Raw genomic sequence first — 54,312 nt, forward strand, 5'->3', positions numbered from 1 at the left:
GGTGACGTCGCTGAACACGAGACCGATCGCCGTCGCCGGGGCGAGCGCACCGGCCAGACCGCCGCCTTTGACGTCCGAGACGGCACGTCGGACCGTGTTGATCGCTTCGATCGGTGCACCGCTCCGAAGCAGCGAGTCGGTGAGGTCGGTGAGCGCCTCGAGTCCGATGTCGCCGCTCGGAGCGGTGAGGAGCGCGCTCCCGCCGCCGCTGACCGCGACGAGCGCGAGCGTGTCCGCGTCGCACTCGCGGGCGCGGTCGAGGAGGCGGCGCGTGCCGGTCACGTTCGACTCACTCGGGAGCGGATGGGTCCCCTCGACCATCTCGACGGGTCCCGCCGGTGCCGGGTCGTCGGTGACGACGACGCCGCCGTCGATGCGGTCGCCGAGCCGATCATAGAGCGCGGCCGCGACCCGACCGGCGGCGTTACCGCCGCCGAACACGAGCAGTTCGTCGTATCCTGAGAGGTCGACGGCCTGGTCGGCAACCTGGAGCGTCTCGTCGTCGACCGTCACGTCTGCCGCGATCACCGACCGCGGATGTGCCGCGTCGACGCCGGCTTCGAGCGCGTCGAGCGCGACTCGGCGGGACGCCCCGCGTCCTTCGGTGTCTCTGTCGCCGCCGCCGACGTCGTCGCGGTCGAACATACGAGCCCTTCCGCGGGTTTCCTCATAAACGTTGACCCTCGCACGAGTGTCGCCTTCGGTGAGTCCCCACGCTTATGTCGACCGCGTCGGAGGCGTACGCATGGACACACTCGACGACCTCGTCGTGCCCGAGGAAACCGTCCTCGAAGCCTGCGGCGACACGCCGCTGCCGGAGCTCGGACTGATAGAGCGCGTCTGGACCACCGACCCCGTCCCGAGCGACCGCGTCGAGTCGGCGGCGGCCGAGGCGGTCGACTCGCTCGATTTCGACGACGTGCCGGCGGGGGGTGAGGTCGCCGTCGGTGCCGGAAGCCGCGGGATCGCAAACCTCCCGTCTATCGTACGCGGTGTCGTTGGGGCGGTCCGCGACGCGGGATACGACCCGTTTGTGTTCCCGGCCATGGGAAGCCACGGCGGTGCGACGGGTGAGGGGCAACGCGGGATGCTCGAATCGCTCGGCGTCACGGAGGATGCGATCGGCTGTGAGATTCGGTCGAGCATGGAGGTTGTCCGCGTCGGCGAGACCGACGACCGGGGCGTTCCCGTGTACGCCGACGCGCACGCCGCCGCGGCCGACGCGATCGTGCCCGTCAATCGAGTGAAGCCGCACACCGACTACGACGGACCCGTCGAGAGCGGCCTTTCGAAGATGCTCGTGATCGGCATGGGGAAACAGCGCGGCGCGAAGACGGCACACGAGTGGGCGATAGACTGGAGCTTCCGGAACATGATCCCGGAGATCACGGAGGAACTGCTCACCGAACTACCGGTCGCGGGCGGCGTCGCCATCGTCGAGGATCAGTTCGACGACACGGCGCTGATCGAGGGCGTCCCGCCGTCCGGCTTTCTGGATCGAGAGGCGGAGCTGTTAGAACGCGCGTACGACCTCCTGCCGACCGTCCCGTTCGACGACGTGGACGTGCTCGTCCTCGACCGGCAGGGAAAAGACGTCAGCGGACAGGGTATGGACACGAACGTGATCGGTCGGCGACCGTTCGCGATCAACGAGCCCGCACCCGACCGCCCCGACATCAAACGCATCTTCGTCCGGGGACTGACAGAGACCACCCACGGGAACGCGATGGGGATGGGGTCCGCGGACTTCGTCCATCGCGACCTCGCCGCCGAACTCGACAGTTCGACCTCGCTCATCAACGCGATCACGGCGAGCACGACGCGGGGCGTCCGCCTCCCACCCGTCGTGGAGACCGATCGCGCGGGCCTCGTCGCATCGCTGTCGACGGTCGGCGTCGTCGACCCCGAGACGGTACGTGTGCTCCGAGCCACGGACACCATGCGGCTCGACCGGCTGTACGCGTCGCCCGCGCTCCTTGAGGAGGCCCGCGACCGCTCCGACCTGCGAGTCGTCGCCGAGCCGACGCCGATCGAGTTCGACGGCGGGGCGTTCGCGGCATCGACTCCCCACGAAACGGGAGACGCCGACACCTGAGTCCGGGGTGCCCTCAAGCGCTCACCGTCCTCAAAGTTGGGACACAATTATCACATTCCAATATATTATTCAAAAATTATGATTGTGCGTCCAGTCTTGTCATCGAAGATGACGGCTCGCGGAGCCGATTTGCCTGTATGGAAACGCTTTCCCGCCCAACTCCAGACAGTTGAACCGACATGGATCTAGCTATCGACGGCAACGCGGCGCTCGTCACCGCATCGTCAAGCGGACTCGGCAAGGCGTCGGCGAAGGCGCTCGCTCGCGAGGGAGCCAACGTCGTCATCAACGGTCGCGACGAGGACCGACTCGCCGAAGCGCTCGAAGAGGTCGAGGCGGTCGCATCGGGAGAAGTCGTCGCGCAGTCCGGCGATCTGACCGACCCCGACGACATCGAGACGCTCGTCGAGCGGACCGTCGACGAGTTCGGGACCATCGATCACCTCGTCACCAGTGCGGGCGGTCCGCCGTCCGGGGCGTTCCTCGACACCGACGACGACGACTGGGAGGACGCGTACGAGCTGCTGGTGATGAGCGTCGTGCGGCTCGCCCGCGAGGCCGAGCCGTACCTCAGCGAGGGCGACGGCGGAACGATCGTCACGATCACGTCGAGCAGCGTCAAGGAGGCGATCGACAGTCTCGTCCTCTCGAACTCCGTCCGCATGGGCGTCATCGGTCTCGAAAAGACGCTCTCGAAGGAGTTCGCGCCCGACGTGCGGGCGAACGCCGTGCTTCCCGGTTCACACGAAACCGCTCGTATCGAGAACCTTGTCAACGCCGCGCTCGAACGCGGCGAGTACGACTCCTACGAGGAGGGGCTCGACGAGTGGGCACAGAACCCGCTCGAACGCGTCGGCGACCCGATGGAACTCGGCAACACCGTCGCGTTCCTCTCTTCGCCGAAGTCGGGATACGTCAACGGTGCCGCCCTCCCCATCGACGGCGGGTCGACGCAGTCGAACCTCTAGCGGGCGCGACAACCCGCGTCTTCGGATGTCAGTCTGAACAGGGTTTCACGGCCGGTCGCGAACGGTCGAACACGACGCGATTGTGTATCGGCCGATCCGTCACTGCATGATATTAATGAAATTGTATGATTCCACCAACGTATCATATTTTTGAGTGTGTGTCGGTCACTCGAACGACGGGTCGCGCTTCGCTAAGAACGCCTGCATTCCCTCACGCTGATCGTGCGTGCCGAACAGTCCCGACCACGCGCGGCGCTCCACGGCGAGTCCCGTTGGGGTCGGACCGTCGTCGGCCGCGTTCAGCGCCTCTTTTGCGGCGCGCATCGCCGTCGCCGACTGCGCTGCCAGCGTCTCCGCTAACTCGTCGACCCGGTCGTCGAACGCCTCGTCGGCGACGACCTCGCCGACGAGGCCGCACTCGGCGGCCGCGTCGGCGTCGATCCGCTCGCCGAGGAAGATCAGGCGACGCGCCGTCTCGTCGCCGACGAGCGCCGGCAGCCGCTGGGTGCCGCCCCATCCCGGGATGATTCCGAGGTCAATCTCGGTCTGCCCGAAAACGGCGCTGTCGGCGGCGACCCGGAGGTCGCAGGCGAGCGCGAGTTCACAGCCGCCCCCGAGCGCGTAGCCGTCGACCGCGGCGATCACGGGCGCGGGGAACGACTCGATCGTGTCGGCGACGCGGTGTCCGAGTTCGGCGTACGCCTGCGCCTCCGGCGTCGACAGGTCGACCATGTACGAGATGTCCGCGCCCGCGATGAACGCCTCCTCGCCCGCACCGGCGAGGATCACCGCCCGAGCGTCTTCGGCCGCGGCCTCTGCGAGCCCCGCTTCGATCGCTTCGAGCGTGTCGACGGTGAGGGCGTTGAGCTGATCCGGGCGGTCGACGGTCAGCGTCGCGACGCCGTCCTCGACGGTGAGCGTGATTGTGTCCCACGTCATGCCTGCGACTCACGGCGGAGGGGGAAAACCGTTCGCCAGCCGGAACCCACTGGCCGAGCGCGGTGCGCCGGCGGTCCCGGCGTCGCGGTCACCTTCGCTCGCGTCGGCTCGCGCCTCAGAGTTCCTCGCGGCTGTCGATCTCGGTATAGATGAACCACGCTGCCGTGTACGCGCCGGTAAAGAGCAGGTAGCCGAACACGAGGCCGACGAGCTGTCGGGAGCCGAGTCCGCCCGGAAGTGTCCGCGAGAGCACCGTCAGCGCGACGGCGAACACGACGAGTGAAAACACTCCGGAGAGAGCATACACGCCGAGATCAGAGGTGAGGCGGTCGCGCACGACCCGACCAACGCAGCCGACTAATAAACAATCGTCGGTCACTCCGTCGGTCGTGCGGACACCGTCCCGCCGCTGCGCGGATTGCAACCCATATATGCCCCCGGGGACACGTAGGGGTATGAACGGAAACCGGTTCGGTCGACTCTTCCAGTTGACCACCTACGGGGAGAGCCACGGCGACGCGATGGGTGTGACGGTGTCTGGCGTTCCCGCGGGCGTCGAACTCGACGAGGAGGCCATTCAGGCGCAGCTCGACCGGCGCAAGCCGGGGCAGTCGATGATCACGACCTCGCGTGGCGAGCCCGACGAGGTGACCGTGAACTCCGGCGTGCAGGACGGCTACACGACCGGGACGCCGATCGGAATGGTGATCCAGAACAAGGACGCCCGCTCGGGGAAGTACGAACCGTACGTCACCGCGCCGCGACCCTCCCACGGCGATTACACCTATTCCGCGAAGTTCGGCACGCGCAACTGGGGTGGCGGTGGACGCTCCTCGGCGCGTGAGACCGTGAACTGGGTCGCCGCGGGCGCGGTCGCAGAGCAGGTGCTCGACGCCTCCGAGTACGACGTGGAGATCAAAGCGCACGTGAACCGGATCGGCGACGTCGAGGCCGACGCGGTGAGCTTCGATCGGATCCTCGAACGCTCGGAGGAAAACGACGTCCGGTGTGCCGACCCCGAGGCGGCCGCCGAGATGCAGGAGCTGATAGAGGAGTACCAGGAGGCGGGCGACTCCATCGGCGGCTCCATTTACTTCGAGTGTCGGGGCGTCCCCCGCGGGCTCGGCGCGCCGCGCTTCGACGGCTTCCCAAGCCGGCTCGGGCAGGCGATGTTCTCGATCCCGGCCACGACCGGCGTCGAGTTCGGGCTCGGCAAAGACGCGGTCGACGTGGCGGGAAGCGACCGCAACGAGGACTGGACGTTCGACGACGGCGAGTCGTTCGAGCACGTCGAGAGCGAGGAGGGCGATCCCGTCCCCGTCGGCAACGATCACGGCGGGCTCCAGGGCGGCATCACGACTGGCGAGCCGATCTACGGCGAGGCGACGTGGCACGCGCCGACCTCGATCCCGAAGAAGCAGCGCTCCGCCGACTGGGAGACGGGCGAGGAGAAGACGGTTCAGGTCGTCGGGCGACACGACCCCGTCCTCCCGCCGCGGGCCGTCCCCGTCGTCGAGGCGATGTTATACTGCACCGTCCTCGACTTCATGCTCCTCGCCGGCCGGATCACCCCCGACAGAGTCGACGGGAGACCGGGCGAGTACGACACCGACTACCATCCGAGCAGTCCGGACAACGCGTAGCGAGCGCAACGCACCGTCAACAGTCGCGTTCGGCGCGCGCCTCGGAGCGCCCGATAGGGCGCGACGGAGCCCGCGCGAGGGAGACCGAGGGGACCCGCCGGACCGGTCCGGCGGGTCACCGAGGCCGAGGCTGGGGAGGCGTGAGGTGCGGTTGTCGACCGCGACCGCGACGCGTCGGTTCCTGCGTCTGACCCGCCGCCCGACTCACACTCCCCCCGACAACCCGACTCACTTCTCCGGCGACCACTCGCAAGCGTTCCCGGCGGTGAGGTCGTTCTCGTCGATGTGCGCTGACAGACAGGCGTAGTTACAGAAGTACGCGGGCGAGCCGCAGTCCTCCTCGCAGTCGCGTACGCATATCGGGTCGTGCTCGAATATCCGCGACCCGCAGTAGACGCACGTCTCGTCGGCCGCGGGCGTCGACACGGTCGTGGACATAGACGACGCCACGCTCTGGGGTGACGAAAGCGTTTCGCGGCCGCACTCGTGAGGCGACCGGCCGCGGACTACTCTGGGACTCCGAACCGCCCATCACGCGGCCGACCACGGACCCTCGGGCGGGTCGGGAGTCTCCCGAACCACGTCGAGCGGCAGCCGATTGCGCGTCCGTTCGACGCCCTCGGCGACGTTCTGTCCGGCGGCGTCGAAGTGCGCCGCCGCCACGAACGGGTTGACGCTCGACGGTTCGGCGTGTGCGTACACGTCGACAGCGTCTCTCCCCGCTTGGGTGCGAAACAGAATGAGGTGGAGCTGCCGCTCGGCGAGCGGCCTCGGTCGGTACACCCACGATCCGACCTCCGGATCGCCATCGCGGGTCTTGAGTCGCGACAGGGGGTTGCGGCGAAAGCCACGGTTCCACAGCAGCGTCTCGACCTCCTCAAGCGATCCGCCGAGGGTTCCGGCGTACTCGGCCTCCGTGACGGAACGCGGGCCGGCCCGGTCGTCGAAGGCGGCACCGAGCAGCTGCGACATCCGGGCGCGAAGCGGCTCGATCCACCGGGATCGCGGGCCAGTCGCCCACCGGAACGGCGGCGCGTACTGGATCACGATCCCGACCGCCGCGCCGAGGACGGCGACCGCGCGTGTCCCGAGTCGAGTCGGTGTGTCCACCATCAGCGCCTCGCCTCGACGTCTTTGTACCACTCCGTCAGTCGGGAGAGGCGGCTGCGCCTGATGCTATCGAGGGCGTTGTCGCGTGCGTCGAGTGCGACAGCGATCTGGTCGTGAAGCGTCGTATCGCCTCGGTCGAGCGTCCCCTCGCCGACCCGCCGAGCTATTACCCGGCTGGCCTCGTAAAACCGATACACGTGGCGGATCTCGGTGGTCCTGAGCTTTCCGATCGAGCGCAGTTCGGCGTCCAACAGATCGGTCGACAGGCGTGCTCGGAGCTCATCGCGGCAGAGTGCGCCGTCGCGTACCGTGGCCGTCTCGGGCTCAACACCCTCGTCGCCAAACAGCTCCACTTCCAACTGCTCGATCGCCTCGCCCACGTGTCGAATTTCGAATATCAGCGACCGCCTGAACCGGTCGCGACGAATCCGACGCTCGTTCCAGTTCAGGAGGCCGTACGCGAGCACCCCCGCCCCGCCGCCGATGAGTGCGCTGGTCACTTCGACGCTCAGTCCGCCGGCCGTCGAACCCAGCATACGCCGGTTCGACGCGGCCAACTCGCTAAATTCTATCGGCGACGGCGGTCGCACACGGAACGGATCGAGCCGATCTCACACCACCACGACCGCGTCGACGACGAGGATTACGAATCCAACGAGGAAGGCCTCGGTCGCGGCGTCGGCGTGCCCGTGGCCGTGCGAGAGGGGGATCAGTTCTCGGAACACGACGGCGAGCATCGTGCCCGCGGCGAACCCCGAGGCGACCGAAAACAGGCCGTCGCGACCGGGACGAGAAGGAATCCGAAGGCGGACGCGATCACCTGCGGGACGATCCCGGCGAGCGCCGTGTACCAGATCACTCGGAGGTTCGACATCCCAGTCTCCGCCATCGGCACCGCGAACGCGACGTCGATAGCCAGCCCCTCGGGCCGTTGTGAAGGGTGATCGCACCGCCGACGAGCAGTCCCGCCATCACCGCGGCGAGCGTCTCCTCCTCCCTTCCCGGGGTGACCACCCGAAGACGCTGGCCGCGACCATCAGTCCGGCGCGATCCCGAGCGGGGTGTCGTACACGCCGTGAGTGACGCGGTCCCGCACGAACACGGGCAGCGCACCGAGCCCCGTCGCGACGCCCGCGATGCCGCTTCCCGAAGCCACGCCGGCGAGGTCCGTCATGCCTCCGGGTTGTGCGGCATCTGTTTAAAAATCGCTGCCACGGCTGCAGACGGTTTGCGTCACGCTCCGCCGGTTTCGCTGCCTCCGTCGCTCGTCGGTCGCGTCACGCCTCGACTATCCCGCGGAGGTCACGGCCGTACGCGGCGACGGCGACGGCGACGGTTGCGAGCGCGCCGACCGGGATCACGGTGAGCCATCCCGCCGTCGTCCCGACGCCGAACCGCAGCGCGAGGCCGGTCGACACCCACAGCGACGCGCCCGCGGCGAGCACCAGGAGTCCCCCGGTGACACGGCGGTCTTCGCGCCCGCACGCGATTCCGGAGAGCGCGCTCCCCGCGGCGAGGAGGTGAAATCCTACCGCGAGCGGCCACGCGCGGATCGACGGCGGGAGCGTCGAGAACGCCCGCGGCTGATCGAGGAAGTAGCGCCACACAGGGTAGCCGCCGACGCCGCCGAGAATGTCGGTGCCGTCTACGCCGCCGCCGACCTCGGTGACGGTGAGGAATCCCCAGAGGCTCACGACGGTGACGCCGTCTCCGGGAACCACGGCCATCGGAACCACGAGGAGGGCAACGACGAAGAGCGCATCCGCGAGCGGACCCAGCGCACACGCGAGCGGACCCAACGCACGGAAGCGAGCGGCGTCGGACTCACCGGAGTTGCCGGCGGGTGACGAACCGGAAGGCATGGTCTCGTCTCGGGCGTCTGCGGATAAGTATGGTCCGGAGTGGGAAGCGACGCGCAACGCTCTTTGTCTCCGGCGGCGGTGCGTCCGGTATGCGAGTCACCGTCGTCGGCAGCGGCTACGTCGGAACAACCCTCGCGGCCTGCCTCGCGGACGCGGGCCACGACGTGACCGCGGTCGACATCGATCCGGACGTTGTCGCGGCGCTCAACGACGGCCGCGCAGCGATCCACGAGCCGGGCCTCGACGACCTGCTCGCCGAACACGCGGGTGACCGCCTCCGGGCGACCACCGAGTACGACAGCGTCCCCGACGCCGACGTGACGTTCCTGGCGATCGGCACCCCATCGAACGCAGACGGCAGCATCGACCTTTCCGGACTCACCGCGGCCGCCGAGATGACCGGCGAGGCGATAGCCGGGGGATCGGCGGCGACTCCCACCGCCACCGCGCCGGACTGTCACCTCGTCGTCGTCAAGAGCACGGTCACGCCGCCGGGAGTGACCGAGATACGAGAGGCGCTCCGCGAGGGGGCGGGAGGCGTCTCCGACCGCGTCGAACTGGGCACGAATCCCGAGTTCCTCCGCGAGGGGTCTGCTGTCGACGATTTCCAGCACCCCGACAAGCTCGTGTTCGGGACCGACTCCGCGTGGGCTGTCGACCGACTAGACGCCCTGTACGAACCGCTCGTGGCCGCGACCGACGACGACGTGCCGATCATCCGGACGGATCCCGAGACGGCCGTGATGATCAAGTACGCCAACAACGCCTTCCTCGCCGCGAAGATATCGCTGGTGAACGACCTCGGGAACATCTGCAAGCAGTTCGGGATCGACGCCTACGAGGTGGCCGACGCGATCGGCCTCGACGACCGAATCGGGGAGCGGTTCCTGCGCTCGGGGGTCGGCTGGGGCGGGAGTTGCTTCCCCAAAGACGTCGACGCCATCCGCGCGGCGGCTCGCGAGGCGGGGTACGAGCCCGCGCTGCTCGACGCGGCCGTCACGGTGAACGACGGCCAGCCGGAGCGCATGCTCGACTTGCTCGACGGCCACGCCGACGTCACCGGCGAGCGCGTCGCGGTGCTCGGACTCGCGTTCAAACCCGGCACCGACGACGTGCGCAGCTCCCGAGCGATTCCGGTCATCGAGGGCCTCCTGTCGCTCGGCGCGACCGTCGTCGGCTACGACCCCGTCGCGACCGCTTCGAGACGGGAGCGATCGAGTACGCCGACTCGGCCGCGGCCGCGCTCGACGGGGCGGTCGCCGCGCTCGTCGTCACCGATTGGGACGAGTTCGCGGCGCTCAACGACGCGTTCGACGCGATGGCGGCCCCGGACGGCTCGGACGCACCGGTCGTGGTCGACGGTCGGCGGGTGATACAACGCCGCGAGGGGATCGCGTACGAGGGGCTAACCTGGTAGCGCGCGGCCGACGTGGTTAGTAACGCGCGGCCGCTCCGGTAGCGGGCCGCCGACGGAAATGGTCCGTCGCTTCCCTCCGATTTTATATATCACCGCTCTGTGTGGTCGGGTATGGCAGCCCTCCAATCGCTGCGGCCGGCAGTCGGTGGTATCGTTCGGAACCCGATTCTCGTGGTCGTCGCGGCGCTCTTCGCCGTCGCACAGCTTCCCAACCTCCTCGTGCCGCCGTCCATGCCGGTGCTCTCTCTCGCCGTATCGATCGGTCTGTTCGGCGTGTTCGTCCTCGGTCTCCCCTTCGCTCAGGGCGGCTTCCTCGGAATGTCCGACGAGGCGGTCACCGGTCACACCCGGCTCGGAACCTTCCTGCGCGTCGGCAAGGAACACTACGTCCCCCTGCTTCTCGGATATCTGGTCCTCCTCGCGTTGAACTTCGCGTTCGGGTTCCTCGCCTTCTTCGGTGCCATGGCCGTCGTCCTCGGCGGCGCGTACACCGCGGCCGAGAGCACCGCGGCAGGAAGCGCGATGTCGATGGGTACGGGGCCGACCGCGGGCACAGGCGGTGTCGCGGCGGGAGCGAGCGGGTTCGGTGCCGACCCCACCATTCTCGCCGCGGCCGCGATCGTCGGACTCGGACTCCTGCTCGTGTACTTCCTCGTGACGTTCTTCGTCCAGTTTTACGCGCACGCCGTCGTCCTCGACGGGACCGACCTCGTGGCCGGGTTCCGTCGCAGCGCCAGCCTCGTCCGGCACAACGTTGTCAGTGCCCTCGGGTACACGATCGTTCTCTTCGTCGGCGGAACCATCTTCGGCGGCGTCGCCGCCCTCTCGTCGTCGATCGCCGCGGTCGCGTTCGGCGGCGGAATGGCAGACGGAAACCCCGCCGCCGAGCTGCTCCCGGCGCTGTCGCCCGCCGTCGCCGCGGTCGGTCTCGTCGTGTACCTCGTCGTCGTCGGTGTCATGGGCGCGTTCTACGGGACTTACTCGGTGGCGTTCTACCGGTCGCTCTCGGGGTCGGCGTAATCCGTGGTCGGGTCGCCGAGACACGCTGGAAACGACCCGTCGCGACCCGCGTCCGCGTCGTGCGGGCGACACAGTTCTGAGTCAAACTACGCGACAGGCTCCGGCTACGCCAGCAGGCTCTCGCCGTCGAACGCGTCGTCGACGTCGACACCCATGAGATCGAGGATCGTCGGCGTCACGTCGAAGAGGTTCGCGCCATCGACGTCGAGGTCGGGATCGGTCGCGTACAGAAGCGAGTTCTCGAACTTGTGCATCCCGTTTCGCGGCCCTTCGGTGAAGACGGCCTCTTTCCCCGAGAATCCGGATTTAAGATCGAACCCGTCGGCGGGGATGACGACGAGGTCGGGCGCGATCTCGTCGTGGTCGCCGTCGAAAACGGTCTCGCCTTTCACGATCCGCTTGCAGACCTGCCGGCCGTCGGGGCCGGTGAGCGATTCGAGGTCGTCGATAAGCTCCTCGCGCGTCGCCTCGTACTCGGAGTTCGGGACCGAACCGTTCGGCTCGCGGCCCTCCAGATTGAGGTAAAACCGGCCGGGAATCAGCGAGTAGGCGCGCGCGTCGTCGCCGATGTCCGCCAGCGCGTCGTGGTCGTCGCCGTCGTAAGTGAGCCATCCCTCCTCGGCGAGGAACTGATTGCAGTTCACCTCCCATTCGAGCCGGGTGAACCCGTGGTCGGAGGCGACGAGCAGAGTGGTGTCGTCGTCGAGCGTCTCCCGGATCTCGCCGATGTACTCGTCGAGCGTCCGGTAGAACTCTACGAACTCTGCGCTGTACTCGCCGTCGGTCGCGTAGTCGCCGTAGAGGAAGTGGTTCACCCGGTCGGTGCTCATAAACACGCCGAAAAACAGGTCCCAGTCGTCCTCGGCGAGGTAGTGCGAGAAGGCCGAATAGCGGGCGTCTAGCGTCTCGTGGGCGTTCTCGATGAACGCTGATTTGTCGTCGTCGTGCCCGAGCTTGGCGTTGACGTCGATCTGGTAGTCGAGCCCGTCCAAGGTCCGCCGGACGGACTCGTCGCTCGACGCCGATTCGAGGTCGGGCGAGAGGAACCCGGACACCTGTCGCTGGATCCGCGTCGACGGCGGGAACGTGACCGGGACGTTGAGCACGGTCGCGTCGCGGCCGGCGTCGGTGACGCGGTCCCACAGTCGAGTCGCCTTCACGTGTTGGCCCATCGGCACGTACGTCTCGTAGGAGCCGACCTCGCGGTCTTGGAAGCCGTACACGCCCGTCTCGCCGGGGTTGACGCCGGTCGTGAGGCTCGGCCAGCACGCGCTCGACTCCGGCGGGACGATGCTCTCCAGTCGCCCCGCCGAGCCCGTCTCGGCGATGTCAGTCAGATTCTCGAAGACGTCGGGGTGGTCCTCGACGAGGTCGAGCGGTACGCCGTCGATCCCGAGGAAGACAACGCGCTCGTCGTCGTCACCGCGGAGCCGATCGAACAGTCCCATACAACGGGGTTCACTCCCGTCGACATATCGCTTGTGCTCTGGCGATTCACGCCGCGTCACCGTCGATCCGGCAGGAACTACCGCGGAATCGGAGCGGCGGCGACGGCGGCCGCCGCCCCGGATCCGTGGCGACACCCGCCGTCGTCGCCGTCGGGTGGCAATCGCGGCCGATTCAGAAGGCCTATTCACCTCGGCGAAGACATATCCGGCGTATGAGCGATGACTTCCCGGCGAGCGTCGACGTCGAGTACGACGACGGCGAGGGCGAAGACCCGTCCGACTACCCGTCGCTACAGCACAAAATCGAGAAGGCGGTCGAGGTCACCCGCCGCGGCCTCGAAGAGTACGACAACCCGGCGGTGATGTGGACGGGGGGAAAAGACTCCACGCTGACGCTGTACTTCATCAATCAGGTGGCCGACGAGTACGGGTACGAGAAACCGACCGCGGTCTTTATCGACCACTACCAGCACTTCGATTCGATCACCGACTTCGTCGAACACTGGGCAGACGAGTGGGACATCGAACTGGTGTACGCGCGTAACGAGGACGTCGGCGCGTACGTCGACGAACACGGGTTAGAGCCGGGCGACGACATCCCCGTCGACGCGCTCTCCGAGCACAACCAACACCACATCCGCGACATCTTAGAGTACGAGGAGGACACGTTCCCGTTCCTCTTGGACACGTACGTCGGGAACCATCTCCTGAAGACGGTCGCGCTCAACGACGCCTTAGAGGAGCACGACATCGACGGCGTCATCTCCGGCGTGCGCTGGGACGAACAGGAAGCGCGCGCCGACGAGACGTTCTTTTCGCCGCGCCACGACCCCGATCTCTTCCCGCCGCACGACCGCATCCAGCCCATCCTGCAGTTCGCCGAGGCCGACGTGTGGGAGGCGTTCTGGGGGTACGTCGTCCCCGACACCGTCGAGGCGTTCCCCGACGAGGGGTACATTCCGCAGGCCGACGACGACCTGCCCGAGGGGGTCACCCAGGCGGACATCCCCATCTCGCCGAAGTACTTCGCCGGGTTCCGCTCGCTCGGCAGCGAGGTCAGTACGGAGAAGACGACGGAGGAGCCCGCGTGGCTCCAGAACCTCGAAGACACGACCGAACGCGCCGGCCGCGCCCAGGACAAGGAGGACCTGATGGAGCGCCTGCGCGACCTCGGCTACATGTAGTCGCGGCCGGACGCACGCGCTCGCCGACGGCGTGACTCCGGGTCGGCGGCCGGTACCGATCCGGTGGCTTCACTTATCGCCCCGCCGACCGCGAGATATGAACAAACGCGGCCACGTTCTCAACGCGCTCTTGCTCGCGCTCGGGCTCGGGATCGTCATCGAACCCGGGCTCGACGCGGCCACGGCGCGAACGACGGCACAGATCACCGTCCCGATCGTCTTGGGCGCGCTGTTCCCCGACGTCGACACCGCGTTCGGTCGCCACCGGAAGACCCTCCACAGCCTGCCCGTGCTCGGGATCTTCCTCGCGTACCCGATCGTGTTCGGCAACCTCCAGTACGTCTGGATCGGCGTGTTGACACACTACGTGCTCGACGTGGTCGGAAGCCGGCGCGGCATCGCGCTGTTTCACCCGCTTTCGGACGCGGAGTACGGGCTCCCGTCGGGCGTGACGACGAGCAGCAAGTACGCGGACCTCGTCACAGTCGTCGTCACCGCAGTCGAACTCGCGATTTTCTGGGCGCTTCACACTTACGTCGTCACGCTCGATCTCGACCTGTCGGCGGCCTCCGAGGCCGCGGCCGGTCTCGGACTCTGACCGCGGGTCGCACTCCGCTCGGGTGCCGGATTTCGGGTCGCCGCTCTCTACTTCGGCCGGTAATCCGACAGTGCACCCGAGTAGACGCTCACGTCGGAGAATCGCCCCTCGTAGGCGACGTTCGTCGGGAGTGTCGGCTCGTCGCCAGATAAGAAGAGCCGATCGAGCTTCTCCCAGGTGTTCTCGTACGCGAGGTGGGCGAACTCGACCATTCCGCGGATTTGGTGGGCCGCGCCGCCGCGGTGGACGACCGTCCGTGACAGCCCGGTACGGAAGGCGTCGACGACGTCGTCGACGCCGTCGAGCGCGGCGTCGAACTCGGTCCACGCCTCGCCGACCGTGCCGCGCAGGTGGGCGTACGACGAGCCGAACCCCGGCTGGCCCGTCGCCTCCGCGATCCGTCGCGTCCGCGCGTTCTGGTGCGGGAGCAGCTTCGTGTTGTACGTCTCAATCGCGGAAAGCCTGTCCGCGTGCGCGGCGATCTCCGGGCGCGTGAGCGAGATGGTCGCGAACCCGGGGTGCGGAACGAGCACGGCCGCGTCCTGCCGATCGAACTCGGCCATCGCCGCCTCGAAGGTGATGTAATCGGGAACCGGTTCGGACAGGCCGAGCACGAGGACGTGTCGCCGGTTGCCCCAGTCGCCGGTGAACACCTCGCGGGCGGGAACGACGGTGAGATCATCGTCGGAGAACCGAGCCGCACGATCTCGGATCGTCGGTAGGCGGGTGAAGTGTGGGGCGTACACGAGCGCGTCGATCCCTCGCTCCTTCGCGAGGGCCACGACGTCGTCGTCGAGCACCTTCACATGTGCGTCGACGCGCGTTCTCGGTCTGGTCACGAGTAGGTGATGTGCGTCGCCGAGCAAAGGCGTATCGTTCGACGGTCACGCGCCGGCGGCGGAACCGCAGACGCCTCCCCCGCGGCCGGTCCGGCGAGAAGCGGGGGAAACGGTTAATCCCCCTCGGCGGCGACCACATGGACATGCCCCGCTGGACGTGCGGCATCGACGGCTGTGACGCCGCCTTCGACGACGTGGAATCGGCCATCGTCCACCAGACGAACGGCCACCAGCGCCACGAGTGTAAGGTGTGCGGAACGATCGTTCCCGACGGCTACTTCGCGATCCGACACGCGTTCGACGAGCACACCCGCGCCGAGTTCGTTCGGGCGTACGACGCGGACTCCGCCGCCGTTCGCCGCCGCGAGGAGATCAAACGCGACATCGAGCAGGAGGCGGACCTCCAGAGCGTCGTCGAGCAGTTAGACCGCTCTGAGTAACCTCCAGTCGAGCGCGGTCCTTGTCGTTTATACCGACGACCCCCGAACACCCTCTGTGGACCTGCACGTCCGGTACGAGGGCGACGACGACCCCGACAAGTGTACGGCACGGAAACTCGCGCGGTTCGACCTCGCGACGCTCCACCGGTCCGACCGCGCGACCCCGTACGGGATCGTCCTCAATCCCCACGCGGAGCGCGCTCTGTCGCCGGCCGACGCCGAGACCGCTCGCGAGAACGCGCTCGTCGCGCTCGACTGCTCGTGGGAGTCTGCGGGCGAAAAACAGTTCACGCTTCCCGGAGAGCACCGCGCGCTGCCGTACCTTGTGGCCGGCAACCCCGTGAACTTCGGACGACCGATGCGTCTCACGACCGTCGAGGCGTTCGCCGGCGCGCTCGCCATCCTCGGCGAGCCCGACCACGCCGAGCGGGTCATGGCGAAGTTCACGTGGGGCGAGACGTTCCTCGACCTCAACGAGGAGCCGCTTCGGCGCTACGCCGACTGCGAGGACTCGCGCGAGGTCGTCGCGGTCCAACAGGAGTACCTTGACCGCGAGTGACCGCTGTCCGTCGGCGGGCGTCGAAATCCCGCCTCGAATCCGCTGTCGGAGAGTATCGGGTGTGAGACAACACTTTTCGGTCGATCGACCGTATGGTCAGACGATGGTATCCGAAGGAGACACCGCACCGACGTTCACCGCGACAGTTGGCACGAGCGACCACGAACCGTTCGACCTGACCGATCAACTCGGCGACGGACCGGTCGTCTTGGCGTTCTTCCCCGGCGCGTTCACGCCGCCCTGCACGAACGAGATGATCGCGTTCCAAGAGCGGGCCGACGAGTTCGAGGCGGCCGGGGCGACGCTGTTCGGCCTCAGCGCCGACTCGCCGTTCTCGCTCGGGGCGTTCCGCGAGGAACACGGGATCGAGTTCGACCTCGTGAGCGACATGGCCGGCGACGCGACCCGCGCGTACGGCCTGGAGATGGACATCGCCGACCTCGGGCTATACGGAATCGCCAACCGTGCCGTGTTCGTCGTCGACGACGACGGCGAGGTCGTCTACAGCTGGGTCGCCGACGAGCCCACCAACGAACCGGACTACGAGGCCGTCCTCTCCGCCGCCGAGTCGGCCTGAAACCCCGCGCGACCGGCGATTTCTCTCAGTTCATTCGAGGAGTGCACCGTCCGGGGATTGAACCGGAGGAAGACGGTCCAAGCGTGCGGCCTTGCTCCGCTCGGCCGTTCTAGGCTGCGGCTTCCAGGGTTCAATTCCCCCGCTGATTCCGCGGCTCACGGATTGTTCGCCGCAGCAATGCACCGTCCGGGAATTGAACCCGGGCTATTAGCTTGGGAAGCTAATGTCCTACCACTGGACCAACGGTGCGCACTCGCCGGTACCCGACCGCGATACTTCAACGTAGCGTTTCCGGCGGCCGGTTCGACCGGCTGGCAATCACTCGTCGAGCATCAGCGGCGGGCCACGCTTGTGCGCAGTCGCGCGGTGTCGCGCGAGCAGGTCGGCGACCGTCGCCGCGTCGACCCCGTCCGTCGACGCGAGTCGCTCCGTGATCGCCTCCGGATCGAGGCCGCGGTCGACGCCGAGACGAAGCACGCGGTCGATCGTCTCGTAGGGCGCACCGAGGTCGTCTTCGTCTCGCTGTCCCGGGAGAAACCCCGCCGTCGGCGGCTTCTCGACGACGAACTGCGGCACGTCGATCTCGGCTGCGAGCGCGCGGACGTCCGTCTTGTACAGGTGGCCGAGCGGCAGAAGATCGGCCGCGCCGTCGCCGTACTTCGTGACGTAGCCGAGCAGCCGCTCGCTCCGGTTTCCCGTCCCGCAGACGAGCCGGTTCGTCGCGTTCGCGGCGAGGTACGCCATCGTCATCCGGAGCCGCGCGATCGCGTTGCCGGAGCGAACCGGGTCGTCATGGAGGCCGAACCGCTCCGGCGCGACCGCGCCGAACTGCGCGAAGAGCGGCTGGAGGTGAACCGTGTCGTGGTCGATCCCGAGCGCGTCCGCGAGGGCCTCTGCGTCCCTCGCGTGCGGTGCCCCGATCTTGTTACACGGGAGTATCAGCCCGTACACGTTCTCGGATCCGAGCGCCTCGACCGCCAGCGCCGCCGTGACGGTGGAGTCGAGCCCGCCGCTCATGGCGACGACGACGCCGTCCGCGGCCGCGTCTCCGACCGTCCGCTCGATGAACGCACAGACACGTTCTCGCTCGGTCGCGGGGTCTGCCGCGCCGAGCGTCAGGTCCGTGTCGGCAGCCGACCGTCCCGCCTGTGGCTGGGCGTCGGTCGCCTCCGACGACGTCGACACGGACGGGCCGACCGCCGACCGTCCGTCGAGCGCATCCGATTCGAACGCCGACGATCCGCGGTCACCCATCGGTGTGATCCTCCCGTGCCGGCGACGGATCACCGGTCGCGGCGCTCGCGGTCCGGTCGGCGGTCGCGAGCGAGTGACAGTGCGCGCACGGCCGACTTGCGATTCGATCGGTCATGATCGTGCCGCGCTTTTCGGCGAGCGAATAAATACTCGTGGTACGAAGTGTTTAAGGAATACATCGAATACAGTGGTGTATGTCCGATAAAACACAATAGAACGTGTGATATGAGTAGGAAAGGAGTGTTATCTGAACAGTCAGATAGTCTCTCGGTGTCGGGTGGGCTGGTAACATGCGGTTGGAGCACGCGCCGCCGACGCGCGCAGGCACACGGTCGACGACACACGTCGCGAGGTGAGGCGGAGCGCGGAACGACCCGGTCGGAGACGGCACCGAACGGTCGGCTCCGAGAGCGTCGGTCTTTTGAGCGCGCATCTCGGTCATAAAACCATGACGGAAGCGGACCGCGGGACGCGTCGCCGGCTGGGAGGGGTCGTGCTCGCGGTGTTGATCTCGCAGGTCCTCTTGTATCCGGGGGTTCCCGATCTCGTGGTCGCGCTCGGCGCGCCCGCCGGGATCGACGCCGGAATGTGGTTCCTCGTCGCGGAGTTCGGCGCGTTCGTCTCCTTCGCTGTCGTCTGGGGGGCCGCAAGCGACGCCCTCGGCCGCCGACTCCCGCTCGTTGTGGTCGGCGCGCTCGGCGGTGCGGTCTCCTACGTCGCGCTCGCGGCGCTCCCGAAATTCGGTTTCGGCTTCGACGCCGTGCTCGTCGTCCGCGTCGTCGGCGGTGCACTCACGATCGGGGCGTTCTCGCTCGCTATCACCTCGCTTATGGACCTGCGGGGTGGGAACGGTCGCAACATGGGCACCGCGGGGCTCGCGATCGGGCTCGGCGCGGCGGTCGGGTCCGTCGTCGGTGGCGCGCTCGCCGACCTGAACACGTTCTATCCGGTGTACGCCGGGGGCGCGGTGCTTACGGCCGCGGCGGCCGCCGCGGCCACCGTCGACGAGCGGACGATCGCGGGAGCCCGCCGCGGGGGAGCTGGCGACGGTGGGATTCTCGGAGCCGACGCGGACCGGGCCAGCGTCGGCTTCCGTGCCGTGCTCGACCGGACACGGTCGACGTCGGGGCTTCTGGTCCCGCTCGCGTTCGGGTTCATCGACCGCCTCACCGCCGGGTTCTTCGCGCTGGTCGGCGTGTACTACTTCCAAGACCCGACGACGTTCGGCCTCTCGGCTGCGGGCGCGGGCGCGACGCTGGCGCTGTTTTTCGTCCCGTTCGCGCTGTTGCAGGCTCCGTTCGGGTCGCTGTCGGACCGGATCGGCCGGTTTCTCCCGGTCGTCGCGGGGTCGCTCGCGTACGGCGTCGTCACGATCGGCGTCGGCGTCGCGCCGGTCTACCCGGTCGCAGCCGGCCTGATGGTGCTCGTCGGCGTCTGCGGGGCGCTCATGGCACCGGCGACGATGGCGCTCGTCACCGACCTCGTCGACCCGGAGGCGCGCGGCGCGGCGATGGGGCTTTTCAACGTGTTCGGCTCGCTTGGCTTCCTCACGGGGTTTCTCGTCGGCGGCGGCACCACGGAGCTGTTCGGATACACGCCGGCGTTTCTCGCGGTCGGCGGCCTCGAACTCGCGGTCGCGATCGCGCTGCTCCCGGCGGTGAAAGCGATCGCGCCCGGGAGGGGGATCGACGGGCTGTTCGAGACCGATCGGTCGGTCTCGGAGTGAGTGGGGCCCGGTCGCCAGACCCGTTCACCGGACCGGCCGCTCGATTCGAGCCTTTTTACCGCGCTCGTGTCATCTGTACGGACGACAGATGGACCTCCTGATCGTCGGAGCGGGCGAGATCGGCCGCTGGATCGCCGACACGGTCGGGTCCGACGAGTCGCCGCTCGACGCGACGATCTCCTTCGCGGACCGCGATCCCGACGTTGCCGCCGACGCGGCCGAGAGTCGCGACGCCGACGTAGTCCCAGCCGGCGGCGACACGACACACGACGCGGTGTGTCTCGCGGTGCCGATGTCGGCGGTTCCCGCCGCGGTCGAGGGGTACGCGCCCCGCGCGGAGCGGGCGATGGTGGACGTGTCTGGTGAGATGACGGAGGCAGTCACGGCGATGCGCGAGCACGCGCCGGCGCTCGAACGCGCGAGCTACCACCCGCTCTTCGCCCCGCCGCGCGTTCCCGGTAACGTCGCCGCGGTGACGGACGCGACCGGACCCGTCGTCGAGGGGATCACCGCGGCGATCGAGGCGGGCGGCAACGAGGTGTTCGAGACGACGCCCGCGGAACACGACGAGGCGATGGAGACGGTGCAGGCCGGCGCGCACGCGGCCGTGCTGGCGTGGCGGCTCGCGGGCGACGACGTGCGCGAGGAGTTTCACACGCCCGTCTCGGCCGCGCTCGACGAGGTCGCGGCCACGGTGACCGAGGGATCTCCCGAGGTGTACGCCGAGATCCAGCGCGCGTTCGACGGGGCAGAGGAGGTCGCGGCGGTGGCCCGAGAGATCGCCGACGCGGACGACGAGGCGTTTGCGTCGCTATACGAAGCGGCTCGCGGCGACCGCGAGGAGCGGGAGCGACACGAGTGACGGGAGATGCGAGGCGGACCCGAGACGGAGACGACACACCATGATAGACCGAGAGGCAGTCCGGGACAACGCGAACTACCTGCGGAACGTGAGACCGATCGACCCCGACGAGATCGCGGAGTACGTGGAGGGGACGCCGCATCCAGCGGTCGTCCGCGAGACGCTCCGCGAGGAGGCGTTCGACCTTCGGCTTCGGGAACGGGACGACGGCACCTTCGAGCCCGTCGAAACGGGACCGATCCCGGATCCGAGCTGGTCGCCGGCGGCGCTTCCGGACGCATACTCGTTCGCGCTCGAAGACCTCCTCGTCGGCGAGTTCGGTGCGAACTGGCACCGCGGAGAGTCCGGCGATCGCCTTCGCGAGGCCGTCCGGCGACTGAAGACGGACTACCTCTACGAGAACGACGTGGCCTACGACCGCGTCGCCGCGCTCGGCTACGCCACGTATCACCTGCCCGCGTACTACGCGACCGTGGGATACGTGCTCGACGACCTCGCGGAGAACGGACTTTTGGACCGGACGCTCCGAGTCCTCGACGTGGGCGCGGGCGTCGGCGGTCCGGCGCTCGGAATTCACGACTACCTGCTGGACGACGCCGTCGTCGACTACCACGCGGTGGAGCCGAGCGCGGCCGCCGACGTGCTGGACCACATGCTCGACAAGACGGGGCGCAACTTCCGGTCGACGATCCACCGGACGACCGCTGAGGAGTTCCTGGGGACAGAAGGCAAGGCAGCGGGGACCGGCGACGCGGACGGGGCGGTCGACGGCGAAGCCGCCGCCGACGCCGGCGAGTTCGACCTGATCGTGTTCGGCAACGTCCTCTCGGAGTTGGACGACCCGGTCGCGGTCGTCGAGGCCGCGCTCGACCGGCTCGCGGCCGACGGGAGCGTCGTCGCGTTCGCGCCCGCCGACCGCAACACGGCGATGGGGCTCCGGGAGGTGGAGCGCGCCGTCGCGACGCCCGAGACGGGGGTGTCCGTGTACGCGCCGACGCTCCGCCTGTGGCCGGATTCGGTCCCCGCCGACGGCGGATGGTCGTTCGACGTCGCGCCCGACCTCGACGTGCCGCCGTTCCAGCGCCGGCTCGACGAGGCGGCCTCGCGCGAGGCTGGAGACGAACCGGGCGAGTTCGTCAACACCGACGTGCAGTTCGCGTACGCGATCCTCAGGCCCGACGGGAGACGGCGGGTGGACGTGCGCGCGAGCGCAGAGCGGTGCGCGCCCATGGCCGACTCCGAGTCGCACGTCACGGACCGCGTGAACCTGCTCGCGGTGAAGCTCAGTCACGACCTCAGCGGCGGCGACAACGCGTTATACCTCGTCGGCGACGGCTCACAGACGGTCGACCACTACCTCGTCTGCACCCGCGAGACGACGCTGAACCGCGACCTCCGCGAGGCCGACTACGGGGCGGTCGTCTTCGTCGAGAACGGGCTCGTCCTCTGGAACGACGACGAGGAGGCGTACAACGTGGTCGTCGACGACGAGACGGTCGTCGACCTCGTCGCGCCCTGAGAGTTGACTCCGCGGCCGGTGCGATGAACCCCCGCGGCCGGTTACAGCCCGCCCCGCGTCGCCGAGCCGGCACGCCCGACTTCATCCCGGACGACGAAGTAGAGTATCCAGACGATCAGGCCGCCGAAGAACGCGCCGACCGCCCACGCGATCGCGTGGCCGCTGTCGCGGCGCTTCGCGTCCCGATAGATGAGCGCCGAGACGACCACCGCCACGAGGGCGAAAAACACGGGGACGACGAGCAGAACGAACAGTTCCGGACCGACGGGAACGCCTTGGAGGGGAACCGACATGACGCGATCAGCTACCGCGACGAGGGTGAAAAACGTTCTTCCGTGAGCGGTCGACGACACGAGACGCCCGGCGAAAACCCGGTGCGCCAGCGAGGCATCCGGCTCGCTGCCGTCACTCCGCGCTATAACTCCGCGTCGTCACTCCGCGCCGACCGGCTCGATCAGTTTCGGCGCGTCGACCGCGGGCGAGTTCACCCGCGTCGACACCGGATGCGCGGTCATGTCGTCGTCAGGGTGCGGATCTAACAGGTCTGCGGCCGCGCCGGGGTCGCCGCGGAGCCACGTCGCCTCCTCGTCCGGGCTGAGGATGACGGCCATCCGATGGTGGAGGTCGGCGACGAGGTCGTTCGGCTCGGTCGTGACGATCGTGAACGTCTCGACGACGTCGCGGCCGCTCCCGTCGTCGACCGCGTCCGTCCCGTCGTCGGAGGTGTCACCGTCGCCGGCCCCTCCGTCGCTCGCGTCGCCGAAGGCGTCGAGCCCGGTCTGGGTCGTCGCCGGCTCGGGCGGCTCCCACCGCTCGTAGATCCCGGCCATCGCGAACGGCCGGTCGTCCGCGAAGGCGACGCGATACGGTCGTTTTCCGGACGAGCGTCCGGCGGTGCCGTCGGACCGCTCGACCCACTCGTAGAACCCGTCCGCGGGCACCAGACACCGCCGGCGCTCGAAGGCATCGGCGAAGCTCCGCTTCTCGCGGACGGTCTCCGCGCGAGCGTTTATCAGGTCGAACGGCTCGTCGGCCCACTGAGGGGTGAGTCCCCACTCCATCTGCGTCGCCGTCGCCGGGTCCTCGTCGGTGATCACCGGGAGCGACTGTCCGGGCGCGCAGTTGTAGCTCGGCTCGTGACCGTCGAAGTCGGCGTCGAACCGCGCTTCGAGGTCGGCGGCGGGCGTGAACAGCGTGTAGCGGCCGCACATTCTGTCGGTGATTCGTGCGGCGGGTAGTTAAATGCGAAGCGGGACAGAGCGATGCGACCGGCCGACGCGGGCCGGCACGGGCGCTCGGCCGAGCGCCGCCCTCGTCCCTCCCCAGCCTCGGCGTCCGGCGGACGCGAGGCGGTCCGCGTCCGCCGGACGCCTCCCTCGCGAGCCCCTCGCGCCCGCTCGTAAGCGGCCGCTCGGCGGCGCGCCGGTCGATGACGGCCGTGCGCTATCGCGCTTGGTATGGCCTTCGGCGCTCTCGTTTATGAACTGTCGGCGCTCTCGCTCCCGTCGGGTTTTTATCAGCGCGACGCCGCGGTCGAGTATGCGCATCGAGAACAGCTTCATCCCGGTCGAGGGCGTCGGCGAGACGACGGAGCGCCGGCTCTGGCAATCCGGGGTCACGACGTGGGAGGCGTTCGACCCCGCCGTCGACGTCGCCGGCGTCGGGGGCACGACCGCGGCGCGGATCGAGTCGTTCATCGCCGAGGCGCTGCCCCGGCTCGACGACGGCGACGCCGCCTACTTCGACCGCGCGTTCCCGAGCGGGGAGCGCTGGCGGCTGTACGAGAACTTCCGCTCTGAGACGTGTTTCTTCGACATCGAGACGACGGGACTCGACGAGCACCGCGACCGGGTCACTACGGTGAGCTTCCACCGCGACGGCGAGACGACGACCCTCGTCGCCGGCGAGGACCTCACAGCCGAGGCGATCGCCGCAGAGTTCCGCGACGCCAGCCTGGTCGCGACGTTCAACGGTGCCCGCTTCGACGTCCCCTTCTTGGAGACCTCATTCGACATCGAGGTCGACACGCCGCACCTCGATCTGATGTATCCCGCGAAGCGGATTGGGCTCTCGGGTGGACTGAAACCGATCGAAACACAGCTCGGGATCGAGCGCGACCGCCCGGACATCTCCGGGCGCGACGCGGTCCGACTGTGGCGCGAGTACGAGCGCGGCGACGAGGACGCGCTCGACACGCTCGTCTCGTACAACCGCGAGGACGCGGCGAACCTGCGCGCGCTCGCCGACGTGGTCTGTGAGTCGCTTCACGAGAGCGTCTTCGTCGCCGATCGCACGGCGGAGTGAGGGTGAGATTCGCCGAGACTCGGGAGCTGCGCGCTATCCGTCGTCGCCGTCGGCGGACGACTCGGCTCGCGCCGCCTCGACGCGATCGGCGGTCGACTCCAGCGCGTCGCCGAGCGTCCGCGCCTGCGCCGGCGAGAGGTCGATCTCGTCGGCGTGCGGCGCGATCGCGTCGGTGTCCGTCCCGTCGAGTTCGACCTGTAGCGTCACATGCTCCGGGTCCTCCCGCGGGGCCGTGACGTTTACGACGCCGGGCGCGTCCGTCTCGAACTCGTGGCCGCGGGCGCGACCGTCGACCAGATCGAGGGTGGTGTACGCGTTCACCCGAAGCAGCCTGTCGGCCATCATCAGTCGTCCGCGGGCGCGTTGGGCGCTGCGTCGAGCGAGTCGTCCTCAGCGTACGGGTACCACGTCCGCTTCGTGTTGTGCATCATGGGATCGTCGTAGTCGGTCTCCTCGGGGTCGACGAACGCGTCCAGCTCGTCGTCGTCGTGGCGGGCGACGAACGCCCGGAACGACTCGCCCTCCTCGCGCTCGGCGGCGAAGGTGTCGATCAGATTCGCGATGGCGCCCGGCACCTCGTCGGCCGGAACGCGCTGGGTCACCCACCGGGCGAACTGCGGCTCCGCGCCGAGCCCGCCGCCGAGTCCGACGTCGAGCGCCTCCACGGGCTCACCGTCCTTGCGCGTCTTCATGCCGCGCAGGCTCACGTCGGCGATCTGCGGCTGCGCGCAGGAGGCCGTACAGCCCGAGAGGTGGATGTGGAACTGGTCGACGTCGTCGGGCAGATCGACGGTCTCCTTGAGCCACCGGGCGTACCGGACCTGTCGGTTCTTCGTCTCGACGATGGACAGCGAGCAGTACTCCGTGCCGGTACACGCGACGGAGCCGCGCATGAACGGCGACGGCGACGGGGAGTAGTGCTCCAAGATCGGTTCGTCGAGCAGGTCGTCGAGCGCGTCGTCCGGCACGTCGGTCACGATGACGTTCTGGCGCTGCGAGAGACGCACCTCGCCGGAGCCGTACTCGTCTGCGACGTCCGCGAGTTCGAGGACGTCTTCAGCACCCATCCGCCCGACGAGGACGTTCAGACCGACGAAGTTCGCCCCGTCCTTCTGGTCGTGGATTCCGATGAGGTCGTTTCTCTCTCCCGCGCCCGTGTTGTACGTGTACTCCTCGCGGACGTCGCGGCCGGCGGTGTGTAGCTCGAAGTCGACGTACTCTTCCTGGAGCGTCTCGCGGACCCTCTCGGCTCCCCACTCGTCGACGAGGAACTTGATCCGGGCGTTGTAGCGGTCCTCGCGGTCGCCGTTGTCACGGAACAGCGCCGAGAGCCCGCCGGCCACGTCGGAGACGCGCTCGGGCGAGACCCAGACGTCGATGTCCCGTGCGAGCCGCGGCTCGTTGCGCGAGAGACCGCCGCCAACGCGGACGTTGAATCCGACGACGTCCTCGCCACCGACGTCCTTGTACGCGGGCTCGAAGGCGAGGTCGTTGATGTCGCCCTGACCCGAGCCGTCGGCGGAGCCCGTCACAGACACCTTCCACTTTCGCGGGAGGTTCGAGTGGTCGTCGTTCCCCTTGAACGTCTCGTTGAGTTCGCGGATGACGGGCCACGCGTCGATGACCTCTTGGGCGTCCTTGCCGGCCACGGGGTTGCCGACGATGTTCCGCCACGAGTCGCCACAGGCCTGCTGGGTCGAGAGCCCGTTCGCTTCGAGCTTCTCGAAGACGGCGGGCACGTCCGAGAGTTCGATCCAGTGGAGCTGGATCGACTGTCGGGTGGTGAAATCGGCGTACGCGTCGCCGAAGATCGGGTTCGTCCCCGGACCGCGGGCGTACTCGTCGGCTACCTCGCCGACGACGCGGAGCTGCCCGGGTTCGAGGACGCCGTTCGGCGTCCCGATCCGCATCATGAAGTACCCTTCCTGTCCGTTCCGCTGGTGGTACAGGCCCCACCACTTGAACCGCTCGAACCACGCGTCCCGCTCGTCGTCGGGGATCGAGTCGAACCCCTGCTCTGCGAACTCGAACAGGTGGTCCCGGATCTCCGACCCGTAGACCTCCGACTTCCAGTTTTCGACGTCCGTTGGCATCGATATCGGCTACACGCCCCCACCACATAGGCGACTGCGTCGAGTCAACCTTCCCCGGTGCTGCCCCGAAGCGGCAACTATCACTGGTTCATCTCGGGGCGTGGGCGTCTGATCGCGGACCGATCGAGTGCGGCGAAGGAACCGTCGCGAATCCGTCCGACGGGTATCCAGCCGGTCGTTCCGGACGCGCCGCAGGCGATACACTGTCCGTACACGCGGACCTCGACGGTCGGCCCGTCGACGCCGACGGTCTGGAAGTTCTCGACTACCAGATCGGCGAGATCGCAGCCACAGAATTCGTCGGTGTCGAGCCGCCACAGTTCGCTAACGCGCACTTCTCGGTGGTCGTCGACGGAGATCCACGCACCGTCGTCGAGGACTCGCAGGCGAGTTGTCACGGGTCGAATTAGACGCGGGGCCGTCAATGCGTGTCGGTGCGTGCAAACGGCCGGCGTTTCCGTGACGTGGGTGGACGGACGAAATCGCCCGACAGAGGCGGGAATAGTCGCCGCTCGGCCGTCACGAGTACCGGACACCGGTTCCGGTATCCCCGAGTAGTGGTGTGAATTACTCCTGAACGGCCGCTTATGCCCCGATAGGCCGTGGACCATATCGATGACCGACCCGACTACCGGATCGAACGCACCCGCCGCCGTTCCGGCGAGTGCGGAGCACAGAGAGCACGCGTCCGCTGACGTGGCACCGGAGCTGTTCGAGCGCGGCGCAGACGGGGACCACCGATGACGCTCGACACCGCACCGCCGCCGAAAGACGAGTCGGAGACCGGGGCCGAACACGGCGCGGTCCCGAGCGACGACGACGCTGACGACGACCCGCGACCGGCGGACGGCGACGCGAGTCACCTCGACGACCTCGAAGACGGCGCGGGCTGTACGGAGATCTGGGAGAAACTCTCGGAGGGACGGGAGTAACGTTAGTAGCGGAGACGACCGCGTGCCGAAGCGCGCCCTACGACAGGTGCGCCGCGATGTCGGCCTCGGTAATGATCCCGACCGTCTCGCCCCCGTCGGTAACCATCACGGCCTTGTAGTGGTCGAGCAGGTTCCGGACCTCGTCGACCGTCGCGCTCGGCGCGACGGTGGGGAACGACTCGCTCATCACCTCGCTGACCGGGTGCTCTCCGACGTTGTCGCCGGCGTGGATCACGTCGCCTTGACTGATCGACCCGACGGGCACCCCGCTCTGGAGGACCGGTAACTGCGAGTACGCCTCCGCTTCCATCAGTTCGACCGCCTCACGCACCGCGTCGTCGGGCGCGACGCTGATGACGGTCTCGTTCATCAGGTCGGTCGCGCGGACGACCTCGCCTTCGGCCGCGTGGAGCGCGTTGACGATCCGACGCAGCGTCGAGAGCCGCGGATCGACGTCACCGCCCTCGATCCGCGCGATGAGCGGCTGTGAGACGTCGGCCGCGTCCGCGAGTTCGCTCTGTGTCAACTCGAGGTCCGTTCGGCGCTCGCGGAGGTCCTGTGGCGTCGGAAGTTCCATGCCGACAGATAACTCCGGGTTATTAGAAAAGGTTTCGGCGGCGTCTGATATCGCAGCGGGACAGTGCCGGAGGTCCGCCTGCCGCCGGAAACACTATCATCGATCGTGTACGACATCGTGTCATGGTATCAGTAGACAGGATGCGAGCGCTGTACGCCGACATGGTCACGGCGCGTCACTACGAGGAGCGCTTACAAGAGGAGTATCTGGAGGGAAAACAGCCGGCGTTCGATATCTCGGCGGGGCCGATCCCCGGAGAACTCCACCTCGCTGCGGGACAAGAGGCGGCGGCCGTCGGCGTCTGTCACCACCTCGAAGCGGACGACACCGTAACCGCGCCGCACCGACCGCACCACGTCGCCATCGCGAAGGGCGTGGACCTGAAGCGGATGACCGCCGAGATCTTCGGACGGAAAACGGGACTCGGTAAGGGGAAAGGCGGTCACATGCACTTATTCGACCCCGACGTAAACTTCGCCTGTAGCGGGATCATCGCCGAGGGGTGTCCGCCGGCCGCCGGGGCGGCGCTGGCGGCGAAGAAGCGAAACGAGGACTCCGTGGCGGTCGCGTTCCTCGGCGAGGGCGCGATCGATCAGGGAGCGTTCCTCGAATCGCTGAACTTCGCGAGCGTTCACGACCTGCCGGTCGTGTTCGTCGTGGAGGACAACGACTGGGCGATAAGCATGCCGAAAGAGCGCGTCACGGACGTGGAGAACGGTTCGGAGAGGGCGGCCGGCTTCGACATGCCCGGCTTCCGCGTCGACCACGACGACGCCCTCGCCGTCTACGAGGCGGCCGGAGAGGCCATCGGTCGCGCGCGCGACCAGAACGGACCGACTCTCTTGGAGGTGCAAGTCCACCGCCGGATGGGCCACTTCATGGGCGATCCGCAGACGTATCGTCCCGACGACGACGAAGAGGCGGCGCTCGCTCGCGACTCGATCGAGAGGCTCGAATCGACGCTTCGCGACCACGGCCTCGGCGACGACGACCTCGCGGCGATTCGCGGCGACGCGGAAGAGCGGGTCGAGGAGGCGATCGCGTGGGCGAAAGAGCAGCCACAGCCGGACCCCGAGGACGCCTACGACGACGTGTTCGTCAACCCGCCGTCGGGCGTGACGACGGAGGAGCCCGACTTCGATCTCGCAGGGGGTGAGGACCGATGAGCGACGCGGACGACGCGGTCGACCGCGAGCTGACGATGAGCCGAGCGATGGTGGAGTCGATCGCCCACGAGATGCGCGCGAACGAGGAGGTATTCTACATGGGCGAAGACGTCGCCGACTACGGCGGCATCTTCGACAGCACCCAAGGGCTCCTCGACGAGTTCGGCCGTGACCGGATCATGGACGTGCCGATAAGCGAGACGGCGTATCTCGGGGCCGCCGTCGGTGCCGCCCAAGAGGGGATGCGACCCATAGCGGAGCTGATGTTCGTCGACTTCTTCGGGGTCGCGATGGACCAGATCTACAACCAGCTCGCGAAGAACACCTACATGAGCGGGGGGAACGTGAACGTCCCGCTCGTTCTCACGGCCGCCGTCGGCGGAACGTACAACGACGCCGCACAGCACTCACAGACGCTGTACGGAACGTTCGCACACGTACCGGGGCTGAAGATCGTCGTGCCGTCGACGGCGTACGACGCGAAGGGGCTGATGCACAACGCGATCCGCGACGACGACCCGGTGATGTACCTCTTCCACAAGCGGCTGATGGGTATCGGCTGGATGCCGGCCCCGGACGGCCCGAAGACGCCGGTCCCGGAGACGGACTACACGATCCCCTTCGGGTCGGCAGACGTCAAACGCGAGGGAGCGGACGTGACGATCGTCACGCTCGGCCTCCACGTCCACCGGGCGCTCGACGCGGCGGAGTCGCTCGCGGCGGACGATATCGACGCGGAGGTCGTCGACCTCCGCACGCTCGTCCCCCTCGATACGGAGACGATCGTCGAGTCCGTCCGGAAGACCGGGCGGCTCGTCGTCGTCGACGAGGACTACCGGTCGTTCGGCGTGACCGGAGAGATAATCGCGAGCGTCGCCGACGGCGACCTCGACGCGCTCGACGCCGTCGAGCGGGTGGCCGTCCCCGACGTCCCGATCCCGTACGCCCGTCCGATGGAGAACGAAGTCATTCCGGACGCCACGGACATCGAATCGAGCGTCCGCGAGGTCGTCTCGGGAGAATGACCGATCGGAGACGCGTGACCGACGGCGGGTCCGGGATGCGGGTGGCGGTTCGCGCCACTGGCGACTGGGAGGACGACGTCGACGAGACAGAGGGGATCGTCATCGACTGGTTCACCCGCGAGGGTCAGTCGGTGCAAGCCGGCGATACCGTCTGTGAGATACAAGTCGAGAAGGTGAGCGTCGATATCCACGCGCCCGTCGCGGGGACTCTCGACGAGATAGTCGTGAGCGAAGACGACGCGTTCGAGATCGGTGACACGCTCGGGTGGATCCGGTCCGAGTGAGTGCACGTCCCCTTGACACTCCCGACGTCGCTCGACGGGACCGGGGGATTATGTACCGCCGGAACGTGCGGTCGGTGGTATGCGTCTTGCGCTCATCGCTCACGACGAACTGAAAGACGAGATGGTCGCGTTCGTCACCGCTCACGCCGACGCCCTCGGGGAGTGCGAACTGGTGACGACGGGGACGACGGGGAAGCGGATCGCAGACGAGACGGGTCTCGCGGTGAATCGACAGGCATCGGGGCCGTACGGTGGCGACCTCCAGATCGGGGGACAGATCGCCGACGGAGCGATAGACGGCGTCGTCTTCCTCAGGGATCCGCTCACCGCGCAGGCACACGAGCCGGACATCTCGGCGCTGTTGCGCGTGTGCGACGTGAAGGACATCCCGCTGGCGACGAACGTCGCCTCCGCAGACCTCCTCGTCGAGGGACTCCTCGGCGACGGCTGAGCGCGTTCGGTCTCGCCGAGGCCGCCAATTATCACCGCGGATACTCTGTCCGGCGGTGTTTTACCCCCGGCCGCCGTACGATCCGGCGATGAACCGTCCGAATCGGCTCCACGTCGTCGTCGCGCTCGCGCTGCTCCTCGCCGCCCCGGGGGCTGCGAGCGGCGCGGCCCTCGCAGGACCGGCTCAGGCGGCTGACGGCGGACTTTCCGGTGAGCCGACCGACGGCTCGGTCGAGCCGATGACGGCGTGTTTCACCGGTGACGGCTATCCGATCTCGATAGGCGAGACCGGGGCGACGCTGGACGCGCTCGTTCACCTCTCCGTGTTGACGGATCCGGCGGTCGGAAACGAGTTCGGAATCGAGGCGGCCGGTATGCTGGAGGGCGATTCGATCGTGACGCTCGCGGCAGGCGTCAGACTCACCGCACGGGAGGCGATCGCGGACGGCGTCGACCCGTTTGCGGCGTTCGACATCTTGTACACCTACGAGCTTCGCCTCCCGATGTTCGGCGGGTCGATAGACGAGACGGAGTACCGGGATAGCGGCTCCCCGTTCCGGTCGAGCGCGGGCGTCGTCCCGTGTTGACGTGTTCTGTGTGACGCGTTCAGATTCGCGAGCGGTGCGGGATCGCGTTCGCTGCACGCGACGGTGGTGTCCGCCGATCCGTCCGCCGGCGAGTCCCGACGTCAGACCGGGGGACCATCTTCCTCGTAATCAGTTTCGAGGATGATCATCGTCTGTGACCGCGAGAAGCCGTCCATCTCCGCTATCCGGTCGAACATCAGTTCCCGGAGGCTCCCGGTGTCGACGGCGACGACGCGAAGGAGCACGTCCCACTCGCCGGTCGTCAGGTGGATCTCGCGGACCTCGTCGACGTCTCGGAGCCCGTCGAGTGCATCCTCCTCGCGACCCTGTTCGACCCGGAGCCCGACGAACGCGCTCACGCCGTACCCGACCGCTTTGGGATCGACCGACGCGTGGTATCCCTCGATGACGCCCGCCTCCTCCATGCGACCCACCCGGTCGTGGACCGTCGCACTGGACATGTCGATCCGGCGTGCGACCTCGGAGAACGGCGTTCGTGCATCCGCCTGAAGGATTCGGAGGATGGCGCGGTCCGTCTCGTCGAGTTCCATGCGTGTAATACGTATTCGCCGGACTTGGCCCTTCCGGAGCCGTGTCTTCGCGATACACGACCCGTGACACACCACGACACATCGGTGCGTGACTCCGCCGTATTCAAATATCCGCGCCAAGAGCGATCTGTATGGACGATATCGACGACCAGTACGCGCCCGCCGACGTCGAGTCGGCGGTCGACGAGTACTGGGACGACGCCGACGCCTACGAGGCGGCCAAAGAGGCGCACGCCGACGACCCGCCGTTCTTCTTCGTCGACGGACCGCCGTACACCTCCGGCCAGATGCACCTCGGGACGGCGTGGAACAAGACGCTGAAAGACGCCGTCATCCGCCACAAGCGGATGACTGGTCACCGCGTCACCGACCGACCCGGCTACGACATGCACGGGCTCCCGATAGAGGTGAAAGTCGAGGAGGAACTCGGCTTCGAGAACAAACGCGACATCGAGGAGTACGGCATGGAGCCGTTCATCGAGCGGTGTAAGGAGTTCGCCTTACAGAACCGTGCGGCGATGGACGAGGACTTCAAGTCGATCGGCGTGTGGATGGACTGGGAGGACCCGTACGAGACGGTCTCCCCCGAGTACATGGAAGCCGCGTGGTGGGCGTTCTCTGAGGTCGCAGACAAGGGGCTCGTCGAGCAGGGGAAACGCTCCATCTCGCAGTGTCCCCGGTGTGAGACCGGACTCGCCAACAACGAGGTCGAGTACGAAGACGTAGAGGACCCCTCCATCTACGTGAAGTTCCCCTTGGCCGACCGCGAGGGAAGCCTCGTCATCTGGACGACGACGCCGTGGACCATCCCGGCGAACACCTTCGTCGCGGTCGACGAGGACCTCACCTACAACGCGGTCCGCGCGGAGAAGAACGGGGCGGAGGAACTGCTCTACGTCGCCGCCGAGTGCGTCGAGGACGTCCTGACAGCGGGACGCTACGAGGATTACGAGATCGAAGCGGAACTCTCTGGAGACGACCTCGTCGGCTGGGCGTACGACCACCCGCTCGCCGACCGAGTCGCCGAGTATCCCGACTTCGAGGGCGCGGGGCAGGTGTACGCCGCAGACTACGTCGAGGCCGACCGGACCGGACTCGTCCACTCCGCGCCCGGCCACGGGGAGGAGGACTTCCACCGCGGCACGGAGCTCGGACTCGATGTCTACTGTCCGGTTGGTCCGAACGGGGAGTTCACGGACCAGGCGGGCGAGTACGCCGGGGAGTTCGTCCGCGACGCCAACGGCGACATCATCGACGACCTCGTCGCCGACGGTCACATGCTCGCGCACGGGACCGTCGAGCACAGCTACGGCCACTGTTGGCGGTGTGACACCGGGATCATCCAGCTCGTCACCGACCAGTGGTTCATCTCCATCACGGACGTGAAAGACGACCTCCTCGACAACATGGAGGCGTCGGAGTGGCACCCCCAGTGGGCCCGCGACAACCGATTCCGCGACTTCATCGAGGACGCGCCCGACTGGAACGTCTCTCGCCAGCGCTACTGGGGCGTTCCGATCCCGATCTGGGTGCCCGAGGACGCGGACCCGGACCACCTCGACGAGGACATGATCGTGGTCGGCACCCGCGAGGAGCTGGCGGATCGGGTCGAAGCGGATATCGACCCCGACACGATCGACCTCCACCGGCCCTCGGTGGACGACCTGACGATCGTCGAGGACGGTACGACGTACCGCCGCGTCGAGGACGTCTTCGACGTGTGGCTCGACTCCTCTGTCGCCTCGTGGGGAACCCTCGGCTACCCGAGCGACGAGACCGCCCACGACGAACTGTGGCCCGCGGACCTGATAATCGAGGCGCACGACCAGACCCGCGGCTGGTTCTGGTCCCAGCTCGGAATGGGGACCGCCGCGGTCGGCGAGGTCCCCTACGAGGAGGTGATCATGCACGGGTTCGCCAACGACGAAGACGGCCGGAAGATGTCCAAGTCCGTCGGCAACATCGTCACGCCCGAGGAGGCGATAGCGCGAGCCGGTCGCGACCCGCTGCGGACCTACCTGCTCAGTCACGACCAACAGGGGGTCGATCTCGCGTTCGAGTGGGACGGGCTCGGAGAGATCCAGGGGAAGCTCAACATCCTCTGGAACGTGTTCCGGTTCCCGCTCGAATACATGGATCTCGACGGGTACGACCCGGCCGATCCGGACCTGTCGGACGGCGACCTCGAACTCGTCGACGAGTGGGTGCTCTCCCGGCTCCAGTCGGTCGAGACGGCGGTCACCGAGGCGTGGGACGACTACCGCGTCAGCGACGCCGTCAACGCCGTGATCGAGTTCGTCACGCAGGACGTCTCACGGTTCTACGTGAAAGCCGTCCGCGACCGGATGTGGGAGGAGGCCGACTCCGCCTCGAAGCGCGGGGCGTACGCGACCCTCGCGACGGTCCTCGACGAGGTGATCCGACTGCTCGCGCCGATCGCTCCCTACCTCACGGAGCGGATGTACCAGACGCTCGACGGCGAGGCGACCACGGTCCACCAGCTCGCGTATCCGGAGCCCGACGACGACCTCCGCGATCCCGACCTCGAACGCGACGTGGCGGTCCTCCGCGACGTCGAAGAGGCCGCCGCCAACGCCCGCCAGCAGGCCGGTCGCAAGCTCCGGTGGCCCGTGCCGCGCGTCGTCGTCGAGACCGACGACGAGGAGGTCGCCGCCGCCGTCGAGCGGCTCGCAGACCTCATCGCCGACCGCGTCAACGCCCGCGAGGTTCGCGTCACCGACGCGTTCGACGAACTGGTCGAGACCGCGGAGCCGCAGATGAGCGAGATCGGTCCCGCCTTCGGCGGCGACGCCCAGGAAGTGATGGAAGCGGTGCAGGGGGCGACCCGCGAGGCCGTTGAGGCCGGAGAGGTCACGGTCGACGGCGAGCCCGTCGACCTCGACGACGCGATGGTCGAGTACGTCGCCGAACCACCGGAGAGCGTCACCGGCGTCGAGTTCGATGGCGGAGCCGTGTACGTCGACACGTCGCTGACGCCGGAGATCGAGTCCGAGGGGTACGCCCGCGACGTGATTCGCCGGATACAGGAAATGCGAAAGGATCTCGATTTAGACGTCGAAGCGCGGATCCGCGTCGGCGTCGCCGTCGACGACGATCGCGTCGCCGGATTCGTCGACGATCACGCCGACCTGATCGCCGGCGAAGTCCGAGCCGACGCGTGGCTCGACGACCCGAGCGAGGCGGCGGGAGAGGAGGGGCTCACGGAGGAGTGGGACGTCGAGGACGTCACCGTCACGATCGGAATCGAACCGGTCGCGTAGGCGCAACACGACTCCGGCCCCGGCGATCGAATCGATCGAACGCCGCGTCTCTGAGACTGAGCGACGGACCGGTCGGTCGTTCTTCGAGTGTCGATGTGGGAGACATTGACATCCCGAAACCTATAGGTGATCGCTTTCCCCATGATCGCGTATGCATGTTCGGGCGGCCCGCCCCGACGACGCGGAGGCGCTACGAACGGCCGTCTCGCGAGCCCGAGAGGCGACCGTCTTCGACGATATCGGATCCCCCCTTCTTGACGTGTCCGCCGCCGGCGTCCGCGAGGCGGCCGCGGAGGCGAAGTGGTCGTTCCTCATGGAAGACGACGACGGCCCCGTCGGCATCGCTATCGCGCACCCCGACGCGCAGGGATCGGAGGCCGAACTGCTCGCCCTCTGGGTCCACCCGAGTCACGCGGGCGAGGGCGTCGCCGACGACCTGCTCTCTCGCGTCGCGTCTTCGGTGACCGACCGCGGCGTGGACACGCTCCGCGCGAGCGTCCCGACCGACAGCCCGGGTGCACAGGAGTTTTTCACCTCCTACGGCTTCGAGCCGCGAGAGACGCGACGCGGCCCCGCGGGCGACGAGACGATCGTCGTCACCGACGTGGACACGCTTCGGTGACGCACGGCACGCGACGGGATGAACTGAAGACGGCAGCGGTCCCAACCACACCCGATGAGCTTCGCCGATATCGCTCCCGCACTCCTCGTCGCGCTCGGTGTCACACTCGGTATCGTCGCTCTCGCGAGCCTGCCGTCCGGAAGTCGACTCCGCCGACTCTACGGGGTCGACACCACCGACGACCGGGGCGCACGAGCGAACGCGACCGTCCTCGCTGGAACCGGCGCGTTCCTGCTCGCGCTCGCCGCCGCGATCGTCACCGGCGTCTCCGACCGGCTCGTCGCCGGCGGGGCGCTCGGGGTCAGCGCCGTCGGGACGGTCGCTCTCGGCTGGCTCGTCCGCTACCGCGACCGGCGCGAACTCCTGACGACCCCGAACGTGAGCCGCGAGCGGGCGCGCCGACTCGGCGGCGCAGGGATGTGGGTCGGTGCCCTGCTCTGCCTCCCGCTTGCGGGAGTCGTACTGGGGGCCAGCGAGACTGCGATCACCGCCGCGACGATCGGTGCCGCCGCGACGAGCGGGCTCCTCGTCGCGCTCGCGTATCGGTAGAACTGATCTGCCGACGTCGTCACTTCAGCCGTTCCTGTAAGAACGACGGGTGAGCGGCTGTGACACCGTCTATCGCGAGCAGCTTCTCCGAGATCACGTCGCCCAGCTCGTCGCCGTCGCCGGCGCGGACCTCAGCCATCAGCATGTGGTCGCCAGACGAGGTGTAAAGCGCCTGTACCTCGTCGAGTTCTTTCAGCTCGCGGGTCGCCCCGACGTACTTGCCGGAGTCGACGTCCATGCCCACCATGGCGATCGACTGCGAGGAGAGCTTCTTCGGGTCGATCTCCGCCGAATACCCCACTATCACCCCCTTTTCTTCTAAGCGATCGATGTACTTCCGCACGGTCGGTTTCGAGACGTCGGCGCGTTCCGCGATCTCGGCGCATGACGCCTGCGCGTCTTCCTCTAACACCGACAGGATCCGTTCTTCCGTCGATACCGTACTCATACCTACTGGTTTGTCTCCGTAGAAAAAATACCTTCCGAATCGAAAAACGAGACGAACGGACACCGAACCGCAGCGGATCGGTCGGCCCGCACCGACGACCGCGGCGCTAGGCGTGCTTGTCGAGGAACGAGTCGTGGACGCGCTCCCACTCGTAGTCGTCGTCCCAGTAGCGCTCTGCGAGCGGCTCCTCGGGCATCTCGCCGATCGCGCGCTTTTCTTCTCCGTACGACGGGCGATCCTCGTCGACGTAGAAGCGGCCGGTGAGGACCTCGCCCTCGTAGAGCGACTCCTCCGTCGTCCGCATCATCTCTTGGGCCTCGACGCGGTCCGTCTTGTCGAAGTCGTAGTCGTCGGACTCGTTGACGTCGATATACGGCACGTACTGACGCGCGTCCTTGTTCCAGGTCGGACACTGGGTGAGGAAGTCGACGTGTGCGAACCCGTCGTGTTCGATCGCCTCGACGAGGATCTCTTTGGCCTGATTCGGATTGACCGCGGCCGTGCGGGCGACGTAGGAGGCACCGGCGTTGAGCGACATCGAGAGTGGCTTCACCGGCTCCTTGGCGCTCCCGTGCGGTTGGGTCTTCGACTTGTGGCCCTTCGGGCTCGTCGGAGACGTCTGGCCCTTCGTGAGCCCGAAGATCTCGTTGTTGAACACGATGTACGTCATATCGTGGTTCTCCCGGGCCGTGTGGATGAAGTGGTTTCCGCCGATCCCGTATCCGTCGCCGTCGCCGCCGGCGGCGATGACTTCGAGGTCGGGGTTCGCCAGCTTCGCGGCGCGGGCCACGGGCAGCGAACGCCCGTGGATCGTGTGGAACCCGTACGTGTCGAGGTAGCTGTTCAGCTTGCCGGAACAGCCGATCCCGGTGCACAAAAGCGTCTCCTCGGGCGTGCGCCCGACCTCAGGGAGCGCCTGTTTCAGTGCTTTCAGGACGCTGAAGTCACCACAGCCCGGACACCACGTGGGCTGGGGCTCGACGCCCGGTGTGTACTCGTCGCGGTCTATCTCTCGCTCCTCTCCGATTGCTGAAAACGTGCTCATTGTTAGTCACCTGCGGCTGGGACGAAGGTGGTCTGGTGGCCCGACGCGTCGCCGTCGCCCTCAATGATGGCGGCCTCGAACCCGTCGACGACCTCCGCCGGCTCGAACGGGTTCCCGTTGTACTTCAGCAGGCTCGACAGCTTCTCGCCGTAGCGGCCGAGGTTCTTCTGGATGAGCCCGCGGAACTGTCCCGAGGCGGTCATCTCGACAACGAGGACTTCGTCGACGCTCTCGATGAACGCCTCGACCTGCTCGGTCGGGAACGGGAGCATGTCGGAGACGCCGTACGACTTCACCGAGACGCCGGCGTCGTTGAGCCGACCCACGGCCTCCTCGACCGTGCCCTGTTGGCTCCCGAAGGTGAGGATGCCGTACTGGGCGTCCTCGGGACCGGCGTACGAGCCGGTGTCCTCGGCGTCGAGATCGGCGCGGATCGCGTCCAGCTTCTCCGTGCGCCGGTCGATCTGCGCGACCCGGTTGTCGGGGGACTCGGCGATGTGACCGGTCGGGTCGTGTTCGTTTCCGGTCGCGAGGAAGCGACCGCCCTTCTGGCCCGGCAGCGATCGCGGGGAGACGCCGTCGTCGACGTCGTGTTGGAACCGGTGGAACTTCCCGTCTGCCGAGTGCGGCTGCTCCGCGAGCGCGTCTTCGGTCAGCGTCTTGCCGAGCGTCGGGTTGGGTTCGCGGTCGAAGTGGCTCTTGGGGACGTTGACGAGCTCGCCGCCGAGCTTCTGGTCGTACAGCAGGATCGACGGGATCTGGTACTCGTAGGCCAGCCGGAAGGCGAGCCGCGACTGCGTGTACGCCTCCTCGACGGTGCCCGGCGCTAAGACGACGCGCTGGGAGTCACCCTGTGAGGTGTACAGGACGTGTTCGAGGTCGGACTGCTCTGGCTTCGTCGGCATGCCGGTCGAGGGACCGGCGCGCATGGCCTCGACTAAGACGACTGGCGTCTCCGTCATCTCCGCGAGCCCGAGCGGCTCGGACATCAGCGCGAAGCCGCCACCGGAGGAGCCGGACATGGCCTTGACGCCGGCGTGCGAGGCACCGACCGCGAGCGCGGCCGCCGCGATCTCGTCTTCGACCTGCTCCGAGATCCCGCCGAGCTTCGGCAGGTGTTTGGTCATGATGGTGAACACCTCGGTCCACGGCGTCATCGGGTACCCGGCGATGAACCGACAGCCCTCGTCGATGGCACCGTAGGAGATGGCGTCCGACCCGGACATGAGCAGTTGCGTCTCGTCGTGTTCGCCCGTCGGAACGCTCACGTCCGGCGCGTCGATGTCGTACTCCTCGCGGACCTGGTCGTAGGCCGTCTCTAAGATCTCGATGTTCGGGTCGAGGATCTTCTCCGGCATCGCGTCGCGCATGAGGTCCTCGACGTGATCGAGTTCCATGCCGATCAGCGCGCAGGTCGCACCCACGCCCGCGGTGTTGCGCATGACTTCACGACCCATGTCGCGGGCGAGGCCGCGGAGGTCGAGCGGGTAGACGTGCCAGTTGTTCTCCTCGGCGCGCTCCTCGAAGTCCGGGATCTCGGAGGTGTCGAGCAGCCCCTCGTCGTAGACGATGACGCCGCCGTCACGGAGTTCATCGAGGTTCTCCGAGAGCGGCTTGACCTCTTCGTTCCCGTAGACGGCCCCCTCCTGCGGGTTGCGGGCGAACGAGTCGCCGAGCGCCAACAGGAAGTTGTACCCGTCACCGCGGGACTGTACCGGGTCCGCGGACGCGCGGACTTCAGTGTATGTGTGGCCGCCGCGAATCCGCGACGGGTAGTGGCGATGCGTGAAGACGTTCAGCCCCGATCGCATCAGGGCCTTCGCGAAGTTCTGGCTCGTCGAAGCGATCCCGTCACCGGATCCCCCCGATATCCGCCAGATGAGTTCATCGTCAGTCATAGTGGTATGTGAGCCCGTGTAGGCCTCGTGGATTGGGGTTGTGTCGGTTACCTCTTAGTGCTTGCTATGGAATCACAAGAGACGATCGTGAAGAATACCGGACCGCTCGCTGTCGACGATGCGGTTCCGGGTCACTTTAACGCTCTCCGCCCCGACCAGTGGCATGCTCACGTTCATCGGACTCGGCCTCTACGACGAGCGGTCGGTCACCGTCGAGGGACGAGAGGCGATTCGGGCGGCCGACCGCGTCTTCGCCGAGTTCTATACCAGCAGGCTCGTCGGCGCGGACGTGGCCGACCTGCAGGCGTACCACGACGTCGACATCGAGGTTCGTCCGCGCGAGGGCGTCGAACGGGATCCGGACGCGATCCTCGACGCGGCGGCGGGCGGCGACGCCGCGTTCCTGACGGCGGGCGACACGATGATCTCGACGACGCACACGGACCTCCGGCTCCGCGCCGAAGAGCGCGGGATCGACACGCGTGTGATCCACGGCGTGACGGCGCAGTCGGCCGCGTCGAGTCTCACCGGACTCCAGAACTACCGGTTCGGGAAGGCGACGACACTCCCGTTTCCGTACGCGCACGGCGGCGACGACGTGCCAGGGAGCGTCATCGAAACGATTGAGGCGAACCGCGAGCGCGGACTCCACACGGTCGTCTACCTCGACATTAAGGTCGGGACCGGCCCGACGGGGTCGGACCCCGACCACGAGGAGTACATGACCGCGGACGTCGGTGCCGAGCTGCTCGCCGAGGGATGGACGGACGGGCTGGCGGTGGCCGTCGCCCGCGCGGGGTCGCCCGACGCAGTCGTCGCCGCCGATCGGCTCTCGGCGCTCGCCGACCGCGATTTCGGCGACCCGCTCCACCTGCTCGTGATCCCCGGCGATCTTCATCACATCGAAGCCGACGCGCTCGCCGGGCTGGCGGACGCACCGGACGAACTCCTAGACCGGTGAGTCGCCGCAGCCCGCCGCGCCGCGACCCCACGTTTGATATCTTCGTAGCACGGTATCATAGCACATGGACACACCCGCAGTCGAGGAGGTCATGTCGACGGATCTCGTCACGATCGGACCGGACGCCGCCGCAGCCGACGCCGCGACGCTGATGCTCGACACCGGCGTAAACTCCGTGTTGGTCGTCGACGGAGGTCGGCTCACGGGGCTCATCACCGCCACCGATTTCGTCTCGCTGGTCAACGAGAACGACCCGGAAGACGAGACGCCCGTCGACGCGTTCATGACGCATGACGTCGTCACCGTCGGCCCCGACGACACCGTCGAGGAACTGGCCGAACCGACGGCACACGGGTACACCCACCTGCCGGTGACGAGCGATGACGGCGAACTGGTCGGCATGGTCTCGTCGACCGACCTCACGGCGTTCCTCTCGAAAGCGCAGTAGCGACTGGGTACCGGCGACGCCGTTTGCGTATTTCGGAAGAGTAATCTAACGTGGTAACACACATCACTGTATGGATCTGAACGATCGGACCCGCGTCAGCGACGTCATGTCGACGCCACTGGAGACGATCGGCGCGGACGAGTCCCTACGGGACGCGGCGAAACGGATGCACGCCGGCGATATCAGCGCGCTCGTCGTCACGACGGGCGGCGGCTGTATCGTCACCCAGAGCGATATCGTCGGTGCGGTCGCCGAGGCACGCGACATCGAGTCGACGACCGTCCGCGACGTGATGACCGAGAACGTCGAGACCGTGACGCCCGACCTGATGATGGAGGAGGTCGCGGCGATGATGACGATGTACGGCGTCAAACACCTCCCGGTCGTCGACGACGACTACGTCGGGATGGTCTCCTCGACGGACGTGGCCGAACACCTCTCGTAACGACCTGACGAGCCGTTCGTAGCGGTCACAGGATCAACAGCGGAACGCCCGCCGCGACGCCGGCGGCGATCAACACGAGGTTCCAGACGAACACCGGTCGAACGAGTTCTCGCGAGACGCTCGCGGCGAAGGCGGTCTTCACGAGGATGCTCGCCACCGTCCCGGCGATCACGCCTGTGACTGCAGTTTCGACCCCGATCTGCCCGGTTCCGAGAAGCGACACCGCTGTCGCCGTCGAGGTCCCCGAAGAAACGAGACCGGAGAGGAACGACGTGGCGACGAATCCGCCCGCGCCGAAGGCGCGCTCTGCGCCCGCGGAGGCGAGAAGCACCACGAGGAACAGCGCGCCGAACGTCAGCGCGTTCCGCAGGCTGAACGGCGAGGTGAGATCCGTTTCTATCGGTGTCTCCCAGTCGCTCTGCCACACCGCGACGGCCACCCCGACGACCGTGATCGCTCCGAGGGGCACGCCGACGACGAGGGCGGCGTCGGGCACGAAGGCGGCCACGACCGCGGCGTTTCGAAGCGCCATCGCCGCGTTCGCGAGTAAGATCGAGCCGACGGCGATGCGCCGGAGGTCTTCGTGGCCGCGTGCCCGCTTGGCCATCTCGGCGACGACCGCGGTGGAGTTCACGAGGCCGCCGAAGAAGCCGGTGACCGCGTACCCCCGACCCTGATACCGCTTCACGAGCACGTAGTTCACGAAGCCGATACCGCTGACCGCGACGACGAGCGACCAGACGAGCCGGGGCTGGATCGCTCCCCACGGATCGACGGTCTCCGTCGGAAGCAGCGGGAAGACGACGAACGCGAGGATGGTGAACTCGACGGCGCTTCGCACCTCCTCTCTGGAGAGCCCCCACGCGAACTGGTGAAGCTCGCGTTTCAACACGAGCAAAAGCGAGGAGAGCACGGCCACCGTCACCGCCTCGATGAAGAACTCGTTCGCGACCAGCGCGCCCACCCCGTAGGTGACGAGCAGCGAGACGGACGTCGTGAGCGAGAGTCCTTCGACGTCGGACTCGACGAAGCTGCGGACCGCAAGCAGCACCGCGATGGCGACGATGAGGATTCCCCCGACGATCAGGAGCCCGTCGCTGTCGACGAGTGAGAACACCGCGGCCGCGAGGCTGATCAAAGCGAACGTCCGTATCCCGGCCGATTTCTGGGACCACTCCCGCTCCAGTCCGAGGAACATCCCGAGCGCCGTCGCCAACGCCAGCTTCGCGACGTTCGTCTGGAGGTACACGAGGGGGTCGACGGCGTCTACCATCGCCACCACCGCCGAGTCGCGAACCCATGTCCGTTCGCTGCCGAAGCGGTACCGCGCATACGCCGCATCACTCGACAGCGACGCCTATAGTTTGCCATGCGACGCGTTACTCGGCGACCGCCGCTTCGGTCACCGGTTCGTCGGCTCTCGCGGGAGGTCAAGCGACTCCGTGAGGTCGTGTTCCTCGCCCGTGAGGAGGTAGAGCACGTCTTCGAGGACGACGACGAGCTCTGGCATCTGGCGCACGACGAGGAAGGTGATCCCGACGAGCGCGACGACCGCGAGGAGTTGACTCATGATCCGATCGGAGATCAGAAACGAGACCCGGTACGGGTCTGTCGCGCCGAACATCGTCAACACGAGGTCCGGGTACCAGTGCATGTACTGATTGCCGGCGACGACGGAGATGAACGTGGTCCGGAGGATGTTAAGGACGTAGATGAGCGGGAGCGACACCGCGAGCGCGCGGAGTTTTCGCGACAGCGGGGCCTGCACGGCGGCGACGAGCCCGCCGAAGATCGCCATGCTCCCGAGTCCCGTGCACGCCAGCACGATGTGGATGACGACGGTGTGGCCGTCCTCCAGCGTCCACGAGTACGCCGCGTCGTACCCCTCACTGCTCGTCACCGCCTCCGGCGCGTAGCCGAGCAGGTCGATGAGCGCCCCGGTCTGGCTCGCGACGATCTCGATGAGGACCCGCCGCGGCTCCGGGACCGTCACGCCCGCGACGGTGAACGCCGGGATCGTCTCGAACGGGAGGTAGATGAAAAGCATGATCGCGATCGCCCGCGTGAGGGTAAAAAGCGACGCGCGACCGCTGTACAGCAGATAACCGGCGTACACGCTTGCGGGGAAGCCAACGAGCGCGAGGATCGACTCGACGTAGCTCTGGTGTTCGAACGCGAAGTACGGCACCGTCGACAGCCAGAACAGTCCGAACACCGCCCACGTTCCGGCTGCGAGCGCCCGTCCGGCCGCCAGTCCGCGACTGTCCAGAAGCCACGCCGTGGCGAACAGGACCGCGACGATCCACGCGAACGTGAACGTGTCCGGGATAAGGCTCAGAATCGCAGACACGCCGGAACCGAACATGTCGCGTTCGTCGGTCGTCACCGAATAAAGCCCTTGTCGTTGCCGACGGTACGTCGGGTATCAGGACGCGGATCGAAAAAGTGCGTTCCGTCTCGCCCGGCGCGGTCGCCGCCGTCCGCTCAGCGTTCGTCCGAGTCGAGCACGCGGATCTGGTCGCCGCGGACGGTGACCGGGATCGGGACGGTCGCTTCGTACAGCTCGACAGTCACCTGGTCTTTCCCCTCGTCTATCCGCTGAACGCGCGCCTTCTCGCCTTTGAACGGGCCGGCGATCAGCTCGACGATGTCGCCCTCGGCGATCCCCTCCACGTCGGGGGTCGGAGAGAGGAAGTGTTCGACCTCCGAAAAGGGACTCTCCGCGGGCCCCTCAGAGCCCTGAATCACGCCGCGGGCGTGCGGGATCTCGTCGAGGATCCGGGCGAACACGCTCCCGTCCGTCGCCTCGACCATCACGTAGCTCGTGAGCTGGTCGGGGGCGATGACCGCCTGAATCTCCGGCATCTCCTTTTCTGCGAGCATGTCGGCGACGGTCCGCTCTTGGCTCGCGGTGGTTTTGACCGAGAAGATCGGCATTACGCGCCGACCCCCGGCAGGAGGCTCATGATCGCGAACATCAGGAAGCCGATGAAGCCGATGAGCAGGATGCCCGCGCCGGCGATCTTCGACACCTGAAGGAACTCGTCGGTGCTCGGCGTGCTCGCCAGCTTCAGCACCCGAATGTAGCTGTTGAGGTCGTACGGAACGTCCATGTTACGAGGCGCTTCGAGACGAGACGGTTTTTACCTTTTGATGCTGGGCCGATCGATCGACGGCAGAAACCGAACGGAGCGGAGCCGGTGGGGCATTCAGCATACAGACGGAACAGACGCGTACCCGGTCGAGAGCGGAGCCGTCCGGCTCCGGTTACTCCACGTAGTCGATGTCTTCGACCTCGGATGCACCCTCCGGTGCCTCGCCGTTGCGGCCGTAGATCTGCGGCGACTCCACGCCGGTGACAACGATCATCGTCCGCATCTCTCCCTCCAGATCGTCGTCGACGGAGGTCCCCCAGATGATCCGCGCGTCGGGGTCGATCCGGTCGTATATCTCCTCGACAACCCCTTCCGCCTCCTCGATGGACATGTCCGTACCGCCGGTGACGTTCACCAGCGCGGAGTTCGCGCCGGAGATGTCGACGTCGAGCAGCGGCGACCGGAGCGCCGATTTCACCGAGTCCTGCGCCTTCGAGTCGGAGTCGGACTCGCCGAGGCCGATCATCGCGACGCCGCCCTTCTCCATGACGGTGCGAACGTCGGCGAAGTCGAGGTTGACCAAGCCGGGCATCGTGATGAGTTCCGTGATACCCTTCACGGAGCGCATGAGCACCTCGTCGGAGACCTTGAACGCCTGACGGACGGGGAGCTTGCCGACCGCGTCGAGCAGGCGGTCGTTAGGGACGACGATGACCGTGTCGCTCACGTCGCGGAGGCGCTCTAAGCCGGCCTCGGCGTTCGTCCGGCGCACCTCGCCCTCCGCCGTGAACGGGGTAGTGACGATGGCGATGGTGAGCGCGCCCGACTCGCGTGCGGCCTTCGCGACGACCGGGGCGGAACCCGTGCCCGTCCCCCCGCCGAGTCCGGCGGTGACGAACACCATGTCGGAGCCGTCGATGGCATCTTGGATCTCCTCTTGGGACTCAATCGCCGCCTCCTCGCCGACCTGCGGGAGCGAGCCGGCACCGCGGCCCTGCGTCTTCTGCTGACCCATGAGGATCTTCGTGTCCGCCTCAATGTTGACGAGGTGTTGCACGTCCGTGTTGGCGGCCACGAGCTTCGCGCCGTGGATCCCCTCCTCTGTCATCCGGTTTACCGTGTTGCCGCCGGCACCGCCGCAGCCGACCACCGTGATGTTCGTCTGGAGGTCTTGGAGAACGTCCTGCAGTTCGTCGTCGGTCATCGTCCCGGTCTGAGGTGGCGCACTGGCGGTTCCGTCGCCGGTGCCGGCGTCCGCGCCGGCCTCCCCGGCGTCGTCGCCCGGGGATTCCTCGGCTTCGTCGATGGCGTCCTCTACGATGGAGTCCATTATGTGGTGTGGTTGCGACCCGGACGTATTTATTTTTGCCCGATCGTCTGACGATCGTCGGACGAACTCCGTCGATCGGAGGCCGCGAACGCACGGCGCGCCGAGGGACTGATCAGGCGTGACGTCCGTTTCCTTCCGCGGCTCACAGCGGGAACCGATCCACCTGCGTCCGCGACACGTCCGCCGGCTCGATCGTCTCGTCGTCAACTTCCACCGCCTCGCCGTCTGCGAGCCGCCCGAACGCCGGCCCCTCGGGCACTCCCGCCTCGGCGGCGAGCGACGGGTCGAACGCCGTCTCGCGGGCGACGACGCTCGTCGGTTCGGCGTCGATTGGCAGTCCGGCGTGGTCCGCGTCGTCCTCGACGTCGACCGCGTCGTACTCGACATCGACCGCGTCGTACCGCCGTTCCAAGACATCCGCGAGGTCCGCGACGAGGTCGGCGTACTCGGGCGCTTCGGTGGCTGTCGCAAACGCCGCTCGCCCGGCGGCTCGCGTCCCGGCCTGCTCGGTCTCGAAGGCGACCGTCGCCGCCTCGACCGCCGCGCGGGCCGCGGTCGAGTCGATGCCCTGTGCCCGCGACAGCAACGCGGCGGGCAGTTCCCGAATCCGGGTCTCGTCGGATCCCGTCGACGCGGGCTCGACCTCGCCGAACCGGAGCCCGTCGTCGACCGTCGCGAGGTCGGACTCCAGTCGCTCCACGAGCGCGAGCGGTCTGTCGCCGACCGTCCGGACCCACGTCTCGCTCACGACGCGGTGTCCGAGGTCGTCTATCACCGATTCGAGGATCGGTCTGTCGCCCTCGACCACGGCGAACTCGGCCCGGCTCCGCTCGAACGCCTGCTCGATCACGTCTCGGTTCGCGTCGGGCGCGCCCATCTCGCCGAGCGCCCAGTCCGCGGCCACATGACCCACCGCCCACGCCGTCTCGCGGACGATTCGGGTGAACCGCGGCGCGTAGTGGCCGCCGCCGAAGCCGACGACATGGCGCGGGGTCGGATCTCTTCCGTCGTCGCCGTCGACGAGCAGGTCCGCCCCCGTGTCCCGCATATCGAGGACCGCTCGCGCGACCGCGCGGGCCGCTTCCGGATCGCTCCACTGCGGTTCGTCCGAGCCGAGTTCGACGAACAGCGACGGCACGCGCACGTCCGTGGGGCCGTGGTGCGTGCACTCGATACCCACGTCGTAGCCCGCGGGCGCGTGTGACGCCAGCGCCGCGACCACGCGCTTTTCGGCGCCGGGAGCGGCTCGCGAGAGCGTCTCGGACGCGCCGCCGTACGGCGCTGGGCCGAAGTTCCCGGTGACGTGTGCGGTCAGCAGCTCGCCGCTCTCGCCCGAGTGCCTGGAGACGAACACGAGGACCGCCGGCGTCTCGTCGTCCGTGCCGAACGCGTCCGTCGGGTCGTCCAGATCGACGTGGAGGTCGTCGAATTCGCGGAGCTCGAACCCGTCGGTCCGGTAGTAGGTACCGCCCCCCGCCGCGTCGGGGCGCGTCTCGTCCTCGTGCGGCTCCCAGTCGCCGACCGCGAGCAGCTGCTCTCCGATGTGTACCGAGGCGCTGTCTGCCCGACTCACGACGATCGCTATCACGCCCGTCGCTCCGGGAGCGTCGCCCGAATAGCCGTCGGTTCCGGTCGCGGGCGGGTGCGCGTCCGTGGCCGGCGAACGGTGAACTGAGAGTCGAGTCAGACCGACGGCGACCGAAAGGCGCTTTTCGTCGGCCCGCGAGCCTCGCGTATGATCACGGTCGCGCTGGCGGGGAAGCCGAACGCCGGCAAGTCAACCTTCTACACCGCCGCGACGATGGCCGACGTCGACGTCGCGAACTATCCGTTCACGACGATCGACGCCAACCGCGGAGTGACCCACGTTCGGACCGAGTGTCCCTGTCTCGACCGCGACGAGCGGTGCGGCAACGAGCGCTGCCGCGACGGCAAACGGTACGTACCGGTCGAACTCCTCGACGTGGCCGGGCTCGTCCCCGGCGCACACGAGGGAAAGGGGCTCGGTAACCAGTTTCTCGACGAGTTGACGAACGCGGACGTGGTGGTGAACGTCGTCGACGCCTCCGGGGCGACGAACGCCGAGGGGGAACCGGTCGAACCCGGGAGCCGCGATCCGCTCGACGACGTGGACTTCATCGAGGAGGAGATGGACCTGTGGCTCACGGGGATCGTCGACCGCAACTGGGAGAGCGTCGAGCGCAAGTCGCGGTCGCCGGAGTTCGACATCGAGACGGCGCTCACCGATATGCTCACGGGGTTCGGTGCGAGCGAACACGACGTGGCGTCGGTGCTCCGCGGGCTGGAGTACCCCGCCGATCCGAAGGCGTGGACCGACGACGACCGCGAGGCGCTCGCGCGAGCGGTCCGCCGCCGGACCAAGCCGATCGTCGTCGTCGCAAACAAGGTCGACGCCGCGCCGGAGGACGCTGTCGACCGCATCCGAGCGGGGACCGACAAGCCCGTGATTCCCGCGACCGCGGACGGCGAGCGTGCCCTCCGCCGGGCCGCCGAGGCCGGCGTCGTCGACTACGACCCGGGCGACGAGGCCTTCGAGGTCGTCGGCGACGTCTCCGAGAGCCAGCGGACGGGCCTCGACGCTATCGCCGACGCGATGGCGAGCCATAGGGGGACCGGCGTGCAGGCGGCGCTGAACGCAGCCGTCTACGACCGCCTCGATCGGATCACGGTGTATCCCGTCCAAGACGCCGCGAAGTGGACCGACGGCACCGGGAACGTCCTCCCCGACGCCCACCTCTTGCCCGCGGGGTCGACCCCGCCGGACTTGGCGTACGCCGTTCACACCGACATCGGCGAGGGGTACCTCCACGCGGTCGACGCGCGCTCCTCGCGCCGGATCGGAGAGAGTCACGAGCTGTCGGAGGGCGACGTGATCAAGATCGTCTCGACGGCGGGACCGTGACCGTCCCCGGAGGCCTGAGGCGTCTGGCGCAGCCCCCCGTGCAACCGATAGACACATCCCATTCGGGAGAGAGAGGCCGGTAGACACCGGACATGCTGGGGCTCGAACACGACTTCCGGATCGTCGACACGCGGGCGACGCTCGATCCCGACGAGTCGTCGGTCGCGACCCACGGTCGTGACATCTCGCCGGAGCGACTGGAGCGGGAGATGCTGCAGGCCGGGATCGTCCGCGCCGTCGCGAGCCCGGGACAGCGCGCGCCCGGTCGGAGCTACCTCCGCGCGAACAACGCCGTCGCTCGGCTCTCTATCGACCGCCCCTTCGTCGCGTTCGCTCGGCTCAACGGTCCGCGCGACGCTGGGACCGGTCCGATGTCCGTCGTTCGGAACCTTCGCGCCGAGCGCGACGACCACCACACGCGCCCGGACGACGTCGAGCAGTACTCCTACGACGACCGCTTTCACGGGTTCACGCTCGCGCCGCACGTCGACGGCCTCCCGAACGAAGACGTGCTGACGCGGCTGGCGGACGCGGACCTCCCGCTCATCGTCCACGCGGGCAAGCGGTTCCCGCCGTCGGCGGTCGAAACGGAACTGCTCGGCTACGACTTCCCGGTGGTGCTCGGGAGCTTCGGCGGCCACCCGCTCGATGCCGACCTGATGAGCGAGACGCTCGACCTGCTCGACGACCACGACCGGCTGTACGTCGACACGACGGCCGTGCGCTACCGCGAGGTGCTCGAACGCGGGATCTTAGAGCATCCGGACCGCGTGCTGTTCGGCTCCGGCGCGCCGGACGCCCACCCGAACGTGGGCGTGATGGAGGTGCTCACGCTCGACGTCTCAGAGGACCTGATGCGGCGAGTGTTCGCGAAGAACCCGGTGCGGCTGGTGCCCGCGCTCGCAGAGGGTGCCGACGTCTGACCCTGACTGTGCCGCGCTGTCGACGGCCGCGCTGTCGATGACTCCGCCGCCGACCGCGCCGCCGACGCCAAGCGGTAGCCACTTGCCGGCGCGTCGCCCACTCGCGACCATGAGCGACGCAGATGTCGACGACATCGGTGACGACGCCGACGGCGTCGCCGGCGACCACACGAGCGACGACGCGGACCGTACTGAAGAGACCGACCCCCTCGTCGAGGTCGTCCGCGCGACCGGCCACGAGAACGTCACCGCCGAGCACGCGAGCACCGTCGAGTTCACGACCGACGACTGGCTCACGCCCGCGGGCGACTGCATCGTCGGCGTCGCGGCCGACCGCGCCCCCCGGGACTTCTCGGCCGAGTTCCGCGATGCGTGCCGAGACGCCGGAGCGACGATAACGGCGGAGATCGCGGTTGGATCGCCCGACGACGAATCGGTCGCGCTCGACGACCCGGCCCACGCGGCGGCGATCGTCGGCCGGGGTGACCCCGGCCTGACGCTCCTCGATGATCGCTCCATGGTCGCTCGGACGAGCGCGTACACCGATGACGAGCGGACGGTTCTCATCGAGGGCGACGCCGCGGCCGGCGACCTCGACCGCGACCTCGTCGACGCGCTCGCGGCCGGCGCGCCCGCGGCGCTGCGGCTGACGGTCGATCCCGGAGCGTAGCCGTCACTCGACAACCGGCAGGTCCGCTCGGCTCCCCTTCGGCACGACGGAGCGAAGCTCGTCGTAGAGGTAGAGCCCGACGCCGATCGGGACCCGCTCGCCGGCGACCTCGTGAGCCGCGATCAGGTACCCCCAGTCGCCGTCCCACTCGGGGAGGTCCTGGTCCTCGCCGGCCGCGAACCGGGCGGCCCGCTCGGGACCCAGATCGATCACGTTTCGCGTCGCGTGCGCGCCGAACCGCGACGCCGCCCGCCCGGTGGGCTTCCAGTGCTCCTGTCGCGTCCGGAGAAACGTCATCCCGATCGCCTCCACCTCGCTCGGATCGGTCGCCTCGCCGTTGAATATCCAGATCTTCCCGGCCCCCTTCTCCCAGAAGCTGTACCCCTCGAACACGTCCGTTCCGATTCCGAACCGCTCCTGCCACCAATCGAGCACCTCGGCGCGGCTCGCGCGCCCCTCGACCACCTGGTCCGCCGGGGTTTCAGGCAGGCGGTCGAACCGCTGTCCGTCGTTGGCCCGTTCGCCTCGCTGGTCGCCGTCACGACGATCGCTCACGCGGCCACCTCCTCGTCGCCGGCGACCTCACGTGTTTCGCCGTCGCGACCGCCGCCCTCGGCCCCTCTTCCGTTCACCCGCAGCTTCGCACAAAAGAACCCCCCCGTGTCGTTCCGGTGCGGGTAGATCCGCTTCGCGCGGGTCACCGCCTCGTCGTAGGTCTCGTTTTCCCACTCGGTGACGCCCGGATCGGCCTCCAGCGGAAGGTCGAACTCGACTATCTCACACGGCTCGTTCGCGAGGACGTGGTCGAGCACCGCCTCGTTCTCCTCCGGCGCGAACGTGCACGTCGAGTAGACGACTGTGCCGCCGGGACGGGTCGCCTGTACGGCGCGCGAGAGGATCCCCTTTTGGATCCCGGCGACGCCGTGGACGTGATCGAGCGTCCACTGGTCGAGGACGTCCGGGTTCTTCCGGCAAGTCCCCTCACACGAGCAGGGGGCGTCGACCAGTGCGCGGTCGAACGCGTCGAACGCGAGCGGTTTCACGGAGAAGTTGCGCGCGTCCTGGTTCGTGACGATCGCGTTCGTCACGCCGAGCCGCTCGGCGTTGTGCCGCAGCGCCGAGAGCCGACCGAGATTGTTGTCGTTCGCGACGACGGTCCCCCGGTCGTCCATGGCGTCGGCGATCTGCGTCGTCTTGCTCCCCGGAGCGGCACAGGCGTCCCAGACGCGCTCGCCGGGCTGCGGGTCGAGTGCGAGCCCCGGCAAGACGGAAACCTCCTCTTGGCCGTGGGTCCAGCCGTGGACGTACGGCCAGTTCCCGCCGGGGTTCCCGTCGGGCAGCCGAAACAGTCCGTCGTGCCAGCCGACGGGCTCGTACGCCACCCCCTCCTCCTCGAACGCCTCACGGACGCGCGCCGGCGAGGCGGCGATCCCGTTCGTGCGCACGACCGACGGCAGCGGCCGGTCACACGCCGTCCGGAACGCGTCAACGTCGTCGACGAGTGACTCGTACCGGTCGAGCGGATTCATGGCCTCTCTTCCCCGCGGGGGCGTTAGTCGGTTTCGGCACGGGACGGTCCGGAACTCGCCGCGCTCCCGCGGGCAGACGGCCCCACCGTTTTAGGTCGGTCGGCGGCGTACCGCCGCACATGGCGCAAATATCCGTACTCGACGACGAGGTGTCGCTGTCCGAACCGACCCTTGTCGAGGGGTTCCCCGGCGTGGGGCTCGTCGGCAAGATCGCGACCGATCACATGATCGACGCACACGAGATGACCCACTACGCCAACGTCCACTGCGACGGTCTCCCGCGAGTGGCGGTGTACCGGGAAGACGATCCGACGGTGACCGCCCCCGTGCGGCTGTACGCCGACTCCGAACTCGATCTCGTCGCGCTCAGAAGCGACGTGCCTGTCCATCCGAACGCCGCAACCGAGGTCGCGGACTGCCTCAACGGGTGGTTCGACGAGACGACAGCGTTCCCCGTGTTCCTCTCCGGCCTCGGCCGCGAGAAGGACGAAAACCCGCCGGCGCTGTACGGGATCGCGACCGGCGACGGCGGCGACGCGCTCTCGCGCGCTTCGGTCGACGACCCGCCGGAATCCGGCCTCGTCTCCGGACCGACCGGCGCGATGCTCGCGGCGGCGTTAGAGCGCGGTCGCGACGCCGTCGGGCTGATCGTCGAATCGGATCCGCAGTTCCCCGATCCGGAGGGCGCGCGGATCCTCATTCGCGACGGCATCGACCCGATCGCCGGGACCGAGACGCCGACCGACGGCCTCGTGGATCAGGCGACCGAGATCCGCAACGCCAAACAGCAGCTCGCAGAGCGGATGCGGCAGGCGACAGAGGAGAGCTCGCAGGCGGAGCCGCTGAAGATGTTCCAGTGAGAGGAGCAACTTAGTCTTCGTCCGCCGTCCGGGTCCCCGCCTCCTCGTCTGAGTCCGCGGGTCCATCCTCCAGTTCGTCGAGGATCGGCCGGTATTTGAGTTGCACCTCGTCCCACTCGCGGTCCGGATCGGAGTCCGCGACGAGACCCACGCCGGCGAAGAGCGTCGCTCGACGCGGGCGCGCGACCGCAGAGCGTATCGCGACCGCGAACGCGCCGTTGCCGGCGGCGTCGATCCAGCCGACCGGCGCGGCGTACCAGCCGCGGTCGAACGGCTCCGCCTCCCGGATGGTGTCGAGCGCGCGGTCCGGCGGAAGTCCCCCGACCGCGGGCGTCGGGTGGAGCGCCTCGACCAGTTCGAGGACGTGCCGGTCGTCGTCGAGCTCCGCGGTGATCGGCGTGTGGAGGTGCTGTACCGTGGCGAGTCGACGCACGCGCCTGTCGTCGGCCGAGATCGACGCGGCGAACGGCTCCAACTGCTCGCGGACCGTCTCCGCGACGAGTTCGTGCTCGTGAACGTTCTTGGCGTCGTCGAGGAGTTCGCGCGCGAGCCACTCGTCTTCTTCTGGAGTCTCGCCGCGGCCGGTGGTTCCGGCGAGCGCGTCCGTCTCCACCGTTCGGCCGCGGAGCGCGACCAGCCGCTCGGGGGTCGCGCCGAAAAAGGCGCTTCCGCGCCCGTCGCTCGCGGGTTCGAAGTAGTATCGGTGACAGTCCGGATACTTTTCCGCAAGCCGTTCGAGCGTCGCAGCACGCGGAAACGGGGCAGAGAGCTCTGCGTCTAGCGCCTGTGCGAGAACGACCTTCTGAAGGTCGCCGCCCCGGATCCGGTCGACGGCGGCCTCCACCCCGGAGCGCCACGCCTCGCGGCTCGTGGTGCGATGGCTCGCCGCGATCCCGGGACGCGGCGGCCGGTCCGTCCCCGCGTCGAGGCCGGACAGCCGGTCCACCTCGACTCCGAGCCGACGCTCTACGTCGTTTACGGACGCGTCTGGCCCGGTCGCATTCACCGTCAGCCAGACGCCGTTGTCGGCGACCGTCATCTGTACGCGCGGGAGGACGAACCGCGCCTCGGGGAACGGCTTCCACGGGTCGCCGTCACAGCTCCCCTCGTGGAATGCGAAGCCGCCGAACACGCGAGGACGGGCGGCCTCGGTGCCGGCGTGGACGTCGCCGGAGTCGAACAGGTCGGCAGCAGCGGTGCGGATCTCGGCGAAGCGGTCGGGGCCGTGGCCCGTCAGCGTCGCGGCCGCTCCGCTC

Annotated in this window: 60 protein-coding genes, 1 tRNA gene and 2 pseudogenes (2 of these 63 only partly in view); 31 read left to right on the forward strand and 32 right to left on the reverse strand. The window is 67.9% G+C overall.

The window, feature by feature from the left end; genetic code table 11:
- Positions 1–645, reverse strand: partial view of a glycerate kinase type-2 family protein gene (locus tag EP28_RS01640; protein ID WP_049982267.1) — the 5' end (the start) only. It extends 711 nt beyond the left edge of the window; 645 of the gene's 1,356 nt are visible here — the first part of the coding sequence; it begins with the start codon at positions 643–645; its stop codon lies off the left edge, out of view.
- Between the two features lie 100 nt (positions 646–745).
- Between EP28_RS01640 and EP28_RS01645 the strand changes: the two genes are divergently transcribed.
- On the forward strand, positions 746–2,095 hold the full coding sequence (locus EP28_RS01645; RefSeq protein WP_049982268.1) for a nickel pincer cofactor-dependent isomerase, group 22: 1,350 nt from the start codon (positions 746–748) through the stop codon (positions 2,093–2,095).
- 179 nt (positions 2,096–2,274) lie between these two features.
- Positions 2,275–3,063 carry an SDR family oxidoreductase gene (locus EP28_RS01650; protein ID WP_049982269.1) on the forward strand — a complete coding sequence of 263 codons (789 nt, stop codon included), beginning with the start codon at positions 2,275–2,277 and terminating at the stop codon, positions 3,061–3,063.
- Positions 3,064–3,228: 165 nt separating this feature from the next.
- On the opposite strand, the gene EP28_RS01655 is transcribed toward EP28_RS01650, so the two are convergent.
- On the reverse strand, positions 3,229–4,002 hold the full coding sequence (locus EP28_RS01655) for an enoyl-CoA hydratase/isomerase family protein (protein WP_049982270.1): 774 nt from the start codon (positions 4,000–4,002) through the stop codon (positions 3,229–3,231).
- Positions 4,003–4,117: 115 nt separating this feature from the next.
- Positions 4,118–4,339, reverse strand: coding sequence for a hypothetical protein (locus EP28_RS01660; RefSeq protein WP_049982271.1), 222 nt, complete (start codon positions 4,337–4,339; stop codon positions 4,118–4,120).
- Between the two features lie 118 nt (positions 4,340–4,457).
- On the opposite strand from EP28_RS01660, the gene aroC reads away from it, so the two are divergent.
- Entirely contained in the window at positions 4,458–5,645 is a 1,188-nt protein-coding gene (gene aroC, locus EP28_RS01665; protein WP_049982272.1) for a chorismate synthase, read from the forward strand.
- 228 nt (positions 5,646–5,873) lie between these two features.
- Here the strand turns inward: aroC and EP28_RS01670 are convergent, their stop codons facing one another.
- The 5 genes and pseudogenes from EP28_RS01670 to EP28_RS01685 form a co-directional block, all read right to left on the reverse strand.
- On the reverse strand, positions 5,874–6,083 hold the full coding sequence (locus EP28_RS01670; RefSeq protein ID WP_049982273.1) for a hypothetical protein: 210 nt from the start codon (positions 6,081–6,083) through the stop codon (positions 5,874–5,876).
- A gap of 93 nt (positions 6,084–6,176) precedes the next feature.
- The gene (locus EP28_RS01675; protein ID WP_049982274.1) at positions 6,177–6,758 is read right to left on the reverse strand and encodes a hypothetical protein; all 582 of its coding nucleotides are present in this window, start codon (positions 6,756–6,758) and stop codon (positions 6,177–6,179) included.
- A complete protein-coding gene (locus tag EP28_RS01680; protein WP_049982275.1) occupies positions 6,758–7,291 on the reverse strand; it encodes a hypothetical protein in 534 nt (177 codons plus the stop codon). The genes EP28_RS01675 and EP28_RS01680 overlap by 1 nt, the downstream gene beginning before the upstream one ends.
- A gap of 75 nt (positions 7,292–7,366) precedes the next feature.
- Positions 7,367–7,929, reverse strand: a pseudogene (locus EP28_RS13585) (ZIP family metal transporter).
- 103 nt (positions 7,930–8,032) lie between these two features.
- Complete coding sequence (locus tag EP28_RS01685; RefSeq protein ID WP_080506019.1) at positions 8,033–8,617, reverse strand: TIGR04206 family protein; 585 nt, start codon at positions 8,615–8,617, stop codon at positions 8,033–8,035.
- An 89-nt stretch (positions 8,618–8,706) separates the two neighbouring features.
- On the opposite strand from EP28_RS01685, the pseudogene aglM reads away from it, so the two are divergent.
- Both aglM and EP28_RS01695 read left to right on the forward strand, forming a co-directional pair.
- Positions 8,707–10,034: pseudogene (gene aglM, locus EP28_RS01690) on the forward strand (UDP-glucose 6-dehydrogenase AglM).
- 111 nt (positions 10,035–10,145) lie between these two features.
- Positions 10,146–11,054 carry a DUF7847 domain-containing protein gene (locus tag EP28_RS01695; protein WP_049982276.1) on the forward strand — a complete coding sequence of 303 codons (909 nt, stop codon included), beginning with the start codon at positions 10,146–10,148 and terminating at the stop codon, positions 11,052–11,054.
- A gap of 104 nt (positions 11,055–11,158) precedes the next feature.
- Here the strand turns inward: EP28_RS01695 and EP28_RS01700 are convergent, their stop codons facing one another.
- The gene (locus EP28_RS01700) at positions 11,159–12,502 is read right to left on the reverse strand and encodes an alkaline phosphatase family protein (RefSeq protein WP_049982277.1); all 1,344 of its coding nucleotides are present in this window, start codon (positions 12,500–12,502) and stop codon (positions 11,159–11,161) included.
- A gap of 212 nt (positions 12,503–12,714) precedes the next feature.
- On the opposite strand from EP28_RS01700, the gene EP28_RS01705 reads away from it, so the two are divergent.
- Together EP28_RS01705 and EP28_RS01710 are read left to right on the forward strand one after the other, a co-directional pair.
- Positions 12,715–13,686 (forward strand): phosphoadenosine phosphosulfate reductase family protein, encoded by a 972-nt coding sequence (locus EP28_RS01705; RefSeq protein WP_049982278.1) that lies wholly within the window; start codon positions 12,715–12,717, stop codon positions 13,684–13,686.
- Positions 13,687–13,783: 97 nt separating this feature from the next.
- The gene (locus EP28_RS01710) at positions 13,784–14,284 is read left to right on the forward strand and encodes a metal-dependent hydrolase (RefSeq protein WP_049982279.1); all 501 of its coding nucleotides are present in this window, start codon (positions 13,784–13,786) and stop codon (positions 14,282–14,284) included.
- A 47-nt stretch (positions 14,285–14,331) separates the two neighbouring features.
- On the opposite strand, the gene EP28_RS01715 is transcribed toward EP28_RS01710, so the two are convergent.
- Positions 14,332–15,123, reverse strand: coding sequence for a PHP-associated domain-containing protein (locus tag EP28_RS01715; protein WP_196219583.1), 792 nt, complete (start codon positions 15,121–15,123; stop codon positions 14,332–14,334).
- 143 nt (positions 15,124–15,266) lie between these two features.
- On the opposite strand from EP28_RS01715, the gene EP28_RS01720 reads away from it, so the two are divergent.
- From EP28_RS01720 to EP28_RS01730, 3 genes are all read left to right on the forward strand, one after another.
- Complete coding sequence (locus EP28_RS01720) at positions 15,267–15,563, forward strand: DUF7565 family protein (protein ID WP_049982281.1); 297 nt, start codon at positions 15,267–15,269, stop codon at positions 15,561–15,563.
- 55 nt (positions 15,564–15,618) lie between these two features.
- Positions 15,619–16,122, forward strand: coding sequence for a DUF367 family protein (locus tag EP28_RS01725; protein WP_049982282.1), 504 nt, complete (start codon positions 15,619–15,621; stop codon positions 16,120–16,122).
- Positions 16,123–16,225: 103 nt separating this feature from the next.
- A complete protein-coding gene (locus EP28_RS01730; protein ID WP_049982283.1) occupies positions 16,226–16,699 on the forward strand; it encodes a redoxin domain-containing protein in 474 nt (157 codons plus the stop codon).
- A 178-nt stretch (positions 16,700–16,877) separates the two neighbouring features.
- Here the strand turns inward: EP28_RS01730 and EP28_RS01735 are convergent.
- The 3 genes from EP28_RS01735 to EP28_RS14625 form a co-directional block, all read right to left on the reverse strand.
- Positions 16,878–16,948, reverse strand: a tRNA-Gly gene (locus tag EP28_RS01735).
- A gap of 69 nt (positions 16,949–17,017) precedes the next feature.
- Positions 17,018–17,953, reverse strand: coding sequence for an NAD+ synthase (locus EP28_RS01740; RefSeq protein WP_049982284.1), 936 nt, complete (start codon positions 17,951–17,953; stop codon positions 17,018–17,020).
- The gene (locus tag EP28_RS14625; RefSeq protein ID WP_255358262.1) at positions 17,946–18,068 is read right to left on the reverse strand and encodes a hypothetical protein; all 123 of its coding nucleotides are present in this window, start codon (positions 18,066–18,068) and stop codon (positions 17,946–17,948) included. The genes EP28_RS01740 and EP28_RS14625 overlap by 8 nt, the downstream gene beginning before the upstream one ends.
- A 333-nt stretch (positions 18,069–18,401) precedes the next feature.
- Here EP28_RS14625 and EP28_RS01745 point away from each other — a divergent pair, with 333 nt between their 5' ends.
- The 3 genes from EP28_RS01745 (at position 18,402) to EP28_RS01755 (ending at position 22,060) form a co-directional block, all read left to right on the forward strand.
- Positions 18,402–19,679: an MFS transporter gene (locus EP28_RS01745; protein WP_049982285.1), complete on the forward strand. Its 1,278-nt coding sequence runs from the start codon at positions 18,402–18,404 to the stop codon at positions 19,677–19,679.
- An 88-nt stretch (positions 19,680–19,767) separates the two neighbouring features.
- Positions 19,768–20,541 (forward strand): prephenate dehydrogenase/arogenate dehydrogenase family protein, encoded by a 774-nt coding sequence (locus tag EP28_RS01750; RefSeq protein WP_049982286.1) that lies wholly within the window; start codon positions 19,768–19,770, stop codon positions 20,539–20,541.
- A 40-nt stretch (positions 20,542–20,581) separates the two neighbouring features.
- Positions 20,582–22,060: a small ribosomal subunit Rsm22 family protein gene (locus EP28_RS01755; RefSeq protein ID WP_049982287.1), complete on the forward strand. Its 1,479-nt coding sequence runs from the start codon at positions 20,582–20,584 to the stop codon at positions 22,058–22,060.
- A gap of 41 nt (positions 22,061–22,101) precedes the next feature.
- On the opposite strand, the gene EP28_RS01760 is transcribed toward EP28_RS01755, so the two are convergent.
- Positions 22,102–22,353, reverse strand: a complete 252-nt coding sequence (locus EP28_RS01760) for a hypothetical protein (protein WP_049982288.1) — start codon at positions 22,351–22,353, stop codon at positions 22,102–22,104.
- Between the two features lie 138 nt (positions 22,354–22,491).
- Positions 22,492–23,271, reverse strand: coding sequence for an SOS response-associated peptidase (locus EP28_RS01765; protein ID WP_049982289.1), 780 nt, complete (start codon positions 23,269–23,271; stop codon positions 22,492–22,494).
- 328 nt (positions 23,272–23,599) lie between these two features.
- On the opposite strand from EP28_RS01765, the gene EP28_RS01770 reads away from it, so the two are divergent.
- The gene (locus EP28_RS01770) at positions 23,600–24,364 is read left to right on the forward strand and encodes a ribonuclease H-like domain-containing protein (RefSeq protein WP_049982290.1); all 765 of its coding nucleotides are present in this window, start codon (positions 23,600–23,602) and stop codon (positions 24,362–24,364) included.
- A gap of 33 nt (positions 24,365–24,397) precedes the next feature.
- Here EP28_RS01770 and EP28_RS01775 read toward each other — a convergent pair whose 3' ends face one another.
- The 3 genes from EP28_RS01775 to EP28_RS01785 form a co-directional block, all read right to left on the reverse strand.
- Positions 24,398–24,706 (reverse strand): DUF6360 family protein, encoded by a 309-nt coding sequence (locus EP28_RS01775; RefSeq protein WP_049982291.1) that lies wholly within the window; start codon positions 24,704–24,706, stop codon positions 24,398–24,400.
- A 2-nt stretch (positions 24,707–24,708) separates the two neighbouring features.
- Positions 24,709–26,457 (reverse strand): nitrite/sulfite reductase, encoded by a 1,749-nt coding sequence (locus tag EP28_RS01780; protein WP_049982292.1) that lies wholly within the window; start codon positions 26,455–26,457, stop codon positions 24,709–24,711.
- A gap of 80 nt (positions 26,458–26,537) precedes the next feature.
- The gene (locus EP28_RS01785) at positions 26,538–26,855 is read right to left on the reverse strand and encodes a DUF8134 family protein (RefSeq protein WP_196219584.1); all 318 of its coding nucleotides are present in this window, start codon (positions 26,853–26,855) and stop codon (positions 26,538–26,540) included.
- Positions 26,856–27,072: 217 nt separating this feature from the next.
- Here EP28_RS01785 and EP28_RS14630 point away from each other — a divergent pair, with 217 nt between their 5' ends.
- Complete coding sequence (locus tag EP28_RS14630; protein WP_255358263.1) at positions 27,073–27,201, forward strand: hypothetical protein; 129 nt, start codon at positions 27,073–27,075, stop codon at positions 27,199–27,201.
- Positions 27,198–27,389, forward strand: coding sequence for a hypothetical protein (locus EP28_RS01790; RefSeq protein ID WP_049982293.1), 192 nt, complete (start codon positions 27,198–27,200; stop codon positions 27,387–27,389). The genes EP28_RS14630 and EP28_RS01790 overlap by 4 nt, the downstream gene beginning before the upstream one ends.
- 37 nt (positions 27,390–27,426) lie before the next feature.
- On the opposite strand, the gene EP28_RS01795 is transcribed toward EP28_RS01790, so the two are convergent.
- Positions 27,427–27,966, reverse strand: coding sequence for a CBS domain-containing protein (locus tag EP28_RS01795; RefSeq protein ID WP_049982294.1), 540 nt, complete (start codon positions 27,964–27,966; stop codon positions 27,427–27,429).
- Positions 27,967–28,115: 149 nt separating this feature from the next.
- Here EP28_RS01795 and EP28_RS01800 point away from each other — a divergent pair, with 149 nt between their 5' ends.
- The 5 genes from EP28_RS01800 (at position 28,116) to EP28_RS01820 (ending at position 31,478) form a co-directional block, all read left to right on the forward strand.
- Positions 28,116–29,132 carry a thiamine pyrophosphate-dependent enzyme gene (locus EP28_RS01800; protein ID WP_049982801.1) on the forward strand — a complete coding sequence of 339 codons (1,017 nt, stop codon included), beginning with the start codon at positions 28,116–28,118 and terminating at the stop codon, positions 29,130–29,132.
- The gene (locus tag EP28_RS01805; RefSeq protein WP_049982295.1) at positions 29,129–30,157 is read left to right on the forward strand and encodes an alpha-ketoacid dehydrogenase subunit beta; all 1,029 of its coding nucleotides are present in this window, start codon (positions 29,129–29,131) and stop codon (positions 30,155–30,157) included. Before EP28_RS01800 ends, EP28_RS01805 begins: the two co-directional genes overlap by 4 nt.
- Entirely contained in the window at positions 30,154–30,441 is a 288-nt protein-coding gene (locus tag EP28_RS01810; protein ID WP_080506020.1) for a lipoyl domain-containing protein, read from the forward strand. Before EP28_RS01805 ends, EP28_RS01810 begins: the two co-directional genes overlap by 4 nt.
- Before the next feature lie 79 nt (positions 30,442–30,520).
- Entirely contained in the window at positions 30,521–30,892 is a 372-nt protein-coding gene (locus EP28_RS01815) for a methylglyoxal synthase (protein ID WP_049982296.1), read from the forward strand.
- An 88-nt stretch (positions 30,893–30,980) separates the two neighbouring features.
- Positions 30,981–31,478, forward strand: a complete 498-nt coding sequence (locus EP28_RS01820) for a DUF7332 family protein (protein ID WP_049982297.1) — start codon at positions 30,981–30,983, stop codon at positions 31,476–31,478.
- A gap of 101 nt (positions 31,479–31,579) precedes the next feature.
- Here the strand turns inward: EP28_RS01820 and EP28_RS01825 are convergent, their stop codons facing one another.
- Positions 31,580–32,029, reverse strand: coding sequence for an Lrp/AsnC family transcriptional regulator (locus EP28_RS01825; RefSeq protein ID WP_049982298.1), 450 nt, complete (start codon positions 32,027–32,029; stop codon positions 31,580–31,582).
- A 131-nt stretch (positions 32,030–32,160) separates the two neighbouring features.
- Here EP28_RS01825 and ileS point away from each other — a divergent pair, with 131 nt between their 5' ends.
- From ileS to EP28_RS01840, 3 genes are all read left to right on the forward strand, one after another.
- Entirely contained in the window at positions 32,161–35,310 is a 3,150-nt protein-coding gene (gene ileS, locus EP28_RS01830) for an isoleucine--tRNA ligase (protein WP_049982299.1), read from the forward strand.
- A gap of 151 nt (positions 35,311–35,461) precedes the next feature.
- Entirely contained in the window at positions 35,462–35,932 is a 471-nt protein-coding gene (locus EP28_RS01835) for a GNAT family N-acetyltransferase (protein WP_049982300.1), read from the forward strand.
- A gap of 54 nt (positions 35,933–35,986) precedes the next feature.
- Positions 35,987–36,481: a hypothetical protein gene (locus EP28_RS01840; RefSeq protein ID WP_049982301.1), complete on the forward strand. Its 495-nt coding sequence runs from the start codon at positions 35,987–35,989 to the stop codon at positions 36,479–36,481.
- Positions 36,482–36,500: 19 nt separating this feature from the next.
- Here EP28_RS01840 and lrpA1 read toward each other — a convergent pair whose 3' ends face one another.
- From lrpA1 to EP28_RS01855, 3 genes are all read right to left on the reverse strand, one after another.
- Positions 36,501–36,929 (reverse strand): HTH-type transcriptional regulator LrpA1, encoded by a 429-nt coding sequence (gene lrpA1 / locus EP28_RS01845; RefSeq protein WP_049982302.1) that lies wholly within the window; start codon positions 36,927–36,929, stop codon positions 36,501–36,503.
- A 106-nt stretch (positions 36,930–37,035) separates the two neighbouring features.
- Positions 37,036–37,974 (reverse strand): thiamine pyrophosphate-dependent enzyme, encoded by a 939-nt coding sequence (locus EP28_RS01850; protein WP_049982303.1) that lies wholly within the window; start codon positions 37,972–37,974, stop codon positions 37,036–37,038.
- A 2-nt stretch (positions 37,975–37,976) separates the two neighbouring features.
- The gene (locus EP28_RS01855) at positions 37,977–39,872 is read right to left on the reverse strand and encodes a 2-oxoacid:acceptor oxidoreductase subunit alpha (protein WP_049982304.1); all 1,896 of its coding nucleotides are present in this window, start codon (positions 39,870–39,872) and stop codon (positions 37,977–37,979) included.
- A gap of 163 nt (positions 39,873–40,035) precedes the next feature.
- Here EP28_RS01855 and dph5 point away from each other — a divergent pair, with 163 nt between their 5' ends.
- The 3 genes from dph5 to EP28_RS01870 all read left to right on the forward strand — a co-directional run bounded on the left by dph5 (position 40,036) and on the right by EP28_RS01870 (position 41,726).
- The gene (dph5, locus tag EP28_RS01860; protein ID WP_049982305.1) at positions 40,036–40,833 is read left to right on the forward strand and encodes a diphthine synthase; all 798 of its coding nucleotides are present in this window, start codon (positions 40,036–40,038) and stop codon (positions 40,831–40,833) included.
- A gap of 64 nt (positions 40,834–40,897) precedes the next feature.
- A complete protein-coding gene (locus EP28_RS01865; RefSeq protein WP_049982306.1) occupies positions 40,898–41,281 on the forward strand; it encodes a CBS domain-containing protein in 384 nt (127 codons plus the stop codon).
- 70 nt (positions 41,282–41,351) lie between these two features.
- A complete protein-coding gene (locus EP28_RS01870) occupies positions 41,352–41,726 on the forward strand; it encodes a CBS domain-containing protein (protein ID WP_049982307.1) in 375 nt (124 codons plus the stop codon).
- A 25-nt stretch (positions 41,727–41,751) separates the two neighbouring features.
- Here the strand turns inward: EP28_RS01870 and EP28_RS01875 are convergent, their stop codons facing one another.
- The 6 genes from EP28_RS01875 to EP28_RS01900 all read right to left on the reverse strand — a co-directional run bounded on the left by EP28_RS01875 (position 41,752) and on the right by EP28_RS01900 (position 47,739).
- Positions 41,752–42,999, reverse strand: a complete 1,248-nt coding sequence (locus tag EP28_RS01875) for an MgtC/SapB family protein (RefSeq protein WP_049982803.1) — start codon at positions 42,997–42,999, stop codon at positions 41,752–41,754.
- A 129-nt stretch (positions 43,000–43,128) separates the two neighbouring features.
- Complete coding sequence (artA, locus tag EP28_RS01880) at positions 43,129–44,091, reverse strand: archaeosortase A (RefSeq protein WP_049982804.1); 963 nt, start codon at positions 44,089–44,091, stop codon at positions 43,129–43,131.
- 119 nt (positions 44,092–44,210) lie between these two features.
- On the reverse strand, positions 44,211–44,663 hold the full coding sequence (locus tag EP28_RS01885; protein WP_008004357.1) for a transcription elongation factor Spt5: 453 nt from the start codon (positions 44,661–44,663) through the stop codon (positions 44,211–44,213).
- Positions 44,663–44,839 (reverse strand): protein translocase SEC61 complex subunit gamma, encoded by a 177-nt coding sequence (locus tag EP28_RS01890; protein ID WP_006628863.1) that lies wholly within the window; start codon positions 44,837–44,839, stop codon positions 44,663–44,665. The genes EP28_RS01885 and EP28_RS01890 overlap by 1 nt, the downstream gene beginning before the upstream one ends.
- A gap of 154 nt (positions 44,840–44,993) precedes the next feature.
- Positions 44,994–46,151, reverse strand: coding sequence for a cell division protein FtsZ (gene ftsZ / locus EP28_RS01895; RefSeq protein ID WP_049982308.1), 1,158 nt, complete (start codon positions 46,149–46,151; stop codon positions 44,994–44,996).
- Between the two features lie 142 nt (positions 46,152–46,293).
- On the reverse strand, positions 46,294–47,739 hold the full coding sequence (locus EP28_RS01900) for a D-aminoacyl-tRNA deacylase (RefSeq protein ID WP_049982309.1): 1,446 nt from the start codon (positions 47,737–47,739) through the stop codon (positions 46,294–46,296).
- 147 nt (positions 47,740–47,886) lie between these two features.
- Between EP28_RS01900 and EP28_RS01905 the strand changes: the two genes are divergently transcribed.
- From EP28_RS01905 to EP28_RS01915, 3 genes are all read left to right on the forward strand, one after another.
- Positions 47,887–49,074 (forward strand): redox-regulated ATPase YchF, encoded by a 1,188-nt coding sequence (locus tag EP28_RS01905; protein ID WP_049982310.1) that lies wholly within the window; start codon positions 47,887–47,889, stop codon positions 49,072–49,074.
- A gap of 92 nt (positions 49,075–49,166) precedes the next feature.
- On the forward strand, positions 49,167–49,997 hold the full coding sequence (locus EP28_RS01910) for an amidohydrolase family protein (RefSeq protein ID WP_049982311.1): 831 nt from the start codon (positions 49,167–49,169) through the stop codon (positions 49,995–49,997).
- Between the two features lie 109 nt (positions 49,998–50,106).
- On the forward strand, positions 50,107–50,667 hold the full coding sequence (locus EP28_RS01915) for a DUF371 domain-containing protein (RefSeq protein ID WP_080506021.1): 561 nt from the start codon (positions 50,107–50,109) through the stop codon (positions 50,665–50,667).
- A gap of 3 nt (positions 50,668–50,670) precedes the next feature.
- On the opposite strand, the gene EP28_RS01920 is transcribed toward EP28_RS01915, so the two are convergent.
- On the reverse strand, positions 50,671–51,222 hold the full coding sequence (locus EP28_RS01920; protein WP_049982312.1) for a DUF7122 family protein: 552 nt from the start codon (positions 51,220–51,222) through the stop codon (positions 50,671–50,673).
- Positions 51,219–52,196 (reverse strand): RsmB/NOP family class I SAM-dependent RNA methyltransferase, encoded by a 978-nt coding sequence (locus EP28_RS01925; RefSeq protein ID WP_049982313.1) that lies wholly within the window; start codon positions 52,194–52,196, stop codon positions 51,219–51,221. Before EP28_RS01925 ends, EP28_RS01920 begins: the two co-directional genes overlap by 4 nt.
- A gap of 119 nt (positions 52,197–52,315) precedes the next feature.
- On the opposite strand from EP28_RS01925, the gene EP28_RS01930 reads away from it, so the two are divergent.
- A complete protein-coding gene (locus EP28_RS01930) occupies positions 52,316–53,056 on the forward strand; it encodes a proteasome assembly chaperone family protein (protein ID WP_049982314.1) in 741 nt (246 codons plus the stop codon).
- Positions 53,057–53,066: 10 nt separating this feature from the next.
- On the opposite strand, the gene EP28_RS01935 is transcribed toward EP28_RS01930, so the two are convergent.
- On the reverse strand, positions 53,067–54,312 hold the 3' portion of the coding sequence (locus EP28_RS01935; RefSeq protein WP_049982315.1) for an isochorismate synthase. The gene runs 143 nt beyond the window's last position; 1,246 of the gene's 1,389 nt are visible here — the last part of the coding sequence; its start codon lies off the right edge, out of view — the gene reads right to left on this strand; its stop codon occupies positions 53,067–53,069.

This window comes from Halorubrum sp. BV1 (assembly GCF_000746205.1).
Lineage (GTDB): Archaea > Halobacteriota > Halobacteria > Halobacteriales > Haloferacaceae > Halorubrum.

Coding starts and splice junctions, on each gene's coding strand:
- EP28_RS01645 (WP_049982268.1), top strand. CDS start 746: ATGGACACACTCGACGACCTCGTCGTGCCCGAGGAAACCGTCCTCGAA.
- EP28_RS01650 (WP_049982269.1), top strand. CDS start 2,275: ATGGATCTAGCTATCGACGGCAACGCGGCGCTCGTCACCGCATCGTCA.
- EP28_RS01655 (WP_049982270.1), bottom strand. CDS start 4,002: ATGACGTGGGACACAATCACGCTCACCGTCGAGGACGGCGTCGCGACG.
- aroC (WP_049982272.1), top strand. CDS start 4,458: ATGAACGGAAACCGGTTCGGTCGACTCTTCCAGTTGACCACCTACGGG.
- EP28_RS01670 (WP_049982273.1), bottom strand. CDS start 6,083: ATGTCCACGACCGTGTCGACGCCCGCGGCCGACGAGACGTGCGTCTAC.
- EP28_RS01675 (WP_049982274.1), bottom strand. CDS start 6,758: ATGGTGGACACACCGACTCGACTCGGGACACGCGCGGTCGCCGTCCTC.
- EP28_RS01680 (WP_049982275.1), bottom strand. CDS start 7,291: ATGCTGGGTTCGACGGCCGGCGGACTGAGCGTCGAAGTGACCAGCGCA.
- EP28_RS01685 (WP_080506019.1), bottom strand. CDS start 8,617: ATGCCTTCCGGTTCGTCACCCGCCGGCAACTCCGGTGAGTCCGACGCC.
- EP28_RS01695 (WP_049982276.1), top strand. CDS start 10,146: ATGGCAGCCCTCCAATCGCTGCGGCCGGCAGTCGGTGGTATCGTTCGG.
- EP28_RS01700 (WP_049982277.1), bottom strand. CDS start 12,502: ATGGGACTGTTCGATCGGCTCCGCGGTGACGACGACGAGCGCGTTGTC.
- EP28_RS01705 (WP_049982278.1), top strand. CDS start 12,715: ATGAGCGATGACTTCCCGGCGAGCGTCGACGTCGAGTACGACGACGGC.
- EP28_RS01710 (WP_049982279.1), top strand. CDS start 13,784: ATGAACAAACGCGGCCACGTTCTCAACGCGCTCTTGCTCGCGCTCGGG.
- EP28_RS01720 (WP_049982281.1), top strand. CDS start 15,267: ATGCCCCGCTGGACGTGCGGCATCGACGGCTGTGACGCCGCCTTCGAC.
- EP28_RS01730 (WP_049982283.1), top strand. CDS start 16,226: ATGGTATCCGAAGGAGACACCGCACCGACGTTCACCGCGACAGTTGGC.
- EP28_RS01740 (WP_049982284.1), bottom strand. CDS start 17,953: ATGGGTGACCGCGGATCGTCGGCGTTCGAATCGGATGCGCTCGACGGA.
- EP28_RS14625 (WP_255358262.1), bottom strand. CDS start 18,068: ATGACCGATCGAATCGCAAGTCGGCCGTGCGCGCACTGTCACTCGCTC.
- EP28_RS01745 (WP_049982285.1), top strand. CDS start 18,402: ATGACGGAAGCGGACCGCGGGACGCGTCGCCGGCTGGGAGGGGTCGTG.
- EP28_RS01750 (WP_049982286.1), top strand. CDS start 19,768: ATGGACCTCCTGATCGTCGGAGCGGGCGAGATCGGCCGCTGGATCGCC.
- EP28_RS01755 (WP_049982287.1), top strand. CDS start 20,582: ATGATAGACCGAGAGGCAGTCCGGGACAACGCGAACTACCTGCGGAAC.
- EP28_RS01760 (WP_049982288.1), bottom strand. CDS start 22,353: ATGTCGGTTCCCCTCCAAGGCGTTCCCGTCGGTCCGGAACTGTTCGTT.
- EP28_RS01765 (WP_049982289.1), bottom strand. CDS start 23,271: ATGTGCGGCCGCTACACGCTGTTCACGCCCGCCGCCGACCTCGAAGCG.
- EP28_RS01770 (WP_049982290.1), top strand. CDS start 23,600: ATGCGCATCGAGAACAGCTTCATCCCGGTCGAGGGCGTCGGCGAGACG.
- EP28_RS01775 (WP_049982291.1), bottom strand. CDS start 24,706: ATGGCCGACAGGCTGCTTCGGGTGAACGCGTACACCACCCTCGATCTG.
- EP28_RS01780 (WP_049982292.1), bottom strand. CDS start 26,457: ATGCCAACGGACGTCGAAAACTGGAAGTCGGAGGTCTACGGGTCGGAG.
- EP28_RS14630 (WP_255358263.1), top strand. CDS start 27,073: ATGACCGACCCGACTACCGGATCGAACGCACCCGCCGCCGTTCCGGCG.
- EP28_RS01790 (WP_049982293.1), top strand. CDS start 27,198: ATGACGCTCGACACCGCACCGCCGCCGAAAGACGAGTCGGAGACCGGG.
- EP28_RS01795 (WP_049982294.1), bottom strand. CDS start 27,966: ATGGAACTTCCGACGCCACAGGACCTCCGCGAGCGCCGAACGGACCTC.
- EP28_RS01805 (WP_049982295.1), top strand. CDS start 29,129: ATGAGCGACGCGGACGACGCGGTCGACCGCGAGCTGACGATGAGCCGA.
- EP28_RS01810 (WP_080506020.1), top strand. CDS start 30,154: ATGACCGATCGGAGACGCGTGACCGACGGCGGGTCCGGGATGCGGGTG.
- EP28_RS01815 (WP_049982296.1), top strand. CDS start 30,521: ATGCGTCTTGCGCTCATCGCTCACGACGAACTGAAAGACGAGATGGTC.
- EP28_RS01820 (WP_049982297.1), top strand. CDS start 30,981: ATGAACCGTCCGAATCGGCTCCACGTCGTCGTCGCGCTCGCGCTGCTC.
- EP28_RS01825 (WP_049982298.1), bottom strand. CDS start 32,029: ATGGAACTCGACGAGACGGACCGCGCCATCCTCCGAATCCTTCAGGCG.
- ileS (WP_049982299.1), top strand. CDS start 32,161: ATGGACGATATCGACGACCAGTACGCGCCCGCCGACGTCGAGTCGGCG.
- EP28_RS01835 (WP_049982300.1), top strand. CDS start 35,462: ATGCATGTTCGGGCGGCCCGCCCCGACGACGCGGAGGCGCTACGAACG.
- EP28_RS01840 (WP_049982301.1), top strand. CDS start 35,987: ATGAGCTTCGCCGATATCGCTCCCGCACTCCTCGTCGCGCTCGGTGTC.
- lrpA1 (WP_049982302.1), bottom strand. CDS start 36,929: ATGAGTACGGTATCGACGGAAGAACGGATCCTGTCGGTGTTAGAGGAA.
- EP28_RS01850 (WP_049982303.1), bottom strand. CDS start 37,974: ATGAGCACGTTTTCAGCAATCGGAGAGGAGCGAGAGATAGACCGCGAC.
- EP28_RS01855 (WP_049982304.1), bottom strand. CDS start 39,872: ATGACTGACGATGAACTCATCTGGCGGATATCGGGGGGATCCGGTGAC.
- dph5 (WP_049982305.1), top strand. CDS start 40,036: ATGCTCACGTTCATCGGACTCGGCCTCTACGACGAGCGGTCGGTCACC.
- EP28_RS01865 (WP_049982306.1), top strand. CDS start 40,898: ATGGACACACCCGCAGTCGAGGAGGTCATGTCGACGGATCTCGTCACG.
- EP28_RS01870 (WP_049982307.1), top strand. CDS start 41,352: ATGGATCTGAACGATCGGACCCGCGTCAGCGACGTCATGTCGACGCCA.
- EP28_RS01875 (WP_049982803.1), bottom strand. CDS start 42,999: ATGGTAGACGCCGTCGACCCCCTCGTGTACCTCCAGACGAACGTCGCG.
- artA (WP_049982804.1), bottom strand. CDS start 44,091: ATGTTCGGTTCCGGCGTGTCTGCGATTCTGAGCCTTATCCCGGACACG.
- EP28_RS01885 (WP_008004357.1), bottom strand. CDS start 44,663: ATGCCGATCTTCTCGGTCAAAACCACCGCGAGCCAAGAGCGGACCGTC.
- EP28_RS01890 (WP_006628863.1), bottom strand. CDS start 44,839: ATGGACGTTCCGTACGACCTCAACAGCTACATTCGGGTGCTGAAGCTG.
- ftsZ (WP_049982308.1), bottom strand. CDS start 46,151: ATGGACTCCATCGTAGAGGACGCCATCGACGAAGCCGAGGAATCCCCG.
- EP28_RS01905 (WP_049982310.1), top strand. CDS start 47,887: ATGATCACGGTCGCGCTGGCGGGGAAGCCGAACGCCGGCAAGTCAACC.
- EP28_RS01910 (WP_049982311.1), top strand. CDS start 49,167: ATGCTGGGGCTCGAACACGACTTCCGGATCGTCGACACGCGGGCGACG.
- EP28_RS01915 (WP_080506021.1), top strand. CDS start 50,107: ATGAGCGACGCAGATGTCGACGACATCGGTGACGACGCCGACGGCGTC.
- EP28_RS01925 (WP_049982313.1), bottom strand. CDS start 52,196: ATGAATCCGCTCGACCGGTACGAGTCACTCGTCGACGACGTTGACGCG.
- EP28_RS01930 (WP_049982314.1), top strand. CDS start 52,316: ATGGCGCAAATATCCGTACTCGACGACGAGGTGTCGCTGTCCGAACCG.